Raw genomic sequence first — 56,198 nt, 5'->3', positions numbered from 1 at the left:
CTTGGGTTTTCGGTTTCGCTGAATGAAACTGGACGATCTATGCTACGAGTTGTTGGGAAATTCATCTGTGCATTTGTTACGACGATGCTCTCAAATATTGAATTCGGTCTGTTTTTATATTCTTGGGCTGTATAACTGGGCATTTTGTTTAGAACCCAGCTCTTGAACTCGTCGGAGTGGGGAAAGGTCGCGGTTGTTTCGGTCACCCTCCGCCCCATGGCTCTTATATAGGTACGCGATTGGTTGCCTATATGGAAAAAACCGGGCTCATCCACGCTGAAGAGCACACCGCCCGCTTCGCCGGAGGGGATCAGGAATACACCGTTCAGCTTGGTCCCCCTAAAGGACATCTCCTTGGCCTGAATACTTCCAGTTAGAAAACTCTTCACCGCTTGGGCATACGCAGGGATCTTGTTTGGACTGTCCAAGTATGCCAGACAACGTAGCTTTATCATGTTTTCATAATGCGACGTCAACCTGGAGCGGTTCGTGGGGTTATTGCGGTACGTCGACAGGGCCTGGTCCATCACCGTTTGTAGGTTCTCCCGTGTCAACGCATTGATCAGCCCCTCTGGCTCGAAAGTGGTACGGGGATACGAATATGGACGACCCAGTGAATCCCGCGCTTGTTTGAAGTTATATAGATAATGTCCCGTCACGACATCCCTGAGCGGAACGCTTACGGTGGTACTGCTCGGCGCTCGTTTGTAGGGTGGCACCATCGTGGGGTCGTAGGGGCCGGGGTGGTAAGTCACATTAACCTGGCTGTTTGGTAGCTTTTCAGTGGCCATGCCGCTTTGTTGCTCGTAGCGATGTATTCCTTTTTTGAGGTAATCATCAATAAACGCGGAGGGATCCAAAATAGGATGGTGCAGCTCTTCGAGCTGTTGCAAAGTGCGTTCAGCAGAGCGCTTTATTCTGTCCGTCAGCTGCTGATCCGTTAGCGGCCCAATCGTTGTAGAGGTTGCCTCTGGCTCCAATGGTGGTTGCGACGTGCTGCCAATCAAAAAGGCCTGCTTGAATTGGCTCACCTTGGATTGGCCGTAAGCATCGGACAATCCGTTCGCAATCCGCCACAGCCCATCCAGCAGCAGACGGAACGGTGGGGCATAGTCCAAGTTTACTCTCCCCCCGAGGGGCATCATGACTTCAATGAATTTGAGTAGCCGTATTACATTCCTTTCTGCCAAGGGCTTTCTATATGAATTAATTACTTCGGCTGAATTATCAACACGCCTGAGTATCATGGCTAGCAGCGGGTTACGTCTGAGGCCTGCTTCGTTAATGAGATCTGTAATGTGTTGCGGGATGGACTCACTATTGACTGGTGTGCTTCTCCTGACCCTGTTTGCTTTTTGTTCGGCCAGGGTTTCTACCTCTGCGGTGGTGGTTGTTTCGGGCTCCAGGGGGGCCTCGACCAGCTCATCATAAAAAAGAAAGCTCAGATCGGGGACCTCAAGTTCGTTGATGATCTTCAACTCTTTTTGATACTCGCTGTCGCTCATTAACGATGCACCGTCGACACCACTGCTCGCCCAGCGGTACAAGAACGCTCCACCCGCCGCCATCGCCGTCACCCCCAACAGCAAAGGTAGTTTCTGATCCATCAAGGAAGACTTATCGGCTCGGAGGGCGGCAACCGAGACACCACCCTCAGGCGCCTGGAAGGGGCTACTCTCCTCCATCAGCCGAGCCGGCGTTGACCCCATCAGAATGTCCCTCATTTCGATATCTTGGGTAGACCCTGTCTTGCTGGCTTGGCGCCACAAGGCATAACCGATGGCTGCTAGGCCAATGGCCTCCAGGCTGATGCCGGCCCCCAGTTGCCAGTTGGCGCGGTCGGACGGTGCGGCGATGGATGGGGTACTGGCCGTTGTCCCGGTGGTGAGTGCACGATTGACGGTGTCCGACGTTGGCGCGGCCGCCGCTCCCGGCAACAGCCCCCACGGCTGTTGAACCACAGCATTACAGGCCGACATCACGGCATCCGCCAGCCAGTTTTCGACCTTTCTGGATAATTGCTCACGCAGTTCCAGCATACTTTTACTGTTGCTGTTGGCCAGCGTATCCAGCCATTGATTGCACCAGCCCAGCCAAGTGTTGGCGGGCGGCTGTGTGTCTATAGCGTGTCGCGCCTCGCGTAACGCCGGCAGCAGCGGAATCAGATCGATCAGCTTTTCCAGCTGTGGGTAGCTTCTCACCACCTGATAGTCTTTCAACTGGCGTGCCAACTGACGCAAGGTGTCTTCGGTTTCCTCCGGGCTCTTGCTGTTGAAGGCTTGATAGAGCTGCCATACCAGCATGGCATTCAGATATTGGCTGTAAGCGAACTGCAGCGTCTTGTCCTGGCTCGGGTCGTTGGCGACGAACCAACGGAGCGTCTCGTCAAAGCTGGTGTGCTCCTTAATCGCTTCGGCATAGCGCACAGTGGCGGCGGACAACGGGTCTCCCATCAACGCGCCGACCACATAAGGCTTGGCAATGGCCACCATGCTGCCGGCCAGCCGCTTACACATGTCGGTCCAGCTCTCGGTTTTGGTGCTTTCCTGGTAGAACCTCTCCAACTGCTGCGCCACTTCCAGCGGCAACAGGTGGTCGGCAGCGTTTCTGGCCGCCAACAGGCCGACGGAGGGTGCAACCTCTTTGGCCAAGTCGCGCATCAACCCGGTCCAGGACTGCGAGCTCTGATTCAGGCTCAGCAGCCGGTTCAATAGCATGAGCGTGGCCGGGTCGGCGCCCAGCGCCGACTGGAAGTGCCTGACCCATTCCAGCGCCGGGGTATCGCCACTACTTTGGCTCAACAGGGTCAGCAGCCAGAGTGCCTGCCCACCCAGCGAGCTGTCTGCTGGAAAGAAGCGCAATTGACCAACAAGCTGGAAGATGGCAAACAGTTGATCCGCCTGCGGCTTACCGCCCAGTACCATTTCCAGATGCGGCTGCAAGCGTTCGCGCAGTTGCGGGTTGGCCAAGATATTGGCCAGCCATGCCGTCCTCGTGGCCAGCGAGCCATCGCTGGGATAGCCTTCTCTCACGTGCGCCAGCACCGTCGCCAGTCTGAGTGTGGATTCGTCCAGCACTTTCTGAACCAGCGGATTGTCTGAGAGGATTTTTAGATAGCCGGTCAGGCCGACATCGCCAGGCAGCGCCTGCCACAACTGGACCTGGCCCAACGTCTGTCGCATCGCGCTCAGTCCCTGGCCGATGCTGTCCAGACGGTCTTTGTCGATGATGGCTTTCAACTGCGGGTCGGACAGCAAGGTATCGGTCATCGCCAGCAGGTTAACCACCTTGCCAAGCGCAGACTGATTATCCTGGAGTTCATGAATACTGTGCTCCAGCGTCAACCACTGATCGCTCACACTCTTCAACCAGGGGGTCACCGTCTCCAGATAACCTTTCAGCGGCTGGTACTCCTGGGAGTGCGTACTCCTGGAGGCTGTGAGTTTTTCGCCCAGACGCTCCAGCGTATTGCTCAAGGCTTCCAGTTTGCCCTGCGGGGTATAGTTGCCCAGATAGATACTGCGCAGCTCCTCATAACATGCCTTGAAAGTCTTGAGCTCAGGGAGCGGAATTGCCTCGATGACAAGTTTTTCTGTCACCTTGTTAAGCACGCTCCAGGCCATCTTGGAGAGCATCCTGGCTGCTGCCGAGCAACTGTCTTGCGCTAGTGGTGGTGCAATTAGCTTGCCGATCGATTTACAGGACAGCAGGGCTTGATAATGATCCGGATCGCGCTCAAGCTCTGCCGCTACCTTCAGGAAAAACTCCTGAAAATATGGCGGCGCGCCTCGGTAATTGCCGCGCCCATCGAAGGACTCCAGGTCGGCGAGCAACCGGTCGTTATCACACTGCGGAGACAGCACCTCCTGATGCGAATGCAACTTCCCGGCGACCATTTTGAGCAAGGCGGTGGTGTCGTCATCCCAGCTGGATAAATATTTAAGATTTTCGACTTGCTGCTTGAGTTCCGGGTAGTAGGCCAACGAAGAGTGGTCGGAGGACGATACAGCGGAAACATCAGTGGGCGTATTTTGCAGATGTGATCGTGGACCACTGGAGTTAAAAAAACCAACTTTACCAACCATCTATTTTCAATCTCGGGCGAATATCAAACGATGAGTATGTTGATGGGTAGTTACTTTAGGCTATAAAATTTCGATCATGAGGAGTGGCTTTGTTAATGACTTGGACGCCCCCTTCCTCACCGTCAACGCTCGCGAATCCCTAAGTCCACACCTTGGACGATGGCTTCGATAACATCAGTTGGAACACAAAAGAAAAAACCGAATATCTACATGTTTAGTTATGCCAAAATAGCAGAAATCGCCTCCGCCAGATTCGTCACGCTAAAGCCCAATGATTCGGGGCTTTTACGTTTTTGATGCCTAGCCGCGTCCTCTCCTGCGCGCCCTTCTCCGACGTACTACCAACCAGTCCGAGGGTTCACCGACACTCCCTGCCCGGACACCATTGTGACTGGCTCCAAATGCAAAAAGCCCGGCACTCTGGCCGGGCTCTGGTTATTTCCTGCATCCAATCATCTTGTCGGCGAGAGTTTTGGCTCTTTCGATCAACAGGTTCTGCCTGTCTTCATGAGTGGCCTCTCCTACGACCGGTGCCGTCAGATTGCTTTCGGCAATCAACGCAGCGCAGAAATATTGATCCCAGACTCTTTGCTCCGACGCCTGTTTGCTTACTTGGTCGGTGATCATATGGGGGCTCCTTTTGACGAGGTAGCACCGCCATTTTACGCCTCAATCGCCAACAGCCCCCGCGCTAGCGGATAGCCGGCAAACGGTGTGGAGCCAATTGGACTGCACAGGTTTCCGGCGTCGCCTGGCAGCTATTTCACGCCGATATCCTGCGCAAAACGAAGCAGATAGCCATCGGGGTCCAGGACCGGGAAACTCCTCTGCCCGAATTGTCGATCTCAGTTCCGGTACCAGGGCGTTCAACTGGAACATATTCTTGCATCCATTCAGTTCCTTGGCCGGTCAATTTGCCCTGGTTCTCAGTCATTGCCGGCTTATTTAGCACTCGGCATTACCGGTCATTGAACCTTCTGCCCGTTGCCAATTTTCTTGGCCCTGTCGATCCCCCACTCAAACGCATCCTCCATGTCCAGGCCATCCGGGGCCAGGTCATTGTCTTCGACGATAACGCTGCCATCCGGCGTGTAGATGCCGATGAACATCTTGAGCGAGCCATCTCTGAGGATCTCTGATCGCACCTTGATCTTGCATCCATTCGAAAGCGTTTCACTGTGATTCAAATGACGCTCAGTCATGGCCGCATCCCTCAGTAAATGAAGTTCGAGTAAGGCACAGCCCATTGATTCACGCCAGTCGGTGGCCACTCCCCATCAAGGGCTGGAGACGACAGGTCCGATTTTGCGAAGGCAATAAAAAGCCCCGCACAGTGGCGAGGCCGTTTTCGTATCTTTCAGCGCTTCAGCCGGCAGGTTTCAGTGGCGCCGGGGCAGCCATGACATAACGGGACATCAGGTAAGCCACCAGCCCGCCCAACCCCGCGCCCGCCGCATCGGCCAGAAACAGCGCCAGTTGAGAGGCCGAATGCTGGTAGACCCTGCACATCGCCACCCAGGCGTTTTCCATGAAGCCAGAAGCCCAGTCCCAACCGCAGGGGTAGACCATCAAGAAGGCCAGCCCGGCGAGGGTGATCCATCCGGACAACCTGGACGGAGTCTGCGAGAAGACGAACCGGGCCAACTGGCAGATACCGACAAAGAGCCAGGCCGCCAGCATGCTTCTCATGAATTGGTCGAATAACTCGAAAAAGGCCATGGCGCCCTACGCTGAAAAATCACCGAGCGATAATAGCCATTCGTGTCGCCATAAAAAACCCGGCGCAGCGGCCGGGTTTTCATCAAGCGCGTAACGGTGCCCGTAGGCGGCCCCAGCGCCAGCCTTCCTTAACGTCCAGCGGCCTGGCAAGCTCCTGCACCCTCTTCCCCTGCCCCACCTGCGACCTGCACCAGGGCTTCCAGCAAGGCCTCGGTGTGGTTGATCGATTCCCGGATCTCATCGAAGGCATCCTCCAGATCGCGCACCTTCGCCGTCGCCGAAGCGCCGCACAGGGCTTCCTGGATCTGGAACTCATCCTGCTTGAATTGCAGGACATTGGCCCGCAGGCCTTCGATACGAAGGGACAGCTGCGAGATGTGATGACGGCGACGCTGAACCATTTCCGATTCTCCTTCATGGCCCTCTTACTTATTCAGATCGTCGCGCGCCGACAGATGTTCAGCGGTTCCTGACCAAAGGCACAGCGTGCCATGCCAGTGGCCAAGCCCTCAAAGCTTGCTGTCCAGCGCCACCAGCAAGGCCGCGTCCCGTCCGTAGATGTCCGGGGCATAGGACAGCTGGCCATGGCTGTCGGCTTGCGCCGTCCAGTACGTGAGCAGGATCGGTACCGGCGTCGATAGCCTGAACTCATGAGTGAGCCCGGTGCTCAGCAATTCGTCGGTGCGCACCCGTTCCGCCGGGCTCACCAGCAGATCGCGCAGCTGCAACGCATGCTCGACCCGCACGCAGCCCGAACTGAAGGCCCTTGGCCCCTTGTTGAACAGCGCCTGGCTGGGTGTGTCGTGCAGGTACACCGAGAACGGGTTGGGGAAGCGGATCGCCATCTGCCCCAGGGGGTTTCTCGGTCCGGCGTCCTGGCGCAGGAGGATATTGCCGGGGTTGTCCCAGTCGATATCCTCCACCGCCAGCGGATGCCCTTCGCTGTCGAGCACCTGCAGGTTCTGCCGATTGAGGAAGGACTGGTCGCGGCGAATTTCCGGCAGCTTGTCTTCGCGAAAAATGGTCGGTGGCACCGTCCAGGTCGGGTTCAGGGTCAGGCGCGTGACCTGGGATTTCAGCAACGGCGTCTGGCGCTCGGCACGCCCCACCTGGGTCCGGGTCTGCCAGACCGGCACGCCGCCCTGATAGACGATCAACTGCGCCGCGGCCAGGTTGACCAGCAGGCTGTCGGGCTCCATGTCCTGCGCCAGCCAGCGAAAGCGTTCGAGGTTGATGCGCAGCTGTTCGCGGCGCATCTGCGGGCTGATGTTCAGTTCATTCAAGGTCCCCGCGCCGATCACCCCGTCGGCTTGCAGCGAATGGCTGAGCTGGAAGCTTTTCACCGCACTCACCAGCTCGTCGCTGTAAAGAGTGTCGCCCTCGTTGGCGGGGGCGCTCAGGTACCCCTCCTTGAACAGCCGTTGCGCCAGTTCCGGCACTCGCGCGTCCTGCATCTGCGGACGCAGCAGCGGCCCGCTGGGAAGGGGCTGCCAATGGGGCAACGCCAGCTGGCGCTGCTGGGCATACAGCTGGCGCAGGTTCTGATATTGCTCGAGGCTCGGCCGCGCCAGCGCGAAGGCCGCCGGGATGTCCTGCAGGCCGGGCCCGGCGATGGCGAGCACCTGCGCCTGGCGATCCAACTGCAAGGGATGGGCGTGCCACATCGGCTCGAAACGGGCCTGCGACAGACGGCCGTAATGCAGGTCGTGCAGGGCCTGCAGGTAATGCTGGCTGAAGCTCAAATCGGTGCACAGCGCGTCGCCCGCGAGCGCACTGGCCGGCGAACGGTAGTCGGCCGGGTCCAGGCCATCGTCGGCCAGTTGCTGCAACTGGGCCTGCAACGTCTCCAAACGTGCGCTGGACGACCAGAGCGGCTGGTCACCCTGCTGTTGGTAAAAAGCCTGTAACAGGCTCTGGGCGGGAATGTCCAGGTGCACCGCCAACCCCGGACAGGCATCGGACAGTCGAGTGAAGACCTGTTGCACAGGGTTCTCATGATCGACCGGTACATCCTGAGCAGTCGCGACCAACGGCGCAGCGAGCAGGAAAAGGCTCAAGTAACATGCGTGTTTTTTGAACAACTGCTTTACTCCAATCATGACCATCATTGTGATGGTCAACCTCGGCAGTGGCTGCGAAAAATCATCCAACCACCTGTAACCAGAACTGCCAGGAGAGCGACAGGACGTCAGGAGCCAAAGTGACTGTGGGGACACTCTAGAATGCTGACCTTCTTACGCCGGCTCTGCCTGGCAATGACCACCCTAGGCGCGATCTGCAGCCCCGCGCTCGCCGCCAACAACACGACCCCGCTGCTTTACAACAGCCTCGCCCACGCCGCTCCAGAACTCAATCCCCAAGTGCTGAAAAGTGCCTTGAGCGCCATGCAATGCGCAGTCAACAGCGGCGCCAGGCAGGCCCGGCACCTGGCGGTCATCGACTATTCGCAACCTTCCACCGCCCGCCGCCTGTGGATCTTCGACTTGAATAAAAGAACCCTGGTGCTGCGCGACCTGGTCGCCCACGGGCAGAAATCCGGGGAGAACTTCGCCACCCAGTTTTCCAATCGCATGGGCAGCTTCCAGTCCAGCCTGGGCCTGTTCCGCACCCAGGAAAGTTATGAAGGCAGCCACGGTTATTCGCTGCGCATGGATGGCCTGGAGCCAGGTTTCAATGACCTCGCCCGCGATCGGGATATCGTGATTCACGCGGCCGACTATGTGAGCCCCCTGTGGAGCCGGCGCCAAGGGCGCATCGGTCGCAGCCTGGGTTGCCCGGCCGTGCGTCCGCAGGTGGCGCGCCAGGTGATCGACCGCCTCAAGGACGGTCAGTTCATGTTTTCCTGGTACCCCGACCAGCGTTGGCTGAAATCCTCGCCCTACCTCAACTGCCAGCCACGCCAGGTGGCCAGCATTGTCGCCGCCAGCGGCGGTTAACCCGTTCGATTCTCAACCGGCGGCCGAGGCCGCCGTTTCCGGCTCTTCGGGTATTTTGACGAAGATGCTGTATTTCGCCCCCTCCATCGCCTCGAAGGCGATGAGCTTGTCCACCAGCGGGCCGCTCAGAACCTTGCCGGCATTGAGCAACAGCATGCCATTGTCGGCATTCAGGTTGCGCGCCAGGGTCATGCCCGCGGCCAGGTCGCGCGTCGTCAGGACCCTGACCGTCGGATCGGCCAGGGTGACATCGCTCTGATAAGCCGCGCAGACGCCGACGAAGTCCTCCACCAGGTCGGGGTCGTAGAGTTTGCCGGCGTATTTGCGAATGAACAGCAGCGCCTCATCGCTGTTCATCTGCCGTTCGAGTATCAGCCCGCGTTGCAGCTCGATGAAGTCCACGGCCAGCTTGAGCCAGCGCGAGCCCAGCGGAATGGCCTCGCCCTTGAGATGATCGGGAAAACCGCTGCCATCCCAGCGTTCCTGGTGATGCAGGATAATGCGCGCCGCGTCCTTCATCGGCTCCAGGGTCATCAGCAGCGACTCGCTCTGCTTCGGGTAGGCCCGGTACAGGTCGCGCTCGTTGTGGTACAGCAAGTCCGCGGGCGCGGTCATCATGCTGTCGGTCCAGCTCAGCTTGCCGATGTTGTACAGCGCGGCGGCCATGGTCATGTTGCGGCTGTCGGCTTCGTCCAGGCCATGGGTGATGCAATAGACGCGAATCAGCTCAATGATCTGCCGGTTGGTCTGCTTGGCCTTGGGCAAGCGCAGGTTGGCCAGCAGCGAAAACACCTCGGTACCGGTCACGTAGCTGCGCTTGAGCTCTTCATACGCCAGATCGAGCATGTCGGCGGTCTGTTGCAGCTCGGCGGTGCGCGCCGCCACATGCTTTTCCAGGGTCGAGTTGAGGGTTTTCAATTGCTCGTTCTGTTGCCGGGTCAGGGCTTCCAGACGCTGGCGCTCGCTTTCGGAATTGTGATGGGCCAGGGCCTGACGCAGCGTCACCAGCATGTCCTCGTCGTTCCAGGGCTTGCTGATATACCGATGGATCTGCCCTTCATTGATGGCCTTGGCGATCAAGGTCATGTCGGCATAACCAGTGAGCAGGATGCGCAGCGTCGATGGATAACGCTGATGGATATGGGCCAGCAAGGTCGCACCGTCCATGCTCGGCATGCGGGCGTCACTCATGACCACGTCGACCGGCCGTTGTTCGAGGATCTCCAGGGCCTTGGCACCGCTGTCGGCCAACAGGATGTCGTAAGGCTGGCTGCGTAACAGCCGACGAAGGCTATTGAGAATCGATTCCTCATCGTCGACCAACAGTACCGTCGGTCTGTCCTGGGCTGCGCCCGCTGTATGTTCTTCCATGGTTCCCCCTGCCCTTTGACTTCGATCAGACCTGCCTTCTGGGACAGGCTAGATGACTTGTAGTGTTTCGGCATGAATTTGACGCCGGCCGATTAGCGCATACCGGGGAGCCTGACTATGCTCAAGGCCAAAATGGATTGCATGTTCAGGAAGCAGGAAGGGAAGCCCGATGAGCTTATATACAAGGTGCCCGCACCGAGTTGGATCACGCCGATGATGGTGTCGGCAGACCGGACCAACCGGCGAATTCTGATCGTCGACGACACAGCGTCGATCCACGAGGATTTTCGCAAGATCCTCGCCTGCACGGATGCCCCCGGGGACAGCCTCAGCGACGCTGAAGCCGCCCTGTTCGGTACGCCCGTCAGTGCCTCGCTGGAGCATTTTTTCCTCGACTCGGCGTTTCAGGGCCGGGAGGCGCTGGACAAAGTGCAGGCAGCGCTGGATCACGATGCACCTTATGCCATGGCGTTCATCGACATGCGCATGCCGCCCGGCTGGGACGGCCTGGAAACCATCGAGCGGCTGTGGCAGGTCGACCCCAAGCTGCAAATCGCCCTGTGCACCGCCTACTCCGACTATTCCTGGGAAGACATCGCCGAGCGCCTGCAACTGGGCGACCGCCTGCTGATCCTGAAAAAGCCCTTCGACGCCATCGAGATCCGCCAGATGGCCAGCGCCCTGACCGTAAAATGGCAGATGACCGAAGACGCCGAGCTGAAAATGGATCAGCTGGAACAGGCGGTCGAGGAACGCACCCGCGAGTTGGCCGACGCCAACATCATCGTGCAGAACAGCCCCACCATCCTCTATCGTCTGCGGGGCGAGCCATCGTTCACCCTGATGTACATCTCCCACAACATCACCAAGTTCGGCCATGTGGCGGCGCAACTGGTGGCTTCGGCCGACTGGGCCCAGACCCTGATCCACCCCGACGACCAGGCCAAGGTCAAGAACGCCATGCTGCGGATCCTCGATCGGGATGTGGCGGGAGCGTCCATCGAGTTCCGCATGCGCACCGGCGATGGTGCCTTTCGCTGGGTGGAGAACCGCTATATTCCGGTGCGCAACGACCAGGGCCAATTGGTCGAGGTGGAAGGGATCATCCTCGACATTACCGAACGCAAGCTGGCCGAAGAAAAAATGGCCCTGATGGCCCGCACCGACAGCCTGACCGGGATGGCCAACCGCGCCACCCTGATCGAGCGCCTGCACCAGGCATTCGCCGCGGCCCGACGGGGAGCCGCGCCCTTCGCGATGTTTTACCTGGACCTGGACCACTTCAAGCGCATCAACGACACCCTCGGCCACCCTATTGGTGACTTGCTGCTGCAGGAAGTGTCTCGGCGCATCAAGGCCTGCACCCGGGAAAACGATGTGGTGGCGCGCCTGGGCGGCGACGAATTCGCGATCCTGCAACTGGACGTCGACGAGGCCACGCATTGCGCCGCGCTGGCGACGAAAGTCCGCGACACCCTGCTACTCCCCTACTCCCTGGAAGGCAACGAGGTGCGCATCTCGGTGAGCATCGGCATCAGCCTCTACAGCCCGCAGACCCTGAGTGCCGACAGCCTGATGGCGCAGTCGGACATGGCGCTGTACCGCTCCAAGGACAAGGGCCGCAACCAGTTCCATTTCCACAGCGAGGAAATCAACCAGGAGGTCACGGAGCGGGTGACCCTGGCCAACGACCTGAAACGGGCCCTGGAACGCGACGAATTGCACCTGCATTACCTGCCGGAAGTCGATCTCGGTACCGGCAGGATCCTCGGCATGGCGACCCAGGTTCGATGGCTCCACCCTCTGCGCGGCTGGCTCGAGGCCGAGGACTTCATGCCCGCGGCCGAGAAGACCGGCATCGTCATCGCCCTCGGTCATTGGCTGCTGGACCAGGCCTGCCGGCAGATGCGCGCCTGGCGCGACCAGAACGTGGCACCGCCATTGATTGCGATCCATTTGTCCCTGGTCCAGCTCAAGACCGGGCCAGAACTGATCTACGACGTATTGCGCACCACCGCGCGCTGGGACCTGTGCCCGTGGGACCTGAGATTCGACGTGACCGAGGGCACCCTGGCCCAGACCAAGTGGACCCACAACGACATCCTGCCCAGGCTGTGCGAGCTGGGCGTGAAGATCGCCATCGACGATTTCGGCACCGAGTATTCCTCGTTCGACTACCTCAAGACCTACAGGGTCAACCACCTCAAGCTGGCCCAGCGCTTTCTCGACAGCGCCAGCAGCGACCCGGACAACGCCATGACCCTGCGGGCCATCCTCAACTTCGCCCGCGAGGTGGGCATCGGGGTCACCGCTGAAGGGGTGGAAACCCAGGAGCAGCGCACGACCTTGATATCCAGCGGCACGCCACTGGGGCACTCGCTCGGTGCGGCGGTCGACAGCGACCAGGCTGGCGAACTGCTCAAGGCCAGGTCTGCTGCTATGGATGGCGGCAGCAGGTCGGCGGATCCGACGTCGGAGAATTTCAGGTGAGCCCGTTATCCGTGGTACCCAACCGGCGAATTCTGATCATCGACGACACACCGGCGATCCATCAGGACTTTCGCAAGATTCTCAGCCCCGAAAACGAAGGGCCTCTGGGCAAGACCGAAGCCTTGCTGCTGGGCGCCAGCCGCAGACCCCATCAGCACTTCGAGCTTGACTCGGCCTACCAGGGCGAGGAAGCCGTGGAACTGGTCAAGCGCGCCCAGGCCGAAGGCCGGCCGTATGCCCTGGCCTTTATCGACATGCGCATGCCACCCGGCTGGGATGGCCTGCAGACCATCGAACATCTGTGGAAAACCGATCCGCAGTTGCAGATCGCCCTATGTACCGCGTTCTCTGATTACTCATGGGAAGCCATGGCCGAACGTATCGAGTTCGGCGACCAGCTGCTGATCCTGAAAAAGCCGTTCGACAGCCTAGAAATTCGCCAGATGGCCAGCGCCCTGACCTGGAAATGGCAGCTGGCGCAGGATGCGGCGAGCAAGATGCGCAACCTGGAACAGACCATCGAGGAACGGGTCCAGGAACTGCTGAGCGTGTCGCACCTGCTGCACTACGATGTGCTCACCGGGCTGCCCAACAGTACCTTGCTCGGTGATCGCCTGACCCAGCATCTGTCCCAGTCCCGCCGCCATGAGCGCCAGTTGGCGGTGATGTTCATCGGCCTGGACCGTTTCAAGCGCATCAACAACGCACTCGGGCACCCGGCGGGAGACGAGATGCTCAAGCTCGTCGCCCGCAGCCTGGCGACCACGGTGCGCGAAACCGACTCGGTATTTCGCTACGGTTCGGACGAGTTCGTGGTGATTATCGGCGACATCCTGCACCCGCAGCAGACCCGAGGGGTGGCCGAAAAACTCCTGGCCGCCATCAATACCCCTCATTCCGTGGCGGGCCACGACCTGACGGTCACCGCCAGTCTGGGCATCAGCATCTATCCCTACGACGGCGCCGATGCCGTAACGCTGATCAAGAACGCCGAGACTGCCATGCGCAACGTCAAGGACTGCGGCCCCAACAACTTCAGCTTTTTCATCGAAGACATGAACCTGCGCGCCCGCCAGCAGCAGACCCTGGAAACCGGCCTGCGCCTGGCGTTGCAGCGTGAAGAGTTCGTCCTGCACTACCAGCCCAAGCTGGACCTGGCGCGGGGCACGGTGGTCGGTGCCGAGGCACTGGTGCGCTGGAACCGGCCCGGGCATGGCTGGGTGTTCCCCTCGGACTTCATTCCGGTGGCCGAAGACAGCGGGCTGATCGTCGCCCTCAGCCAATGGGTATTGCGCCGTGCCTGCCTGCAATCGCAGGCCTGGCAGAAGCAGGGCCTGCCGCCCATCTGCATGTCGGTGAATGTATCGGCCATCGACTTCCGTCAGCACGACTATGTCGAACGCCTCACCCGCACGCTGGCCGAGACCGGGCTCGACCCGACGTTGCTGGAACTGGAAATCACCGAAAGCGTGCTGATGCAGAACGTCGACGCCACCATCGCCACGCTCCATGCCATCAAGCAACTGGGGGTTCGCCTGGCCATCGACGACTTTGGCACCGGCTACTCGAGCTTGAGCTACCTGCAGAAATTCCCGGTCGACGTGTTGAAGATCGACCAGTCGTTCGTGCGTGACCTGGGCACCGACAGCAACGACGCGAAACTGGTCAGCAGCATTATCGACCTGGGCAAAAGCCTCAACCTGAGCATCATCGCCGAAGGGGTCGAGACCGCCGAACAACTGGACTTTCTCAAGCGTCACCACTGCGAGGAAGGCCAGGGTTTCTACTTCAGCAAGGCCGTGGAACCCGACGCCTTCGCCCGCTTCCTGACCGACTCCCTGCAGCCTCACCTGCCCCATCCATGAAGTTGTGCCTGGCAAGGATACCGACCATGTCGTCACTTGCATTACTCCTTTCGGCCAACCTGCTGCTCGCTCCAGGCGCCGAGGCCGCGCCATTGGAAGGACCGCTCAAACCCCTCCCCGCAGCACCGGCGCTGGACAGCAAGCGGGTCGAACTGGGACGACGCCTGTTCAACGACCCGCGCCTGTCGGTGAACAACAGCTTGTCGTGCGCCAGTTGTCATCGTCTTGATCGGGGCGGTGCCGATACCGTTCCGCACTCCCTGGGCTTCGATGGCAAGCCCGTGGCGGTCAACACCCCAAGCGTGTTCAACGCCAGCCTGAACTTCCACCAGTTCTGGGACGGTCGGGCCGAACCCCTGGAAGACCAGGTGCATATCGTGGTGCAGAGCCCCAGCGAAATGGGCAGCGACTGGAAAGTCGTGGTACAGCGCATCGCCGACGACCCGGCCTATCGCACCGCCTTCGCCGATGCCTACCCCGGTGGTGTGACCCAGGCCAACATCCAGGGCGCCCTGGCCGATTACGAACGCACCCTGCTCAGCGCCAACTCGCGCTTCGACCGATACCTGGCGGGCAACACCGAGATCCTCGACATCGAGGAAAAGTACGGCTACCAGCGCTTCCAGGAATACGGCTGCATCGCCTGTCACCAGGGGGTGAATATCGGCGGCAACATGTTCCAGAAGTTCGGCGTGCTCGGCGACTACTTCGCGGCCCGGGGCAACCCTACCGAGGCCGACCTGGGACGGTTCAACGTCACGGGCGAAGAAGACGACCGCAATGTGTTCAAGGTGCCGAGCCTGCGTAACGTCGCGGTCACGGCGCCGTACTTCCACGACGGTTCGCAAGCCACCCTCGAAGGCGCCGTGGCGGTGATGTTCAAGTACCAGCTGGGACGTACACCGTCCGAGGAAGACAAACGCCTGATCGTCAAATTCCTCAAGACCCTGACCGGCGAGTGGGAAGGCAAACCCTTATGAAAGTATCCCGTCGCGTAAGCATCCTGTTGCTCGCCGCCCTGGCGATATTGATGGCTTCGATCCTGCTGTTTCTCTACCTCAAGTCCAGGTCCGACCAGACCGTGACCTACACCGAATCCCGCGACCTGATCCGCCAGATCAAGCAGCAGGACTCGCTGTGGGAAAACGAAATACTCAAGGCCAGGGTGGCCATCACCCATAACTACGATCCGCTGGTTTCACCCCTGGGCGAGATGATGCGCCTGTGGCAGAAATTCGACTCGATGGAGGCGCAGAACCAGCGCAACGATTCGCCGCTGTGGCGCAACGCCCATGACGGCTACCTGAATGCGATAAAGGAAAAGACCCGGCTGGTGGAACAGTTCAAGTCGCACAACTCTGTGCTGCGCAACTCCCTGGCCTTCCTGCCGACCGCCGAGGACGATATCCAGCAGGAGCTGGCCCAACTGCGCGATGCGGACAAATTGCAGCTGCAGAACATCGCCACCGATACCTACGACCTGTTGCTCAGCAGCCTGGAGTTCGCCCAGGTCACCTCCGACGACAGGGCCGCGGACATCCTGGTGGGCCTGAACAAGCTGACGGTCAACAAGGAGCGCTTGCCCACGGACTTCCATGGCCTGATCGACACCCTCAGCAACCACGTCGAGCTGATCCTGCGCGAGCAACCCAAGGTCAACCGCCTGCTCGAGGAAATCGAAGTGGTGCCGGTCGACGAGCGCCTGGACGACATCACCGTCCTGCTCAACCGCGACCAGCAACAGGCCGAGGCCGTCGACCAGCGATACCATTTCTACCTGCTGCTGTTTTCCGCGCTGCTGGTGCTGCTGTTGATCTGGCTGGGCATCCGCCTGATCCGCAGTTTTGCCGAGATCAACCAGATGAACCGCGCCCTGGTGGCCGCCAACGACGAGCTCGAGCAACGGGTCGAAGAGCGCACGCGCCAGCTCAAGGATACCCAGAGCGAACTGCTCGACACCGCCCGCCAGGCCGGCATGGCGGAAATCGCCACCAATGTCCTGCACAACGTCGGCAACGTGCTCAACAGCGTGAACATCTCCGCCGACCTGGTCAGCCGCAAGCTGCGCAACAGCAAGGCCCAGGGGCTGGGCAAGGCGATGCAGTTGATCAACGAACACACGCAGGACCTGGGCAGCTATCTCACCGAGGACGAAAAGGGCAAATTGCTGCCCGGCTACCTAAACCAGCTGGTCGAGGCCATCGACCTGGAACAGCAAGGCATGACCGAGGAGCTGAGCCAACTGAGCAAAAGCGTCGATCACATCAAGGACATCGTCGCTACCCAGCAATCCTATGCGGGCGCCAGCAGCCTGCTGGAACCGCTGTCGGTCAGCGAACTGCTCGAAGACGCGCTGCGCATGAACTCCGGCGCCCTCACCCGCCACCATGTGACGGTGCGCAAGGAATACGCCGACGTGCCACGGATCATGGGCGACAAGCACCGCCTGCTGCTGATCCTGATCAACCTGATCAGCAACGCCAAGTACGCCATGTCCGACCTGTCCAACCAGACGCGCAACATGACCCTGGCGGCAGCGGTGGTCGACGGAGAGACCCTGCAGATCAGCGTGCGCGACGAAGGCGAAGGCATCGCTCCGGAAAACATGACCCGCATCTTTGCCCACGGCTTCACCACCCGCAAGGAAGGCCATGGGTTCGGCCTGCACAGTTGCGCCCTGGCGGCCATCGAGATGAATGGCCACCTGACCGCCCACAGCGACGGCCCGGGCAAAGGTGCGCTGTTCGTCCTGCAGATCCCCCTGATCACCGCCGAGGTTGAGGCATGCACAACCCAATAAACCGGCGCGTCCTGCTGATCGACGACACCCCGGCGATCCACGACGACTTCCGCAAGATCCTCACGCCCAAGACCGGCGACAGCGCCGACCTCGATGCGATGGAAAGCGCACTGTTCGGCAGCACGCCGAAAACCGCCGCCACGGTGTTCGAACTGGACTCGGCCTACGGTGGCCAGGAAGGCCTGGGCAAGCTGCTGGAGGCGGCGGGCAAGGGGCAACCCTATGCGCTGGCCTTCGTCGACATGCGCATGCCCGATGGCTGGGACGGCGCGCAAACCATCGAAGAGTTGTGGAAGCACGACCCACTGCTGCAAGTAGTGGTGTGCACCGCCTACTCCGACTATTCCTGGGACGAGTTGCTCGATCGCCTGAACGGTCACGACCGGCTGCTGATCCTGAAAAAGCCCTTCGACAATATCGAAGTCCAGCAGATGGCCAACACCCTCACCACCAAATGGGAAATGACCATGCGCGCGCAGCTGCAGATGAGCGAGCTGGAAGAACGGGTGGAGCAACGTACCCTGGCGTTCAAGCAGGCCAGCGCCGCGCTGCAACGGGAAATCGACGAGCGCAAGCTGCTGGAAAGCCAACTGGTGCAATCGGAAAAGCTCGCCTCCCTGGGCCAGCTGGCCGCCGGGGTCGCCCATGAAATCAACAACCCGATCGGCTTCATTTCCTCCAACCTCGGCGCCCTGGACAACTACTTCAAGCGCCTGCAAGAAATGCTCGAGGCTTATGGCAATGCCGAAACCGGGATCGGCACCAGCGAACTGCGCGATCGGCTGAAACAGCTGCGCACGGACATCGAGCTGGATTTCCTCCTCGAGGACATTCCGCTGCTGATCAAGGAGTCCAAGGACGGCATCGGTCGGGTCAGCCAGATCGTCAAGGATCTCAAGGACTTTTCCCGGGTCGATTCGACCCAGGAATGGCAATGGGCGAACCTGCAACAGGGCATCGACTCGACCCTGAACATCGTCGCCGCCGAGATCAAGTACAAGGCCGACGTGATCAAGGAGTACGCCGAGCTGCCGGAGGTCGAGTGCCTGCCTTCGCAGATCAACCAGGTGGTGATGAACCTGATCGTCAACGCTGCCCAGGCCATGGGCAACGAACGGGGCACCATTACCCTGCGCAATGGCGTCGAGGGCGAGAACGTGTGGATCGAAGTGGCCGACAATGGCTCAGGCATCCCGCCGGACAGCCTGCAGAAAATCTTCGACCCGTTTTTCACCACCAAGCCCGTGGGCCAGGGCACGGGGCTGGGGCTGTCGCTGTCCTACGGCATCGTCAAGAAACACCGCGGCGACATCTCGGTGCGCAGCGAGGTCGGTGTCGGCACCACCTTCCGCGTCGAGCTTCCCGTGCATCAGAGCAGAAAGGCCGGCTGAACGCCCCCGCGCGCTATCGCCTCTGTAGGCGCCAGGCTTGCTGGCGATCCAGCGATGCGGCACGTCGGGGCATGCCGCGGGCCCGATCTCTTGTATGATGGCGCGCCTCAAGAATGGGTCGCCGATTTCGTCTTGCCAATGACCACCGGAGCACATCCGGCCTGACGCCTTCAGGGCACACACGCTTCCCCCGTCTTAAACAGCACGACGCTTTCCCGAGCGCGCCCGGCCCTTTGTGCCTGGTACTCGCGCCATCGTCAAGGAGCTTTTCATGGATATGCTTTACCGGGCCTCCCGCCAGGGGTTGCCCGCCCCGCGGTTCGCGCGCAATCTGCTGAGCCTGCTGCTGGCCGGTGCCGCGCCCGTGGCCCAGGCCGCCGAGACCGAACTGCCGGCGCTGACCGTGACCGGCGAAGACCGCTCCGGTTATCAGGCCGGCAGCGCCGCGGTTGGCGGTTTCGAGGCGGCGCCCTTGCTCGATACGCCAGCCTCGATTGCGGTGATCAATGAAGCCTTGATCAAGGACCAGCAGGCCCGCCTGCTCAGCGAGGTGCTGAAGAACGACGCCTCGGTCGGCGAAAGCTATGCGCCGGTCGGCTACTACGAGAATTTCACGGTGCGCGGCTTCTCCCTGAACGCCGCCAGCAGCTATCGGATCAACGGCCGCAGCATCACCGGCGAGCAGAATGTCGGCCTGGAAAACAAGCAGCAGGTGGAATTGCTCAAGGGGTTGAACGGCCTGCAGAGCGGCGTCAGCGAGCCCGGCGGGCTGATCAACTACGTGACCAAGCGCCCCACCGACGTGCGCTCGGTCACAGTCTCTACCGACGATCGCGGCAGCGGCTATGTGGCCACCGATGTCGGTGGCTGGTTCGGCAGCGAGCAGCAGTTCGGGCTGCGCGCCAACCTGGCCCACGAGGACATCCACTCCTACGTCGAACACACCAATGGCCAGCGCGACTTCGCCTCCCTGGCCTTCGACTGGAACATCAGCCCCGACGCCATGCTGCAACTGGACATCGAGTACCAGACCAAGGAACAGCGCTCGGCCCCGGGTTATCAATTGCTCGGCGGCTCCAGCCTGCCGCACCACGCCTCGCCGAAAAAGCTCCTGGCGCACCAGAGCGGTTCGAAGCCGGTCGGCATCGACGCGCTGAACCTCAACGGCAACTTCGAGTACCGCTTCAACGATCAGTGGAAAGGCAATCTCAGTGCCTCACGCAGCCGGGTGGTGATCGACGACTACAGCTCGTTCGCCTGGGGCTGCTACGGTGCCGCCAGTTGCGCCGGCGCGGCGGTGCCCAACCACTTCAGCCCCGAGGGCGACTACGACATCTACGATTTCCGCAGCCCGGACGATACCCGGCGCAACGACGAGGTTCAGGCCGTCCTCAGCGGCAACTTCGACACCGGCGGCCTGGGCCACGAACTCAGCGTCGGCACCAGCGCGTTCCGCCGCGTGGTGGACAAACGCGACCCGATCAACCAGATGATCGGCAGCGCCAACATCGACGGCGCGCCAGCGGACTTCGCCCGTTACGACGGACCGCTCAACGACTCCTACCGCCGCCTGGACAGCCGCCAGTACGGGCTGTTCTTCAACGACCGCATCAGTTTCAACGAACACTGGCAGACCGTGCTCGGCGGGCGCGAGGTACGCCTGGACGAGGAAACCTTCGACAGCCAGGGCGACACCACCCGCCATACCCAGCGTTATGTGTTCCTGCCCCAGGCCGCGCTGATCTACAAACCGGTGCAGAACCTGGCGTTGTACACCCGCTATAGCAAGGGCCTGTCCCTGGGTGGCGAGGCGCCGTGGTTCGCCAACAATGCCTTTGAAATCCTCGCGCCCACCGTGTCACGACAGATCGAGGCCGGCATCAAGTACGACTGGCAGCGCATCAGCCTGGCCGCGGCGCTGTTCCAGATCCGCCAGGCCTACCAATACTCCCGGCCGAATGGCGACGGCACCTTCACCTTCACCCAGCAGGGCGAACAGAAGAACACCGGCCTGGAACTCTCGGCCAATGGCTGGGCCACGCAACGCCTGCAGGTCTCGGCCAGCGTCGCGGCGATCCGCGCGCGGGTCACGGGCAGCGACACCCCGGAGTACGAAGGTCATCAGGCGCTCAACGTGCCGACCCTGCGCGCCAGCCTCTATGGCGACTACGCCCTGCCCTGGTTCGACGGCCTGGCGCTGCTCGGCGGCGTGCAGTACAGCGGTCGCAAATACGCCAACCGCGAGGGCGAGGTGCAGACCGGCAGCTACGCCGTGTTCAACATCGGCAGCCGCTACAGCACCCGCATCGACGGTTACGACACCGTGATCCGGCTGACCGTGGACAACCTGTTCGACAAGCGCTACTGGCGTGACGCCGGTGAATACATGGGCGATGGCTACCTGTTCCAGGGCGCGCCCCTGACCGCGCGCTTGAGCGCCTCGATCAACTTCTGATCGGGGCCAGTCCTACTGGAAGGCATCGACCAGGACGTCGAAGATCATCTGGTTCGAGGTCCTGACCAGCAGCAGATCGGAACCCGCGCGCCACCATTGGTAGCCGTCATAACGCGGTAATTGCTGGACCAGCCTGGGGTTCAAGCGTCGCGACTGCTGCCTGGGCAACGTCCTGCCCCGGCGAAGTTGCAGGACGCGAGGGCAAAGGCTCTTGAATGTGCCGCACAAACAACAACGCCGCTCCTGGGAGCGGCGTTTTTTTTAGCCTGGAGAGGATATCCGCCCCAGGTTCCGGTTCACCCGACAGGTCGGGCGCGGCCGGTATTACAGGGCCATGTCAGCCGACGGGTTGCTCGCTGGCGCCTTTGGCTTTTCAGCCGCAGGTTGCGCAGGTGCCGCGATCTGGCCGATGGCCGGTGGCGGAGTCAATTGCAGCACTTCGCTGGTGTAGGCCCACTCTTGGGCGACACGCTCAGGACTGCCGTTGAGCTGGGTACCGTAGCTCGGCACGATCTGGTGCAGCTTCGCCTGCCAGGCCGGAGTCGCGACCTTGTCCTTGAAGACCTTCTCCAGCACGCTGAGCATGATCGGCGCGGCGGTCGAAGCACCTGGCGAAGCACCCAGCAGGCCGGCAATGCTGCCGTCCTTGGCGCTGACGATCTCGGTGCCCAGTTTCAGCACGCCACCCAGCTGCTCGTCGCGCTTGATGATCTGCACGCGCTGGCCGGCCTGCCACAGACGCCAGTCTTCAGCCTTGGCGTTAGGGAAGTACTCTTTCAGGGCATTCAGACGATCTTCATCCGACAGCATCAGCTGGCCGGCGAGGTACTCGACCAGCGGGTACTCCTTGATGCCGACCTTGGTCATGGGCCAGATGTTGTGAGTGGTGGTAGTGGTCAGCAGGTCGAGGTACGAACCTTCCTTGAGGAACTTAGTGGAGAAGGTCGCGAACGGGCCAAACAGGATCACGCGCTTGCCGTCCAGCACGCGGGTGTCCAGGTGCGGAACCGACATCGGTGGAGCGCCAACCGACGCCTTGCCGTAGGCCTTCGCCAGGTGCTGCTCGGCGATCGCCGGGTTCTCGGTCACCAGGAACGAGCCGCCCACAGGGAAACCGGCATATTCCTGGGCTTCAGGAATGCCCGACTTCTGCAGCAGGTGCAGGGCACCGCCGCCGGCGCCGATGAACACGAACTTGGCGTCGGTCTGGGTTTCAGTACCGTCTTTCAGGTTCTTGTACACCACGCGCCAGGAGCCATCTTCGTTACGCTTGATGTCTTCCACTTCGCTCGACAGCTTGAGCGAGAAGTTCGGCTGGGCTTTCAGGTGGCCGACGAACTGGCGGGTGATCTCGCCGAAGTTCACGTCGGTGCCGAGCGGCGACCAGGTGGCGGCGATCTTCTGCTTCGGATCGCGCCCTTGCATCATCAGCGGAACCCACTGCTTGATCTGCTCCGGGTCTTCGGAATACTGCATGCCGGCGAACAGCGGGCTCGCCTGAAGCGCTTCGTAGCGTTTCTTCAGGAACTTGATGTTGTCATCGCCCCACACGAAGCTCATGTGCGGAGTGGAGTTGATGAACGAACGCGGGTCCTTCAGGACATTGTTCTTGACTTGCCACGACCAGAACTGGCGGGAAATCTGGAACGCTTCGTTGATCTCGATGGCCTTGGCGATCTCGACCTTGCCGTCCTTGTTTTCCGGGGTGTAGTTCAGCTCCGCCAGGGCAGAGTGACCGGTACCGGCGTTGTTCCAGCCGTTCGAGCTTTCTTCGGCAACGCCGTCGAGACGCTCGACCATTTCCATCGACCAGCCCGGCTCCAGCTCATTGAGCCAGACACCCAGGGTCGAACTCATGATGCCGCCACCGATGAGCAGCACATCCACTTTCTTGGTCTCGGCGGCGTACGCGGAGCTGAGCCCCATCGTCATCGCCAAGCCCAGCAGGGCCGTGTTCACTTTTTTCAACATACTGTAGTTCCTACGATAGAACGCCATCCGCCCCCCCATTCTCGATCATCAGTCGCCCCGGCACCGCCATGGGTTCCCGCACTCAGAAGAACTGAAGGGTGGGCACACAAGGCCGACATGACACTATCGACCTCAGTTTATATGTCGCTCCTGCGCTGACTTCTTATTCGCTATTGGCTTCAGCTACTTGAGTGACACTATTTTGTTGGGACGCCTTCGGACAGCATCGATCGACGGTCCGAAACGCCCGCTAAAACCACATTCCCCTAGAGAGACTAGTCGGGTGTAACCAAAGGAGTGAGTCAACAACACCCGGTACTACGATCGGCCTGCTGCCAATGCCCTCGATCATCGCCTGACAGCGGCAAGGCCACGGGTATCGCATACAGGGATCGCCCCCAACCCTGGCAGCCCTCCTGCTGAAAACGGACATAATGGCCATCATGGGTGGTGGCTAACGCGCCATTGTCTACTGGACGGATAAAGCCGTCAAAAAAACTGTCTGATTTGTCCTGTTTTTATGCAGAAAAGGACCTTGATGATTCAAGAGTTCGCCTGAATGCGAGCAAGGTGAGGCCCGGACAAGACCCGGCGAAGACCCGGCACAAAAAAAGCCCTGATTAGTCAGGGCTTTTTTTGTGGGCAGGAACGCGCGATTCAACGGCAACGGGCTGTCACTTTGACAACCCCTTCGCAGAAGGCATGAAGCGGCCTACAGGCAATCATGCACGGCCTTTTTCAGCACCGCGGACTTGGCCCAGGCTGTTCCCTGGTAGAGCGAGACCAGGCTGCCGTTCTTCGACTTCACCACTTCCACGACCTCATCCGATGCCAGGCTGCCAGGGGCGGTGATCCGATAGCCGTTGGAGATATCGGACTGGGTGCTCCTGGGCGTCTCGCGCTGCCAGGCCGGCAGGACACACTGCGCGTAATCTTTCGGCGTTTTGCCAGTCAGCTCACTGACATTCGGCTTGCCCGGTGCCAAAGCCGTGGGTAACGAACACCCGGCCAACAGTCCCATCAGCGACGCGCCTAGCCAAACTCGCATATGTCTTCCTCATCCCTAAAAAATCGAGAAATGTATCACTTGCCCGGGCTTATCGTTAGAAACACCTGCTTCTTTCGCCGAACGGTATTCCCGCCCCGCGATCATCACCTGATATCTGTCAAAAAACCGTTAACCCCATCACGTCCCGGAACAGGAAAATGGCAGTTTCTTCGCAAAGGCCTCGATTGACGGAAGTTCCCGCAACATGACACCTATTGAGGGCGGTTTCAGCCAGGGGCGTTTGGGATACAGGAGAATGCCGCGAGGCATTTGAGGAATGAACGGCGACTGTCCATGCAGTTCGGATGAGTGGTGCAAGTCAACGCGTCCTTTTGGGAATAATCTTGAATCGCCACCACCCAACACAGCCCAAAGGACGCGGCGATGAACAGCATCAAGACTTTCGAAATTCGCTACTGTTTCGCAGGTTCGCAAAGAACCTTCACTTACCAGGGCAAGCGATTGAGCGACAGCGACACCTGGTATCTGGCCTTTCTGCATTCCGGGTGCCTGATTACCCACGACACCCCCTGCGGCGGGACCTACCGCACCATGCTGACATTCGCCGAGCGCAGCGGCGTCACGCTGGCGAACTGGAGAGAGTTGTCTGAAAACTAGCCCTCCCCGCACAACTCAGACGTCCGACACTGGCGCAAGGAAGCGCACTCAACCCGCCCGATGATCCATTTGCACAACGACTAGAAACCGCCGGCAAATGCCCGACGCCCCGCCCTGATTTCAGTCCGCAACTCACCGACGAAATTGGCCGCCGCGCGAACACTGGTGAGATGCTCGGTCGATACCCCGGTAATGAACAGGTCGATCCGTCCGCTTTGCGGCTCGAAAACCTTGATCGCCAGGGAGCCGTCGGGGTTGACGGTGCAGGTGCAGGAAAGCGGCAGGAAACCGGACTCCAGGATCTGGCAAAGCTCGTCCATCGAGAGCATGAGAAATTCCTCCTTGGCGACGCCACTTGGAGAGAGTGCCCGTTGAGAATAGGTCACAAGAACGGGGCTCATACCAAGGCATTCAGTGGAAAGTGTTATCCAGCACGCATTTTTGCCTGGGCAATCCGCTCAGTGGCACGTTGCGGACACGGCTCGGACCGTCCGTCGCGCAACTCCACCCGGGAGCATTTTGACGCTGGACCGGCCAGGCGTTATGGTCGCTGGGCTTTCGCACAGCCCCAATCCGAAACGACTTCCTTCAACCCCATCCAGGATCGCCGATGGCCGCCCCCGAACACCCGCATGAAGTGGCCCTGCAAAAGTTTCTCGCGGCACGCCCCGAGCTTCGTGAAGCACTCGATCACCTCAACCCCTTGGCTGCCCAGGCCAGGGGCGAAACCCAGGAGCAATACCGCGCGGAGCGACTGCACGAAGCCTTCGAGGCCGAGGCGGAACGCCAGGGTCTGTTTGCCTGGGAGCTGAGCCTGCAACTGACCGCGCAGAGCGCGGAAGAATTCGCCGCGCGGCGGCTCGAAGTGCACCGGGAAGTGGCGGAAATGGCCGGCATGCCCTGGAGCGAGTATTGCCAGCTACATGGCCTGCCACGCGATTGAGCGCCGGTCGGGCCTTCGATAAAGGATCATTGTCACCATGAGTCAACGCTGATGCTGCCCTCTTCCACCAGCCTTCGTAGTAACCCGGAGCTGCTGCGGCGCCAGAAATGGCGCGGCCGCATAGGCCTGTGCCTGGTCGCCAGCCTGTCGGTCCTCGCCGGCATGACCGACGCCATCGGCTTCATGGCCACCGGGGACTTCGTCTCCTTCATGAGCGGCAACACCACGCGCCTGGCCGTCGCCATCAGCGATGCCGACCTGGCCCTGACCCTGCATCTGGTGCTGCTGGTCGTCACCTTCATCGCCGGCAACGCCCTGGGCATCGTCGTCAGCCGCTTGGGTGGCCGCCGGGCCTTGCCGCTGCTGTTGTGCATTGCCACGCTGCTGTGCGCGGCAGCTGCTTGGCCGTTTGAACAACGGCTACCGGCGGTGCTGGCCGCGATTATCGCCATGGGCATGCTCAATGCTGCCGTCGAGGAAGTGAACGGGCTGCCCGTGGGCCTGACCTATGTCACCGGCGCCCTGTCGCGCTTTGGTCGCGGCCTGGGCCGCTGGATGCTCGGCGAGCGGCGCAATGGCTGGCGCATCCAACTGGTGCCCTGGGGCGGCATGTTCGCCGGCGCCGTGCTGGGCGCCGTTCTGGAGCAGCATCTGGGCCTCGCGGCCCTGTTCGTCAGCGGCCTGCTGTCGGCGCTGCTGGGGCTGTTGTCGTTGAAGATCCCCCATCGCTGGCAGTTGGGCTATATGCCGCGCTAAAGCCACTTCGCCGGGCCCGGCATAAAGCTTTATCATGGCCCTAGGTTTGCAGACAGAGTTCTACATGAAGTTCGCCATTGCCCTTTTTTCCGCCGCTCACGCGCCCTCCTCGCGCCGCGCCCTGGCATTCGCCCAGGCAGCGCTGGCCGGCGGCCACGAGATCGTGCGGCTGTTTTTCTATCAGGATGGCGTGCACAGCGCATCGGACAACATCGTCACCCCGCAGGACGAAGCGGACCTGCCCGCGCAATGGCGAACCTTCGTCAGCGAGCACCAGCTCGATGGCGTGGTGTGCATTGCCGCCGCCCTGCGCCGCGGGGTGTTGAACCAGGAGGAAGCCGCGCGCTACCAGCGCCCGGCCGTCAATCTGAGCGCGCCCTGGGAGCTTTCCGGGCTCGGCCAGTTGCACGACGCCATACAGGCGGCCGACCGCCTGATCTGTTTCGGAGGGCCATGAAACATGGCGCAATCCCTGTTGATCATCAGCCGCCAGGCACCCTGGTCCGGCCCCGGCGCCCGCGAAGCCCTGGATATCGTCCTGGCGGGCGGCGCCTTCGACTTGCCGATCGGCCTGCTGTTTCTTGACGATGGCGTGTTTCAGCTGGCCCCCGGGCAAAAAGCCGCTGCCGTGCAGCAAAAGGACCTCAGCGCCAATCTGCAGGCCCTGCCGCTGTTTGGTGTGGAGCAGCTGTTCGCCTGTGGCGCCAGCGTGGCGGAACGCGGCCTGGACCCGGCCGCGCTGAACCTGGACGAGGTGCAGGTCCTGGCCCCGGCCGAACTCGGCGCACTTATTGACCGTTTTGACCAGGTGATCACCCTCTGATGTCGACCTTGCACGTGCTGTCCCACTCGCCTTTCACCGACTCCCGGCTGACCAGTTGCCTGCGCCTGCTCGGCCCGCAGGATGCCATCCTCCTGTGCGGCGATGCGGTGTACGCCCTGCAGCCCGGTAGCGCGCCGCTGGCGGCCCTGCAGGCACGCGGCGAGACGCTGTCGCTCTACGTTTTGGCGGAAGACCACCAGGCCCGCGGCCTGGAGGTCCCGGCCTGGGCCACGAGTGTCGATTACCCGGCGTTCGTCGCGCTGTCGATCCAGTACGACAAGGTCAACAGCTGGTTATGAACGCACTGACTGTCGGCGAACGCGCCATCGCCCTGGACAAGGACGGCTACCTGGTGGAGCTGGGCGACTGGTCCAGCGAAGTGGCCGCGGCCCTGGCCGCGGCGGAACAGATCGAACTGACCCCCGAGCACTGGGAAGTCCTAGAGCTGCTGCGCGGCTTCTACCAGGAGTTCCAGCTGTCGCCCGCAACCCGCCCACTGATCAAATACACCGCCTTGAAGCTGGGCCCGGACAAGGGCAACAGCCTGCACCTGAACCGACTGTTCAAAGGCACTCCCGCCAAACTTGCCGCCAAGCTGGCGGGCCTGCCCAAGCCGACCAATTGCTTATGACCGATTACACCCCGCTGACCATCGAGACGCCCGCCGAGCATCCTTTCGCGCAGTTCGTGCGCATTCTCGGCAAAGGCAAACGCGGCGCCCGCAGCCTCACCCGTGAAGAAGCCCGGGAAGCCATGGGCATGCTGCTCGACGACAAGGTCGAGGACACCCAGCTCGGCGCCTTCCTGATGCTATTGCGGCACAAGGAAGAAAGCCCCGAGGAACTGGCGGGCTTTACCGAAGCCCTGCGCCAGCGCCTGCAGGCGCCGCCGATCAAGGTCGATCTGGACTGGCCCAGCTACGCCGGCAAAAAGCGCCACCTGCCCTGGTTCCTGCTGGCCGCCAAGTGCCTGGCGCAAAACGGCGTGCGCATCCTGCTGCACGGCGGCGGCGCCCATACCGCCGGCCGGCTGTACACCGAGCAATTGCTGGAGCCGCTGCACATCCCGCTGTGCCGCGACTGGCAGGCGGTCGATACCGCGCTGGCCCAGGGCAACCTGGCCTTCATCCCCCTGGGCGACTGGGCGCCACAGCTGCAACGCATGATCGACCTGCGCAATACCCTGGGCCTGCGCTCGCCGATCCACTCCCTGGCGCGCATCCTCAACCCGTTGGGCGCGCGCTGCGGCCTGCAAAGCATCTTCCACCCCGGCTATCAGGCCGTGCATCGCGATGCCAGCGGCCTGCTGGGGGACAACGTCATTGTGATCAAGGGCGACGGCGGCGAAATCGAGATCAACCCGGACAGCGCCAGCCACTTGTACGGCAGCACCGGCGGTATCAGTTGGGATGAGGAATGGCCGGCGATGTCCGAGCAACGCCATGTCAAACCGGCCACCCTCGACCCCGAGCACCTGAAAGCCGTCTGGCGCGGCGATGTGCAGGACAGCTACCCGCAACTGGCGCTGATCGCCACCATGGCCCTGGCCCTGCGCGGGCTCGGCATGCCCCGGGAACAGGCGTTGGAGCAGGCTCAGCACTACTGGGACGCGCGCGAAAGATCGATTTAACCGATCATAACTGCCGGACTTTTGCGTAATTCGTTCGAACTCCTCGGATTAGACTGCACTCCAATGCACACTGACCGAGGAGTTTTTTATGGGCCTGCTGATTGAAGGACGCTGGCACGACCAGTGGTACGAAAGCAGCAAAGACGGCGCCTTCCAGCGCGAACAGGCGCAACGCCGCAACTGGGTGACCGCTGACGGCAAACCAGGCCCTAGCGGCGAAGGCGGTTTTCGCGCGCAAGCCGGCCGTTATCATCTGTACGTATCCCTGGCCTGCCCCTGGGCGCACCGCACGCTGATCCTGCGCAAGCTCAAGGGTTTGGAGAGCCTGATCGATGTGTCGGTGGTCAGCTGGCTGATGCTGGAACAGGGCTGGACTTTCGACCGGGCCCTGGGCTCCAGCGGCGACCAGCTGGACCACCTGGCTTTCCTCCACCAACGCTACACCGCCGATACCCGCGACTACACCGGCCGCGTCACCGTGCCCGTGCTCTGGGACAAACAACAGAAACGCATCGTCAGCAACGAGTCGGCGGAAATCATCCGCATGTTCAACAGCGCCTTCGATGACCTGAGCGGTAACGGCCTGGACTTCTATCCGGAGCCGCTACGCCGCGAAATCGACGAACTGAACGCGCGCATCTATCCGGCGGTGAACAACGGCGTGTATCGCGCCGGCTTCGCCACTTCGCAGCAGGCCTACGAAGCGGCCTTCGACGATCTGTTCGCCGAACTCGACTGGCTGGAACGGCGCCTGGGCGGCCAACGCTACCTGGCCGGCGAATACCTGACGGAAGCGGACATCCGCCTGTTCACCACACTGATTCGCTTCGACGCGGTGTATTACGGTCACTTCAAATGCAACCTGCGGCGGATCGCCGATTATCCGAACCTGTCGAACTGGCTGCGAGAGCTGTACCAGTGGCCGGGGATCGCCGAAACCGTGGATTTCACCCATATCAAGGGGCACTACTACGCCAGCCATCGCACCATCAACCCGAGCGGCATCGTGCCGAAAGGGCCGGCACAGGACTTCGATGCGGCGCATGATCGCGAGCGTTTGAGCGGGCGCGGGGTTTGGCGCAAAGGTTGAGATCGCTATCGCGAGCAAGCTCGCTCCTACAGGGATCGCGGATACCTGTAGGAGCGAGCTTGCTCGCGATGCTTTTCAGACCTGCGACTGCGCGCCTTCGAACCAGGCGAGCTTCTCGCGAAGCTGTACCACTTCGCCGACGATCACCAGGGTCGGCGCATGCACTTCATGCTCCGCCACCAGCTTCGGCAGATCCGCCAGGGTGCCGGTGAACACTCGCTGGTTGGCGGTCGTACCCTGCTGGATCAAGGCGGCCGGCGTATCCGCCGAACGGCCATGCCGGATCAACTGCTCGCAGATCACCGGCAAGCCCACCAGGCCCATGTAGAACACCAGGGTCTGCGCAGGCGCGACCAGGTCGGCCCAGGGCAGATCGGTGGTGCCATCCTTCAGGTGCCCGGTGACGAAACGCACGGACTGCGCATAGTCACGGTGGGTCAAAGGAATGCCGGCATAGGCCGCGCAACCGCTGGCCGCGGTAATCCCCGGCACCACCTGGAACGGAATGCCCTGGGCCGCCAGCTCTTCGATCTCTTCGCCGCCACGGCCGAAGATGAACGGATCGCCACCCTTCAGACGCAACACGCGCTTGCCCTGTTTGGCCAGGTCCACCAATTGCTGGTTGATCTGCTCCTGGGGCAAGGCGTGATCGGCGCGGCGCTTGCCGACATACACCCGCTCGGCATCGCGACGGCACAGCTCGAGAATCGCCGGTGCTACGAGGCGGTCGTAGAGCACCACATCGGCTTGCTGCATCAGGCGCAAGGCGCGGAAGGTCAGCAGGTCCGGATCGCCCGGCCCTGCCCCCACCAGATACACCTCGCCCGGCGCATGGGGCGCGTCGCCGGCGATCTTGGCCTGCAGCAAGCGCTCGGCCTCCTCGCCCTGCCCGGCCAGCTGCCGGTCGGCGATCGGTCCCTGGAACACGTCTTCCCAAAAGGCACGACGCTGCTGCACGTCCGGAAACAGGCCTTTGACCTGATTGCGAAAACGCGCGGCCAGGCCGGCCAGCTGACCGTAGGTCGAGGGAATCCAGGTTTCCAGCTTGGCCCGGATCAGGCGCGCCAGCACCGGCGCATCGCCGCCACTGGAGACGGCGATCACCAGCGGCGAACGGTCGACGATCGCCGGGAAGATCACGCTGCACAGGGCCGGCGCATCCACCACATTGACCGGCACGCAGCGCCGATGAGCATCGGCGGAAACCTGGGCATTGAGCGGTTCGTCGTCGGTAGCAGCGATGATCAGCACACAGCCGTCCAGGTCCGCCTCGGCATAACCGCGCGACAGGCATTCGCCGCCGCTGGCCGTAACCAGCTCGCGCAACTGGGGTTCCACTTCAGGTGCAACTACCCGCAGCAGCGCACCGGCGTCGGCCAACAGGCGGGATTTGCGCAAGGCAATCTCCCCGCCGCCGACCACCAACACACGACTGCCGCGCAGGTTATGAAACAGCGGCAGAAATTCCATTTAGCCGATGACCTCGAGGCCGCCCATGTAAGGCTTGAGCACCTCAGGCACACGGATCGAACCGTCGGCCTGCTGGTAGTTCTCCAGCACCGCCACCAGGGTACGACCGACCGCCAGGCCGGAACCGTTCAGGGTATGCACCAGCTCCGGCTTGCCGGTTTCCGGGTTACGGAAGCGCGCCTGCATGCGGCGGGCCTGGAAGTCACCGCAGTTGGAGCACGACGAAATCTCGCGGTACTTGTCCTGGCTCGGGATCCACACTTCCAGATCGTAAGTCTTGACCGCGCTGAAGCCCATGTCGCCGGTGCACAGCGCCAGGGTGCGGTAAGGCAGTTCCAGCAGTTGCAGGACTTTCTCGGCGTTGGCGGTCAGGCCTTCCAGGGCTTCCATGGAAGTCGATGGCTCGACGATCTGGACCATCTCGACCTTGTCGAACTGGTGCTGGCGGATCATGCCGCGGGTGTCGCGACCCGACGAACCGGCTTCGCTGCGGAAGCACGGGGTGTGGGCGACGAACTTGATCGGCAGTTGCTTCGAATCGAGGATCTCGCCGGCCACGATATTGGTCAGCGACACTTCGGCAGTCGGGATCAGGTACAGATCGGCTTCGTTTTCACGGCTGATCTTGAACAGGTCTTCTTCGAACTTCGGCAACTGGCCGGTGCCCACCAATGCCGGTGCCTGCACCAGGTAAGGGGTGTAGGCCTCTTCGTAACCGTGTTCGCTGGTGTGCAGGTTGATCATGAACTGCGCCAGGGCGCGGTGCAGACGGGCGATCGGCCCGCGCAGCAGGGCAAAACGCGCGCCCGACAGCTTGGCCGCGGTCTCGAAATCCAGCCAGCCGTGTTTTTCGCCCAGGGCGACATGGTCCAGGATCGGGAAGTCGAACGCCGTCGGCGTGCCCCAGCGGCGCACTTCGACGTTGCCTTCTTCGTCGTCGCCAACCGGCACCGATTCGTGGGGCAGGTTCGGGATGCCCTGCAGGATCGCATCCAGCTCGGTTTGAATGGCGTCCAGCTCAACCTTGCCGACTGCCAACTCGCCCGCCATGCGCTCGACGTCGGCCATCAGCGGCGCGATGTCTTCGCCGCGCTGCTTGGCCTGACCGATGGACTTGGAGCGCGCGTTACGTTCGGCCTGCAGTTGTTCGGTGCGGGTCTGGACGGTCTTGCGCTGTTCTTCCAGCGCTTCGATGCGTGCTACATCCAGGGCAAAGCCACGGGATGCCAGGCGGTCCGCTACGTCCTGAAGGTTGCTACGTAACAGTTTGGAGTCGAGCATGTCGGTCTCTCGTTTATCAAAGTTTGGTCAGGGACAGGCCGGCCCAGGTCGCGAGCAGCCCGCCGAATACGCTGATGGCCGCATAGCCCAGGGCCAGCGGTATCTGTCCGCTTTCCAGCAGACGTACCGTATCCAGTGAAAAGGATGAAAAAGTCGTCAGGCCGCCAAGGAAGCCCACCATCAACCCGGCGCGCACCTCGATGGGCACCTCCGGGCGTATCAGAAACAAGCCGTACAGCACGCCGATCAGCAGGCAGCCCACGATATTAACGGCCAGCGTCGCGGTATAGAAGTGCCGCGGCCAATTGGCGCTGATCCAGTTACCGGTGGCAAAGCGCAACAGGGTTCCGGCAATTCCACCCACCGAGACGGCAAGGATCAACGGGATCACGGTTTTCTCCGCTGCTTGGGGCTGGCCCGGTCAAGCTCCGCCAGGTGCTTGAGCTTCTCGCCGATCTTCAGTTCCAGGCCTCGGGGCACAGGTTGATAGAACGGCTGCGGCTCCAGCGCCTCGGGAAAGTAGTCTTCGCCGGCCGCGTAGGCATCCGGCTCATCGTGGGCATAACGATATTCGTCGCCGTAACCCAGTTGCTTCATCAGTTTGGTCGGCGCATTGCGCAGGTGCAGCGGCACTTCCAGCGACCCATGTTCGGCAGCGCTGCGCATGGCGGCCTTGAAGCCCATGTACACGGCGTTGCTTTTCGGCGCGCAGGCCAGGTAGGTGATGGCCTGGGCCACCGCCAGCTCGCCTTCGGGGCTTCCCAGGCGCTCCTGCACGTCCCAGGCCGCCAGGCACAGGCTCAGTGCCCGCGGATCGGCGTTGCCGATGTCTTCGCTGGCCATGCGCACCACGCGCCGCGCCAGGTACAGCGGGTCGCAACCACCGTCGAGCATCCGCGCGAACCAGTACAGGGCGCCGTCCGGGTTGGAACCGCGGACCGACTTGTGCAGCGCCGATATCTGGTCGTAGAAGGCTTCGCCGCCCTTGTCGAAACGCCGACGGGTATCGCCCAGCAGGCTTTGCAGCAGCTCGACACCGATTTGCGTGCCGTCTTCGGCGAGATCCGAGGCGTTCTCCAGCAAGTTGAGCAGGCGCCGGCCATCGCCGTCCGCCGCCGCCAGGAGCATCTGGAAGCCTTCGTCGCTGAGGCTCAGCTGGCGCTTGCCCAGCCCGCGCTCTTCAGTCAAGGCCCGCTGCACCAGCTTGTGCAGCGCCGCCTCGTCGAGGCTCTTGAGCACATACACCCGGGCCCGGGACAACAGTGCGTTGTTCAGCTCGAAGGACGGGTTCTCGGTGGTCGCACCGATGAAAATCAGGGTGCCGTCTTCGACATAGGGCAGGAAGGCATCCTGCTGGGATTTGTTGAAACGGTGCACTTCGTCGACGAACAGGATGGTCCGGCGCCCGTACTGGGCCGCCTGCTGCTTGGCGATCTCCACCGCCTGGCGGATCTCCTTGACCCCGGCCAGCACCGCCGAGACGGTTTCGAAGTGCGCATCCGAGACTTTCGCCAGGAGCCGCGCCAGGGTGGTCTTGCCCACGCCCGGCGGCCCCCAGAAGATCATCGAGTGCAAGGCCCCCTGCTCCAGCGCTTCGCGCAGAGGCTTGCCGCGGGCGAGCACATGTTCCTGACCGACGTACTCGTCCAGGTTGGCCGGGCGCAGGCGCGCGGCCAGGGGTTGGGCGATCGGGTCACTGCGAAACAGATCCATGGCGGACGATTGAAACCTCTTGGCGGCGACTTATTCTTGGATCACGTCGGCACCCTTGGGGATGTCGAACTTGAACTTGGAGGCGGCGATCGGCTCGTTGGCCTTGACCCCGGTGAACAGGATATTGGTGCGCTGGCCAACGCTGTCGATCAGTTGCATGTCATTCACCAGGCCATTGCGGAACGACAGGCGCAGGCTGTCGAACAGGGTGTCCTTGGTTTTCGGCTTGAGGATGAAGTCCACCACGCCACCGGCTTCCTTGGCGCTGATGTCGAAGCTTTCGCTGATTTTCGACACATCGCCCGACAACAACAAGGCTGGGGTCTGGGTCAGGCGCTGGTCCAGGGTCTTGATGGTGACCTGTTCCAGGTCCGGGTCCCACAGGGAAACCTTCTTGCCGTCGGAGACCATCAGTTGTTCCTGCGGCGCATCGGTGTGCCAGTAGAACAGGCCCGGGCGCTTCAGCGCCATGTCGCCAGCGGTTTCCTGCAGCTGGGTGCCGCTGCCGTCGAGGGTCAGCTGCGAGAAACGCGCAGTCAGGGTCTGGGACTTTTCGAGCAACTGGGTCAGGCGCGCCACGTCTTTCTGATCGGCATGGGCCGACAGCGTCGTTAAAGCCAGTACCGGTACCAGCAACATGCGGATAAGACGCATGGGAGTCCTCATTAGATTCGTGGAAAAAACCGACGGCGCTGGGGCGCGCCGCCTGTGTCGGGTCATTAGTCGCGCATCGGACCCGGCGCTATCACTTCGCGCGAGCCGTTGGTGTTCATGGCGGTCACCACACCGGCCATTTCCATGGCTTCGATCATGCGGGCCGCGCGGTTGTAGCCGATCTTGAGCTTGCGCTGAACCGCGGAGATCGATGCCCGGCGGCTCTCGAGGACGAACTGCACCGCTTCGTCGTACAGCGCGTCGGTCTCGGCGTCGTCACCGTCACCGCCGCCGCTGCCGCCGTCGAAGCCGCTACCGGCTTCTTCGACACCGTTGAGGATGTCGTCGTTGTACTCCGGCGCGCCACGCAGTTTCCAGGCCTCCACCACACGGTGCACCTCATCGTCGGAGACGAAGGCGCCGTGGACGCGAATCGGCAGGCTGGTGCCCGGCGGCATATAGAGCATGTCACCGTGCCCCAGCAGTTGTTCAGCGCCGCCCTGGTCGATGATGGTCCGCGAGTCGATCTTGCTCGATACCTGGAACGCCATGCGGGTCGGGATGTTGGCCTTGATCAGGCCGGTGATCACGTCCACCGACGGACGCTGGGTCGCCAGGATCAGGTGGATCCCCGCGGCACGGGCCTTCTGGGCGATCCGCGCGATCAGTTCTTCGACCTTCTTGCCGACGATCATCATCATGTCGGCGAATTCGTCGACCACCACGACGATGGTCGGCAGCTTGGTCAGCAGCGGCGCTTCGTCGTGGATGCTTTCGCGGTTGTACAGTGGGTCGGTCAGCGGCGTACCGGCTTCGATCGCTTCTTTAACCTTGGCGTTGAAGCCCGACAGGTTACGCACGCCCATCTTCGCCATCAGCTTGTAGCGCCGCTCCATCTCGGCCACGCTCCAGCGCAGGGCGTTGGCGGCGTCCTTCATGTCGGTCACCACCGGGCACAGCAGGTGCGGGATGCCTTCGTAGATCGACAGCTCGAGCATTTTCGGGTCGATCATGATCAGCTTGGCGTCTTCCGGGCCGGACTTGAACAGGATCGACAGGATCATCGCGTTCACACCCACCGACTTACCGGAACCGGTGGTACCGGCCACCAGCAGGTGAGGCATCTTGGCCAGGTCGGTGATGATCGGCTTGCCGCCGATATCATGGCCCAGGGCCAGGGTGACCGGGGATTTGAAGTTGTCGTATTCCGGGGTCGACAGCACTTCGGAGAAGCGCACGATCTGCCGGTCTTCGTTGGGAATCTCGATACCCACCGTGGTCTTGCCGGGAATCACTTCCACCACCCGCACGCTGGTCACCGCCAGCGAACGCGCCAGGTCCTTGGCCAGGTTGGCGATACGACTGACTTTCACACCGGCGGCCGGCTGGATTTCGTAACGGGTAATCACCGGGCCCGGGTGGATGGAGTCCACCGACACTTCGACCCCGAACTCCTTGAGCTTGATTTCCAGCAGATGGCCGACGGCGGCCAGCGACTCGGGGGAGTAGTTGAGTTGTTTCTTTTCCGCCGGATCGAGAATAGAGATAGGCGGCAAGGTGCCTTCAACCGCGCTGTCGATGAACAGCGGGACCTGTTTCTCTTTCTGCACGCGCTTGCTTGGCTCGGGCGCTTTGACCGGGGCCGGGGCAATCACCGGCGGGACCTGTTTCTCACGGTCGGACATGTGCTTGCTCAGGGCCTGCTCGCGCTCGATCAGGCGCTCCTTGACCTTGGCCTGCTCACGCTTGTCGGTCACGGTCGGAGCAACCACTTCATCGACCCGGGCATCCACTTCACGCAATTGGGCGACCAGTTGCTTGCGTTCGGTACGCGCCGCCCACCAGCGGTTGGCGGCGCCCTGGAACAGTTCGAACAGGTCGAGGGTGATCTTGCCGGTCACATCCATGACCTTGAACCAGGAAAGATCGGTAAAAACGGTCAGGCCGAACAGGAACAGCGCGATAAACATCAGGGTACTGCCCTGGATATTCAGCGCGTTCTTGGCCAGGTCGCCCAGGCTTTCACCCAGCGCCCCGCCTGCGCCAGCCGGCAGGCCGGTCGCCGCGTGGAAATGGATATGCGCCAACGCGGCACCGGATAGCACCAGGAACACCAGGCCGATCAAACGCCAGGAAAACAGCCAGCCGCTCCACTGCCACGGCTCATGGCGCTGACGGAAGATCTGATAAGTCTTGATCGCCAATAACAACGGGAAGATATAGGCGAAGTAACCCAATACCATAAACAGGATATCGGCGCTGTAAGAACCGGCGGGACCACCGAAGTTCTGTACATCTTCGATCTTGCTGTTATGACTCCAGCCCGGATCGTCCTTGCCATAGGTCAGCAATGCCATCATCAGGAACAGGCACAAGGCCCCAATGGCGATCAACGCACCTTCCTTGAGGCGGTAGTGCAATTGCTGGCGCCAGAGTGGGACTACTGTTTTAGGTGCTGCGGTGGATTTCTTCAAAACGCGTCTTTTCCTGCGCCATGGGCGCGTCCAACTGTTGATCGACTAAAAAATACTGCCCAATCCAGGCAGGTAAAAAAGTTGACGAGCGTAACTGGGGCTACTTTTAACATTCTGCCCACGCATTGCGAAACTGTAAGAGCTGCCGCGTGCAATACCGATGTATTCCACATAGGGATACAAACCCGCATTGTACGGGTTTGTAAGCGCCGTGCCACGCTGCTCAATACTGGGTGTAGCATAATCAGGAACACTTTACGCAGTATTCAATTTGAGCATGCATTCTCTTTTGTGACAAAGGCTTATGAGGTGTTTTTATGACCGAAGCGAAGCATTCACGCCTGATCATTCTGGGCTCCGGCCCTGCCGGTTACAGCGCTGCCGTTTATGCCGCCCGCGCCAACCTCAAACCGACCGTCATCACCGGCCTGCAAGCGGGCGGCCAGTTGACCACCACCGTCGAGGTCGACAACTGGCCTGGCGATGTCGAAGGCCTGACCGGCCCGGTGCTGATGGAGCGCATGCAAAAACACGCTGAACGCTTCGACACCGAGATCGTCTACGACCACATCCATACCGCGGAGTTGCAGCAGCGACCCTTTATCCTCAAGGGCGACAGCGGCACCTATAGTTGCGACGCACTGATCATCGCCACGGGCGCATCGGCCCAGTACCTGGGCCTGCCCTCCGAAGAAACCTTCGCCGGCAAGGGTGTATCCGCCTGCGCTACCTGTGACGGCTTTTTCTATCGCAATCAGGTGGTTGCCGTGATCGGCGGCGGCAACACCGCCGTGGAGGAAGCCCTGTACCTCTCCAACATCGCCAAAGAGGTTCACCTGGTGCACCGGCGCGACAAGCTGCGCGCGGAGAAAATCCTCCAGGACAAGCTGTTCGACAAAGCCGCCAAGGGCAATATCCGCCTGCACTGGAACCAGAATCTCGATGAGGTGCTGGGCGATGCCAGCGGCGTCACTGGCGCCCGACTGCGCGACAGCCTGACCGGAGAGACCCAGGAACTCGCGCTGGCCGGCGTATTCATCGCTATCGGTCACAAGCCCAATACGGATCTGTTCAAGGGCCAGCTGGAAATGCGCGATGGCTATCTGCTGGTCAAGGGTGGCAGCGAAGGCGACGCCACGGCCACCGGCATCCCGGGCGTGTTCGCCGCGGGCGACGTGGCCGACCATGTGTACCGCCAGGCCGTCACTTCCGCGGGCGCGGGCTGCATGGCGGCCCTCGATGCAGAGAAATTCCTCGACGACAACTGACCTCCCGACCTACGCTTGCGGTGGGCCTTGGAGGTCCGCCACCGCCCTCCCCTTCCGCAAGTCTGAATGCCATGCTGACCTGGTTACAACGCAACACCTTCGACTTTCCCCCGCTGGAAAAGGCCCTGCGCGACCCCAACGGCTTGTTGGCCGCCGGCGGCGACCTGTCAGCCGACCGGCTGATCCAGGCCTATCGCCACGGCTGCTTTCCCTGGTTTTCCGAAGGCCAGCCCATCCTCTGGTGGTCACCCGACCCACGCACCGTGTTATTTCCAGACGAACTGCATGTATCCCACAGCCTGGGCAAGCTGCTGCGCCAGCAACGCTACCAGGTCACCTTCGATCAGGATTTTGCCGCGGTCATCAGCGCCTGCGCGGCGCCACGCCCTTATGCCGACGGCACCTGGATCACCGAATCGATGCAGGATGCCTACCTTGAACTGCACAAGCGCGGTTATGCCCATTCGGTCGAAGTCTGGGATCAGGGTTTGCTGGTGGGCGGGCTGTATGGGCTAGCAATGGGCCAGCTGTTTTTCGGCGAATCGATGTTCAGTCGGGCCGACAATGCGTCGAAATTCGGCTTCGTCACGCTGGTCCAACATTTACGGACATGGGGCTTCGCCCTGATCGACTGCCAGATGCCCACCGACCACTTGCACAGCCTGGGCGCCCGCGCCATCCCCCGCCAGGAGTTCGCCGGCTATCTGCGGCGCCATCTGGACCAGCCCAGCCGCGCCATATGGGTTTCCTAGGCGGGTTTTGCCGGTGTGGCTTACACTTAATTCAAAGCTAATCCCGAGGGTTGATTCATGACCGAGTTGGCGCGTTTGAAGTTTTATGCCACTCAGCCCCACTCTTGCAGCTACCTGCCCGAAGAACAGGCGACCACGCTGTTCCTCGATCCTAGTCAGCCCATGGATGTGCATGTCTACGCAGATCTGTCGGAAATGGGCTTTCGCCGCAGTGGCGACCACCTGTACCGGCCGCATTGCCAAAACTGCAATGCCTGTGTTCCGGCACGCATTCCTGCCGCGCAGTTTGTACCCAATCGTCAGCAAAAACGTATTCTCAAACGCAATGCCGACCTGAAAGTCCAGCCTGTCAAACCGGGGTTCAGCGAAGAGTATTTCGACCTTTATCAGCGTTATATCGAGCAACGCCACGCCGATGGCGACATGTACCCACCCAGCCGAGATCAGTTCTCGACCTTTCTGGTTCGCGATCTGCCCTTCTCCAGGTTCTACGAGTTCCGCCTCGATGGGCGCCTGCTCGCCGTGGCCGTCACCGATCTGCTGCCCAATGGCCTTTCCGCGGTCTATACCTTCTACGAACCCGATGAAGAGCGCCGCAGCCTCGGTCGCTACGCCATTCTGTGGCAGATCGGCGAAGCCTTGCGCCTGGGCCTGGACGCGGTCTACCTCGGATACTGGATCAAAAACTGCAAAAAGATGAACTACAAGACCCAATATCGGCCCATTGAGCTGCTGATTAACCAGAGATGGGTCATCCTGAACTAGAAGCCCTTGGCTTGAACCCCACTTTTCGGGCACAATGCACGCCGCTTTTGCCTGGCGCAGTTGCACCGGGCCATTCATTGGACACCGAGGGCTTTACTGCATGTCGAAAGAAGACAGCTTCGAAATGGAAGGCACTGTCGTCGACACCCTGCCCAACACCATGTTTCGTGTGGAGTTGGAAAATGGGCACGTCGTAACCGCGCATATCTCCGGCAAGATGCGCAAGAACTACATTCGTATTCTTACCGGTGACAAAGTGCGCGTCGAACTGACGCCCTATGACTTGAGCAAAGGGCGCATCACTTACCGCGCTCGCTAAGCAAGTCAATACAAGACGCCCGGCCCATGCCGGGCGTTTTTTGTTTACCTGCGATTTACTCTGTCTGCCTACAGAACAGATATAAAAAAGGCGCCTTGCGGCGCCTTTTTTTATTGCGGCCGGTCAGGCCATTTCTGCGGTGGTCTCGAACTCGAAGGTCAGCTCGCCATCCTTGATGTCGATGTGTACCACACCGCCATGTTCGGCCAGTTCGCCAAAGAGTATCTCCTCCGCCAGCGGACGCTTGATCTTGTCCTGGATCAGGCGCGCCATAGGACGAGCACCCATGGTCACATCGTAACCACCAGCCGCCAGCCAGCTGCGGGCCGCATCGGTGACTTCCAGCTGAACGCGCTTGTCCTCCAGCTGCGCCTGCAGTTCGGTAAGGAACTTGTCCACCACGCTCTTGATAACCTCATGACTGAGGCGACCAAACTGAATAATGGTGTCCAGACGGTTACGGAATTCCGGCGTGAAGCTCTTCTTGATCACTTCCATGGCATCGGAAGAGTGATCCTGATGAGTGAACCCGATGGAAGCCCGCGCCGCGGTCTCGGCACCTGCGTTGGTGGTCATGATCACGATCACGTTGCGGAAATCCGCCTTGCGCCCGTTGTTATCGGTCAAGGTACCGTGGTCCATCACCTGCAGCAGCAGGTTGAAGACTTCCGGGTGGGCCTTTTCGATTTCATCGAGCAGCAATACGCAGTGAGGCTGCTTGGTAATCGCTTCGGTCAGCAAACCGCCCTGGTCGAAACCGACATAACCCGGAGGCGCACCGATCAGACGCGATACGGTGTGACGCTCCATGTACTCGGACATGTCGAAACGCACCAGTTCGATACCCAGCGCCTTAGCCAACTGCCGCGCGGCTTCGGTCTTACCGACACCGGTAGGCCCGGCGAACAGGAACGAACCGACGGGCTTGTCTGGCGATTTCAGGCCGGCACGGGACAGCTTGATCGCGGTCGACAGCGAGTCGATCGCCGCATCCTGGCCGAACACCGTCAACTTCAGGTCGCGCTCGAGGTTACGCAGCAGCTCCTTGTCGGAACTGGTGACGTGTTTCGGCGGAATCCGCGCGATTTTCGCCACGATATCCTCGACCTGAGCCACCTCTATGCGTTTTACGCGCTTGTCGACAGGCTGCAGACGCTGATAGGCGCCCGCCTCGTCAATCACGTCGATCGCCTTGTCGGGCATATGCCGGTCATTGATATAACGCGACGCCAGTTCGGCAGCGGCGCGCAATGCCTCATCGCTGTACTCGATACTGTGGTGCAGCTCGAAACGCCCCTTGAGGCCGCGCAGAATGCCGATGGTGTCCTCTACCGAAGGCTCGGACACATCGACCTTCTGGAAACGACGAGCCAAGGCCCGGTCCTTCTCGAAAATCCCACGGAATTCCTGGAAGGTGGTCGAACCGATGCAACGGATGTCACCCGAAGAAAGCAGCGGTTTGAGCAGGTTCGAGGCATCCATCACCCCACCGGACGCCGCACCGGCGCCAATGATGGTGTGAATCTCGTCGATGAACAGGATCGCCTGCGGACGTTTCTTCAACTCGCCCAGCAACGCCTTGAAGCGCTTCTCGAAATCACCGCGGTATTTGGTACCCGCCAGCAACGCGCCGAGATCCAGGGAGTACACCACGCTACTGGCCAACAGGTCAGGCACCTGACTGTCGACGATGCGCTTGGCCAGACCTTCGGCGATGGCCGTTTTACCGACCCCGGCCTCGCCCACCAGCAGCGGATTGTTCTTGCGCCGACGCGCAAGAATCTGCGCCACACGCTCGACTTCCTGCTCACGACCGACCAACGGGTCGATACGCCCCTGGCGCGCCAGCTCATTGAGATTGCTGGCATAAGCATCCAGCGGATTACCTGAAGAGGAAGACTCACCGCCTTCATCGTCCTGCATATCCTGCTCACCTTCGGAATGATCGCCATGCCCCGGCACCTTGGAGATGCCATGGGCGATGTAGTTGACGACATCGATGCGGGCAACGCTCTGCTGTTTCAGCAGGAACACCGCCTGACTCTCTTGCTCACTGAAGATTGCAACCAGCACATTGGCGCCGGTCACTTCGCGCTTGCCCGAGCTCTGCACATGGAAGACAGCACGTTGCAGCACACGCTGGAAGCCCAGGGTTGGCTGGGTTTCGCGATCCTCGTCGTGCACGGGAATCAGCGGCGTGGTGGAGTCGATGAACTCCTGCAGGTCGTGCTTGAGTTTGTCGAGGTTTGCTCCGCAGGCACGCAAAACGGTGGCGGCGGCCTCATTATCCAAAAGAGCCAACAAGAGGTGCTCGACGGTCATGAACTCATGACGCTTCGAACGAGCCTCTTTGAAGGCGAGATTGAGGGTGACTTCGAGCTCGCGGTTTAACATAGCTTCACCTCATACCCAAGTGGTCGGCGTTAACCGTCCTTCTCGATTTCACAGAGTAGCGGATGCTGGCTTTCCCTGGCGTACTGGTTGACCTGCATGGCCTTGGTCTCGGCGATGTCGCGGGTAAACAATCCACATACTGCCCGTCCTTCTGTATGAACGGCCAGCATTACCTTGGTCGCCAGCTCGCGATTCAGGTTAAAAAACACCTCGAGCACTTCGACGACGAAATCCATCGGTGTGTAGTCATCATTGAACAAAACCACCTTGTACATCGGCGGAGCCTGCAACGTCGGCTTAGCTTCCTGTACAGCCAAGCCAGCGGAATCGTCGTCTTGGAAATCCGGGCGATCCTGATTGAATGTTAGTCGAATCTGGCTGATTGCATGCATGGAAAGAAAGGTTCGTTAGTTGAGCAAATACAGTGGTGGGGGCGCTCCAGGGGGATTTCAACTCCGACCGCCGGGTCACCTTGACTATCGGCAAAACGGTGTTACAACCAATAGAGCCCACATTGGGTAATAAAGGTCCGTGCCGTCAATCCTATATTTTCGGATTCCGGTACGGATGAACTGGATGATACTCCAGTGATGGAGTCTGTTGCAGAGGGATATGAGCATGGCAAGCGGCAAGGTCAAGTGGTTCAACAACGCCAAGGGTTATGGCTTCATTAATGAGGAGGGTAAAAGCGATGACCTTTTCGCCCACTACTCGGCCATCGAGATGGAAGGCTACAAAACCTTGAAAGCCGGCCAGGCCGTGAGCTTTGAGATCACTCAAGGACCCAAGGGCCTGCACGCCGTGAAAATCCAATCCATCAAGACCCAGAACACCCCCGCCGCAGCCCCCTCCTACCAGGAAACGGCCCTGAGCTGAAAATCTTCAGCATCCAGTCATAAAAAACAGTCATAAAAAAACGGCCGGTTCAATTGATTGAACCGGCCGTTTCATTTGGAGCGTGTCAATTTACATGTGAGAGATCAGCGCATCGCCGAACGCCGAAGACGACAACAGCGTGGCGCCTTCCATCAGGCGCTCGAAGTCGTAGGTCACGGTCTTGGCACCAATGGCGCCGTTGGTGCCCTTGATGATCAGGTCGGCCGCTTCGGTCCAGCCCATGTGACGCAGCATCATTTCCGCGGACAGGATCAGCGAACCCGGGTTCACCTGGTCCTTGCCCGCGTACTTCGGCGCCGTACCGTGGGTCGCCTCGAACATGGCCACGGTGTCGGACAGGTTGGCGCCCGGAGCGATGCCGATCCCGCCCACTTCAGCCGCCAGCGCGTCGGACAGGTAGTCACCGTTCAGGTTAAGGGTCGCAATCACGTCATATTCGGCCGGACGCAGCAGGATCTGCTGGAGCATCGCATCGGCGATGGCGTCCTTGACGATCACGTTCTTGCCGGTTTTCGGGTTCTTGAACTGCATCCACGGGCCGCCATCGAGCAGCGTCGCGCCGAACTCCTCCGCCGCCACTTCATAGGCCCACTCTTTGAAGGCACCTTCGGTGAACTTCATGATGTTGCCTTTATGCACGATAGTCAGCGAATCGCGATCGTTGTCGACCACATATTGCAGCGCTTTGCGCGCCAGACGCTTGGTGCCCTGCAGGGAAACCGGCTTGACGCCGATACCGCAGTTTTCGTCGAAACGGATCTTGGTGACACCCATTTCTTCTTTGAGGAACTTGATGACCTTGGTGGCTTCGGCGGAGCCGGCCTTCCATTCGATACCGGCGTAAATGTCTTCCGAGTTCTCACGGAAAATGGTCATGTCGACATCGCCAGGCTTCTTCACCGGGCTCGGCACGCCTTCGAACCAGCGCACCGGGCGCAGGCACACATACAGGTCAAGCTGCTGACGCAGGGCCACGTTCAGGGAACGGATACCGCCACCTACCGGAGTGGTCAGCGGGCCCTTGATGGAAACCACGTAATCCTTGACTGCGTCCAGGGTTTCCTGAGGGAGCCAGGTGTCCTGGTCGTACACTTGAGTTGCTTTCTCGCCGGCATAGACTTCCATCCAGGAGATTTTGCGCTCGCCGCCGTAGGCCTTCTTAACAGCAGCATCGACAACCTTGATCATGACCGGGCTGATATCAACGCCAATACCATCGCCTTCGATGAAAGGGATAATCGGGTTGTTAGGAACATTGAGAGAATGGTCTGCGTTGACGGTGATTTTGTCGCCGACTGCTGGAACCTGAATCTTCTTGTATCCCATGCTGAACTCCGTTGTGTGGATTGAACATCTGGCTGCGTTCGAGCGTACCCCAGTTGAATCTGCACGGGAACCTCATGTTCCGTTCATCTGCCGTGAAGGCTGCGCAGTTCGTGGCCTACAAGCCTGAAAGCAAAGGGAAAAGCGCCAAACTTGAGCACTGCGGAGGACTCTACGCCGCCACCCCGCCTGCGACCTTTAGACCAATGGACGAGATCGGTTGCATATGAACCGCCGGCGTTTTGCCAGCTACCTATGTATAATGCCGCCGCTGACCATAGGGTCACGACGGCTGAGCGCTCTGCTACTGGAAAAAAGAAGCCGAGACTTTCCGCCCAAAGCCGGGTTGTTACCGCAGCCCACCCGCTTGACGCTCGACTGATGCACCCAACATCACCGCGAAGAAACCTCGACATTCGGTTCACGGATGACTTTGAACGAACGCGCTTACCCGGCGCCCCCTCGAGTTTCTGCGCACGCTTTAGCAAAGAAGAGAGTTAATCCGAATATGCCCACCCGCTCGAAGATCATCTATACCTTCACCGACGAAGCCCCCGCCCTCGCCACCTACTCGCTGCTCCCTATCGTCGAAGCCTTCACCGCTTCCGCTGATATTGCCGTGGAAACCCGCGACATCTCTCTCGCAGGGCGTATTCTTGCCAGCTTCCCGGAGCTGCTGGGCGACAAAGCCGTACCAGACCACCTGGCCGAGCTGGGCGACCTGGCCGTAACGCCTGAAGCCAACATCATCAAGCTGCCGAACATCAGTGCTTCGGCACCGCAGCTTCAGGCCGCGATCAAAGAGCTGCAAGCCAAGGGCTATGCCCTGCCGGACTACCCGGAAACCGTGACCAGCGACGCCGACAAAGACGCCAAGGCGCGCTACGACAAGGTCAAGGGCAGCGCCGTGAACCCGGTTCTGCGTGAAGGCAACTCCGACCGCCGCGCTCCGCTGTCGGTCAAGAACTACGCGCGCAAGCACCCGCACAAAATGGGCGCCTGGGCCAAAGACTCCAAGTCCCACGTTGCTCACATGAGCCAGGGCGATTTCTACGGCAGCGAAAAAGCCGCCCTGATCGACGCCCAGGACACCGTGAAGATCGAGCTGATCGCTCAAGACGGTCGCGCTACCGTCCTGAAGGAAAAAACCGCCGTACAAGCCGGCGAGATCCTCGATTGCGCAGTCATGAGCAAAAAGGCCCTGCGGGCTTTCGTTGCCGCCGAGATCGAAGATGCCAAGAAGCAAGGCGTACTGCTGTCGGTGCACCTGAAAGCCACCATGATGAAGGTTTCCGACCCGATCATGTTCGGCCAGATCGTTGCAGAGTTCTATCAGGACGCCCTGAGCAAGCACGCCGACGTGCTGAGCCAGATCGGCTTCAACCTGAACAACGGCATCGGCGACCTGTACGCCCGCATCAAGGCCCTGCCCGCGGAGCAGCAAGCGCAGATCGAAGCTGACATCCAGGCCGTCTACGCCGTGCGCCCTGCCCTGGCCATGGTCAACTCCGACAAAGGCATCACCAACCTGCACGTGCCGAGCGACGTGATCGTCGACGCCTCGATGCCAGCCATGATCCGTGACTCCGGCAAGATGTGGGGCACCGACGGCCAGTTGCACGACACCAAGGCACTGATCCCGGATCGCTGCTACGCCACCATCTACCAGGCCGTGATCGAAGACTGCAAGGCCAACGGCGCCTTCGACCCGACCACCATGGGCAGCGTGCCGAACGTTGGCCTGATGGCGAAGAAAGCCGAAGAGTACGGCTCCCACGACAAGACCTTCCAGATCAAGGCTGACGGCGTCGTTCGCGTCACCGACAGCAAGGGCAACCTGCTGCTGGAACAGGCCGTCGAAGCCGGCGACATCTTCCGCATGTGCCAGACCAAGGACGCGCCGATCCAGGACTGGGTCAAACTGGCCGTCAACCGCGCTCGCGCCAGCAGCACGCCAGCGATTTTCTGGCTGGACCCGATGCGCGCCCACGACGGCGTGATGATCGAGAAGGTCCAGGCTTACCTGAAGGATCACGACACCGCCGGCCTGGACATCCGCGTGATGTCGCCAGTCGATGCCATGAAGTTCACCCTGGCCCGCACCCGCGAAGGCAAGGACACCATCTCCGTCACCGGCAACGTGCTGCGCGACTACCTGACCGACCTGTTCCCGATCATGGAACTGGGCACCAGCGCCAAGATGCTGTCGATCGTGCCGCTGATGAACGGTGGCGGCCTGTTCGAAACCGGCGCCGGCGGTTCGGCTCCGAAGCACGTACAACAGCTGCTGGAAGAAAACTTCCTGCGCTGGGATTCCCTGGGTGAGTTCCTGGCCTTGGCCGCTTCCCTGGAGCACCTAGGCAACACTTACAACAACCCGAAAGCGCTGGTACTGGCCAAGACCCTCGACCAGGCAACCGGTCAGTTCCTGGACAACAACAAGTCGCCATCGCGCAAAGTCGGCAACATCGACAACCGCGGCAGCCACTTCTACCTGGCGCTGTACTGGGCCCAGGCCCTGGCCACCCAGACTGAAGATACCGCCCTGCAAGCGCAGTTCAGCACCCTGGCCAAGACCCTGACCGAGAACGAAGCGACCATCGTCGCCGAACTCAACGGCGTTCAAGGCAAGCCAGTGGACATCGGCGGCTACTACAGCGCCAACCCTGAGCTGGTGAGCAAGGCCATGCGCCCAAGCGCCACCCTCAACGCGGCTATCGCTGCGCTGGTTTAAGCAACACCGCTGTCATGCAAACCCCGGCCAAGTGCCGGGGTTTGTGCTTTTTTGGACAACACCTTCCCTGTAGGAGCGAAGCTTGCTCGCGATGAAAGCAGCACGTTTCGCCTGACTCACCGCAGCGCCCCTATCGCGAGCAAGCTTCGCTCCTAGCCAGGGCCGTATTCACTTTATGATGACCACCCACTCAAGACGGAGCTTTATATATGGAATGGCAACCCCACATCACCGTCGCCACCATCGTTGAGGATCAGGGGCGCTTCCTGTTCGTCGAGGAGCTCCAGGGCGACCAGGCGGTGTTCAACCAGCCCGCCGGACACCTGGACCCGGACGAAAGCCTGCTCCAGGCAGCCATTCGTGAAACCCTGGAAGAAACCGGCTGGGACATCGAGCTGACCGGCGTGGTCGGCATCTACCTGTACACCGCCCCCAGCAATGGCGTGACCTACCAACGCATCTGCTTTGCCGGCAAACCGCTCAGGCACCACCCTGACTATCAATTGGACGACGGCATCATCGGCCCGCGCTGGCTGAGCCGCAACGAACTGCTGGCCTTGCGCCCGCAATGGCGCAGCGAGCTGATTATCCGCTGCGTCGACGACTATCTGGCCGGGCAACTGCACAGCCTCGAACTGATCCGTCCGTCGCTTTAACCGCAGTTTTAGCCTTGCAGGCCTCAGCCTGTTAGAATCGCGTCCTTTTTCAAGACACCCGTTGAATTCCTATGCGTGATCCAGCCCCTTCTGACACCCAAAAGAAGCGCGTCATCGTCGGCATGTCCGGCGGCGTGGACTCTTCCGTTTCCGCCCTCCTGCTGATGGAGCAGGGTTATCAGGTGGAAGGCCTGTTCATGAAGAACTGGGAGGAAGACGACGGAACCGAGTACTGCACCGCCATGGACGACCTCGCGGACGCCCAGGCCGTGTGCGACAAGATCGGCATCAAGCTGCACACCGCCAACTTCGCCGCCGAGTACTGGGACAATGTGTTCGAGCACTTCCTGGCCGAATACAAGGCCGGCCGCACGCCGAACCCGGACATCCTGTGCAACCGTGAAATCAAGTTCAAGGCGTTCCTCGACTACGCCATGATGCTCGGCGCCGACCTGATCGCCACCGGCCACTATGTGCGCCGCCGCGACATCGACGGGCGCACCGAACTGCTCAAGGGCCTGGATCCGAACAAGGATCAGAGCTACTTCCTGCACGCCGTTGGCGGCGAACAGATCGCCAAGACCCTGTTTCCGGTAGGCGAGCTGGAAAAACCCGAAGTCCGTGCGATCGCCGAGAAACACGACCTGGCCACCGCCAAGAAGAAGGACTCCACCGGTATCTGCTTTATCGGTGAACGGCGTTTCAGCGACTTTCTCAAGCAATACCTGCCGGCCCAGCCCGGCGAGATCAAGACCACCGAAGGCGAAGTGATCGGCCGCCACCACGGCCTGATGTACCACACCATCGGCCAGCGCCAGGGCCTGGGCATCGGTGGCCTCAAGGACGCCGGCGATGAGCCGTGGTACGTGTTGATCAAGGACCTGGAACACAACGAGCTGATCGTTGGCCAGGGCAACGATCACCCATGGCTGTTCTCCCGCGCCCTGCTCGCCTCCGACATCTATTGGGTCAACCCGATCGACCTGAGCCAGCCGCGCCGCCTCACCGCGAAAGTGCGCTATCGCCAGAGCGACCAGCCTTGCACCCTGGAAAAGACCGCCAGCGGCTACCGCGCCACCTTCGATGACCCGCAACGCGCGGTCACCCCCGGCCAATCCGTAGTCTTCTATGACGGCGAAATCTGTCTGGGCGGCGGCGTGATCGAAGTCGCAGAGCCCTGGAGCAGCAAGGCATGAGCCCGACCCAGGAGCAACTGACGGCATTGGGCGGCGTGTTTCTCGCCGCCGTGCTGGTGGACAAGATCGCCAAGACCGGCCAGGTCACCGAAGCAGCCTTGAGCTGCATGCTTGGCAGCCTGCTGATCCGCGACCCGAAAGACACCCTGGAAGTCTACGGTGGCGATGACATCAACCTGCGTGAAGGTTATCGCGCCCTGATCGGCGCCCTGGAACGCGACCCCAGCACCCTGCAGCGCGAGCCATTGCGCTACGCCCTGTCGATGCTCGGCCTGGAGCGCCAGCTGGCCAAGCGCGACGACCTGCTGGAAATCATCGGCAAGCGCCTGCCGCAGATTCAGTCCCAGGTCGAACATTTCGGCCCGGCCCACGAAAACGTGGTTGCCGCTTGCGGCTCGCTGTACCAGGACACCCTGAGCACCTTGCGCCAGCGGATCCAGGTGCATGGCGACATGCGCAACCTGCAGCAGCCGAGCAATGCCTCGAAGATCCGCGCCCTGCTGCTGGCCGGCATCCGTTCGGCGCGGCTGTGGCGCCAGCTGGGCGGCCACCGCTGGCAGCTGGTGATCAGCCGCCGCAAACTGCTCAAAGAGCTTTATCCGCTGATGCGCAGCAGCTGAACTGCGCCCGCAAGACCTTTTGTAGTCAGTAACGCGTAAGACGCTGGTCAGTTGGCAACGGACCGGCGGATATTTTCATGTATGATACGCGCCCCATTTCGTTGCCCGACTGTCCGAGAACACCCCATGCAGCTCTCTTCGCTCACTGCGGTTTCCCCTGTTGACGGCCGCTACGCCGGCAAAACCCAGGCCCTGCGCCCCATTTTCAGCGAATACGGCCTGATCCGTGCTCGTGTCCTGGTCGAAGTGCGCTGGCTCCAGCGCCTGGCCGCCCATTCCGCCATCAGCGAAGTGCCAGCGTTTTCCGCTGAGGCCAACGCTGTACTGAACACTCTGGCGGAAAATTTCTCTCTGGAGCACGCCGAGCGTGTCAAAGAGATCGAACGCACCACCAACCACGACGTCAAGGCCATCGAGTACCTGCTCAAGGAACAGGCCGCCAAGCTGCCTGAACTGGCCAACGTCAGCGAATTCATCCACTTCGCCTGCACCAGCGAGGACATCAACAACTTGTCCCACGCCCTGATGCTGCGCGAAGGCCGCGACGAAGTGATGCTGCCGCTGATGCGTCAGACCGCCGGGGCTATCCGCGAACTGGCCCTGCGCTTCGCCGACGTGCCAATGCTGTCGCGTACCCACGGCCAGCCGGCCTCGCCGACCACCCTGGGCAAAGAACTGGCGAACGTGGTGTACCGCCTGGAGCGCCAGATCGCTCAGGTCGCCGCCGTGCCACTGCTGGGCAAGATCAACGGCGCCGTGGGCAACTACAACGCGCACCTGTCGGCCTACCCGGAAATCGACTGGGAAGCCAACGCCCGCGCCTTCATCGAAGACGAACTGGGCCTGAGCTTCAACCCGTACACCACACAGATCGAGCCGCACGACTACATCGCCGAGCTGTTCGACGCCATCGCCCGCTTCAACACCATCCTGATCGACTTCGATCGCGATATCTGGGGCTACATCTCCCTGGGCTACTTCAAGCAGCGCACCATCGCCGGCGAAATCGGTTCCTCGACCATGCCGCACAAGGTCAACCCGATCGACTTCGAAAACTCCGAAGGCAACCTGGGTATCGCCAATGCGCTGTTCCAGCACCTGGCGAGCAAACTGCCGATCTCCCGCTGGCAGCGCGACCTGACCGACTCCACCGTCCTGCGTAACCTGGGCGTCGGTTTCGCCCACAGCGTGATCGCTTACGAAGCCAGCCTCAAAGGCATCAGCAAGCTGGAACTCAACGCCCAGAAGATCGCCGAAGACCTGGACGCCTGCTGGGAAGTCCTGGCCGAGCCGATCCAGACCGTGATGCGCCGCTACAACATCGAAAACCCGTACGAGAAACTCAAGGAACTGACGCGCGGCAAGGGCATCAGCCCTGAAGCACTGCAGACCTTCATCGACGCGTTGGAAATGCCCGAAGCGGCCAAGGCCGAGCTGAAGAAGCTCACCCCGGCCAGCTACATCGGCAATGCCGCGGCCCAAGCCAAACGCATCTGATCGATGGCAAGACCTTTGACGCCCGGCAGCGCCGGGCGTTTTTATTCCCGTATGAAAAGTGCACTTTTTCAATAGGTTACACATGAATCCTGACATTCCTCTTCAACTTCTGGGCGGCATCAGCGCACGGGAATTCCTGCGTGACTACTGGCAGAAAAAGCCCCTGCTGATCCGTCAGGCCCTGCCCGACTTCGAAAGCCCGATCGACGCCGACGAACTGGCCGGCCTGGCGCTGGAAGAAGAGGTCGAATCGCGCCTGGTCATCGAGCATGGCGAACGCCCCTGGGAACTGCGCCGCGGCCCGTTCGCCGAAGACGAGTTCAGCAAGTTGCCGGAGCGTGACTGGACCCTGCTGGTCCAGGCCGTCGACCAGTTCGTGCCGGAAGTCGCCGAACTGCTGGAGCATTTCCGTTTCCTGCCGAGCTGGCGCATCGATGACGTGATGATCAGCTTCGCCGCTCCCGGCGGTAACGTCGGCCCGCACTTCGACAACTACGACGTGTTCCTGCTGCAAGGCCACGGCAAGCGCAACTGGAAGATCGGCCAGATGTGCGACGCAGAAAGCCCGCTGCTGCAGCACGCGGACCTGCGCATCCTCGCTGAATTCGAAGAAACCGAAAGCTGGGTCCTGGAACCCGGTGACATGCTTTACCTGCCACCGCGTCTGGCCCACTACGGCGTCGCGGTGAACGACTGCATGACCTACTCCGTAGGCTTCCGCGCCCCGAGCGCCGCCGAAGTGCTGACCCACTTCACCGACTTCCTCAGCCAGTACCTGCCGGATGAAGAGCGCTATACCGACGCCGACGTGCAACCTGTCAGCGATCCACACCAGATCCAGCACGACGCCCTCGATCGCCTCAAGGGCCTGCTGGCTGAGCACATGAGCGACGAGCGCATGCTGCTGACCTGGTTCGGCCAGTTCATGACCGAGCCGCGCTACCCGGAACTGGTGGTCGGCCCCGAGCTGGAAGAAGAAGACCTGCTCGGCAGCCTCGAACAGGGCGCCATCCTGATCCGCAACCCGAGCGCGCGCCTGGCCTGGTCCGAAGTCGACGACGACCTGCTGCTGTTCGCCAGCGGCCAGAGCCGCTACCTGCCGGGCAAGCTGCGCGAACTGCTGAAGATGATTTGCGCCGCCGACGCGCTGCACCTCGACAACCTCGGCCCATGGCTGGCGGACGAGGATGGACGCAGCCTGCTGTGCGAACTGGTCAAGCAAGGAAGCCTGGGATTTGCCGATGAATAAGATTCGCGTACGTGTCGCAGACTGGCAAAAGGATAACGCCGAGATCCGGCGCATTCGTGAAGCGGTGTTCATCATCGAGCAATCCGTCCCCCCTGAGCTGGAGTGGGACGCCGACGACGACAGCGCGGTGCATTTCCTCGCGCTCGAAGGCGACTTTCCGATCGGCACCGCACGCCTGCTGCCCGATGGGCAGATCGGCCGGGTATCGGTGCTCAAGGACTGGCGCGGCCTGAAGGTCGGCGATGCGCTGATGCAGGCAGTGATCGGCGAAGCCGAGAAGCGCGGCCTCAAGCAGCTGATGCTCAGCGCCCAGGTCCAGGCTACCGCCTTCTATGAGCGCCTGGGTTTCAGCATCGTCAGCGAGGAGTTCCTGGAAGCGGGCATTCCTCACGTCGACATGGTTCGCAGCAACGCCTGAGCAAGCCCCGCGCAGCAGCGAACCTGCTGACGATGTCCTGCCAGGCATCACAAAACGCCCCGGCCTCCCCGGATCCAGCAAGCTAAGCTGGCTCCTTGGAGGCCGGGGCGTTTTGCCATCGGCGATTCAACTTGCCCCACCGCAGGCCGACAAACTGTCAAACTCAAGGCTTCCACCCCTAGCGGAGATAACGGACATGTCCCTACGCACCCTGCTCACGACGCTGCTGCTGACTGCGAGCTTTTCAGTCACGGCCGCGACCGAGATCGTGCCCCTGAATAACCGCACCAGCGCCGACCTGCTGCCCGTCGCACAGAACTTCCTCAGCAAGGAAGGCCGGGTCAGCGCCTACGGCAACCAGCTGATCGTCAATGCGGAACCGGAGAAGATCGAGGAACTGCGCGCCTTCATCGCGCAACTGGATACCGCCGCCAAACGCTTGCTGATCACGGTCGACACCAACGAAAACAACACCCAGAACAACCAGGGTTATTCGGTCAACGGCACGCCACAAACCCGCATCATCAGCCGCAGCACCGTCAGCCGCGATGGCGGCATCCAGCAGATCCAGGCCAGCGAAGGCATACCGGCCCTGATCCAGGTCGGCCAGAGTGTGCCGTTGACCACCACCCAGACCGATCCTTACGGCCGCTTGCAGAACCAGACCCAGTATCGCAACGTCACCCAGGGCTTCTACGTTACGGCCAGCGTCACCGGCGAAACCGTCCACCTGAGCATCAGTACCAATCGTGACCGCATGAGCCAGGAACGTCCCGATGTAGTGAATGTGCAAAGTACCGACACAACTGTCAGCGGCCGTCTTGGCGAGTGGATCACCCTGGCCGGCGTCAATCGCCAGAACCAGGCCGACAAACAGGCTACAACCCGCAGCTACTCGACTCAGGGCCGGGATGACATGACCTTGCGAGTGAAAGTCGACGCCTTGGACTAAAGCACCGGAAACTGACTGATTAGTCGTATTAGACCAAAGATGTAGTGGTAGAAAAAAAGCACTACAAAACGTTTGACGAGGCAAAAAACCGAAGGCATGATGGCCTCGCTCCCGCTAATCAGGGGCCCTGGCAAGGGCCTTCGGATCGCCGCTCTAACCTACCCACCTGAGCCGATTCGTGTCTGTACCGCCCACAAGGTGTGTTTGACGAGATTGCGACTGGAACGAGGTTGTCCCGAGGGACGGAAGCTAACTAGGTAGATCGGCAACACACTGATGGTTCGTATGAAGGCCCACGACGCCCGAATGCGCCCGACAGCTGGCCCTCACCTGCTCACTTCCCCCTTGAGCCCATCGTTCAACCGTCGCCATCGCGCCATACCCGACTTGACCGCCTAAGCTTCTGGTCAGCGAGCAGCCAACTACGCACCCTTTGACCCTGCGTATCTGGCGAGTCGGAATTTTCCGCCCAAGAACGACTTTTCACACAAGACGCGACGAGGTTTATCTCCATGGCACTGACACGCGAACAGCAAATTGCAGCCCTTGAAAAAGACTGGGCTGAAAACCCGCGCTGGAAAGGCGTGACTCGCACTTATTCCGCTGCCGACGTTGTCCGTCTGCGTGGCTCGGTTCAACCTGAGCACACCCTGGCACGCATGGGCGCCGAGAAGCTCTGGAACCTGGTGACCCAGGGTGCCAAACCGTCCTTCCGTCCTGAGAAAGATTTCGTCAACTGCATGGGCGCCCTGACCGGCGGCCAGGCAGTGCAGCAAGTCAAAGCCGGCATCCAGGCGATCTACCTGTCGGGCTGGCAGGTTGCCGCGGACAACAACTCCGCCGAATCGATGTACCCGGACCAGTCGCTGTACCCAGTGGACTCCGTGCCAACCGTGGTCAAGCGCATCAACAACTCGTTCCGTCGCGCCGACCAGATCCAGTGGAAATCCGGCAAGAACCCGGGCGACGAAGGCTACATCGACTACTTCGCACCGATCGTGGCTGACGCCGAAGCCGGTTTCGGCGGCGTGCTGAACGCCTACGAGCTGATGAAAAGCATGATCGAAGCAGGCGCCGCTGGCGTTCACTTCGAAGACCAGCTGGCTTCCGTGAAGAAATGCGGCCACATGGGCGGCAAGGTACTGGTTCCGACCCAGGAAGCCGTGCAGAAGCTGACCGCTGCCCGCCTGGCGGCCGACGTTGCCGGCGTACCGACCATCATCCTGGCCCGTACCGACGCTAACGCCGCCGACCTGCTGACCTCCGACTGCGACCCGTACGACCAGCCGTTCGTGACCGGCACCCGCACCCAGGAAGGCTTCTATAAAGTGCGCGCCGGCCTCGACCAGGCCATCGCTCGCGGCCTGGCCTACGCGCCGTACGCCGACCTGATCTGGTGTGAAACCGCCAAGCCGGACCTGGACGAAGCCCGTCGCTTCGCCGAAGCGATCAAGAAGGAATACCCGGACCAGATCCTGTCGTACAACTGCTCGCCTTCCTTCAACTGGAAGAAGAACCTGGACGACGCGACCATCGCCAAGTTCCAGCGCGAACTGTCCGCCATGGGCTACAAGCA

At 61.1% G+C, this 56,198-nt stretch carries 50 protein-coding genes (1 of these 50 cut by a window edge); 30 read left to right on the top strand and 20 right to left on the bottom strand.

The features are described 5' to 3' along the window. The 6 genes from CRO75_RS19225 to CRO75_RS19195 form a co-directional block, all read right to left on the bottom strand. Nucleotides 1-4,085: hypothetical protein (locus CRO75_RS19225; RefSeq protein WP_143503972.1), on the bottom strand; the 4,085-nt coding region annotated here is incomplete at its 3' end. Nucleotides 4,086-4,520: 435 nt separating this feature from the next. Beyond that, nucleotides 4,521-4,712, bottom strand: a complete 192-nt coding sequence (locus CRO75_RS19220; protein ID WP_097137520.1) for a hypothetical protein — start codon at nucleotides 4,710-4,712, stop codon at nucleotides 4,521-4,523. A gap of 338 nt (nucleotides 4,713-5,050) precedes the next feature. Further along, nucleotides 5,051-5,287, bottom strand: coding sequence for a hypothetical protein (locus tag CRO75_RS19210; RefSeq protein WP_175510750.1), 237 nt, complete (start codon nucleotides 5,285-5,287; stop codon nucleotides 5,051-5,053). A 163-nt stretch (nucleotides 5,288-5,450) separates the two neighbouring features. After that, entirely contained in the window at nucleotides 5,451-5,804 is a 354-nt protein-coding gene (locus CRO75_RS19205) for a hypothetical protein (protein WP_009044551.1), read from the bottom strand. A 128-nt stretch (nucleotides 5,805-5,932) separates the two neighbouring features. Further along, on the bottom strand, nucleotides 5,933-6,205 hold the full coding sequence (locus tag CRO75_RS19200; RefSeq protein WP_097137518.1) for a hypothetical protein: 273 nt from the start codon (nucleotides 6,203-6,205) through the stop codon (nucleotides 5,933-5,935). 108 nt (nucleotides 6,206-6,313) lie between these two features. Then, nucleotides 6,314-7,885, bottom strand: coding sequence for a L,D-transpeptidase family protein (locus tag CRO75_RS19195; RefSeq protein ID WP_097137524.1), 1,572 nt, complete (start codon nucleotides 7,883-7,885; stop codon nucleotides 6,314-6,316). A gap of 141 nt (nucleotides 7,886-8,026) precedes the next feature. Here CRO75_RS19195 and CRO75_RS19190 point away from each other — a divergent pair, with 141 nt between their 5' ends. Next, the gene (locus CRO75_RS19190) at nucleotides 8,027-8,740 is read left to right on the top strand and encodes a murein L,D-transpeptidase catalytic domain family protein (protein ID WP_009044554.1); all 714 of its coding nucleotides are present in this window, start codon (nucleotides 8,027-8,029) and stop codon (nucleotides 8,738-8,740) included. 12 nt (nucleotides 8,741-8,752) lie between these two features. Here the strand turns inward: CRO75_RS19190 and CRO75_RS19185 are convergent, their stop codons facing one another. Next, on the bottom strand, nucleotides 8,753-10,111 hold the full coding sequence (locus tag CRO75_RS19185) for an HD domain-containing phosphohydrolase (RefSeq protein ID WP_097137516.1): 1,359 nt from the start codon (nucleotides 10,109-10,111) through the stop codon (nucleotides 8,753-8,755). Between the two features lie 213 nt (nucleotides 10,112-10,324). Between CRO75_RS19185 and CRO75_RS19180 the strand changes: the two genes are divergently transcribed. From CRO75_RS19180 to CRO75_RS19155, 6 genes are all read left to right on the top strand, one after another. Beyond that, a complete protein-coding gene (locus CRO75_RS19180; RefSeq protein WP_097137522.1) occupies nucleotides 10,325-12,601 on the top strand; it encodes an EAL domain-containing protein in 2,277 nt (758 codons plus the stop codon). Continuing rightward, entirely contained in the window at nucleotides 12,598-14,466 is a 1,869-nt protein-coding gene (locus CRO75_RS19175) for a GGDEF and EAL domain-containing protein (protein WP_097137514.1), read from the top strand. The genes CRO75_RS19180 and CRO75_RS19175 overlap by 4 nt, the downstream gene beginning before the upstream one ends. Nucleotides 14,467-14,492: 26 nt before the next feature. Next, nucleotides 14,493-15,446, top strand: a complete 954-nt coding sequence (locus CRO75_RS19170; RefSeq protein WP_097137512.1) for a cytochrome c peroxidase — start codon at nucleotides 14,493-14,495, stop codon at nucleotides 15,444-15,446. Further along, nucleotides 15,443-17,266, top strand: coding sequence for a DAHL domain-containing protein (locus tag CRO75_RS19165; RefSeq protein ID WP_097137510.1), 1,824 nt, complete (start codon nucleotides 15,443-15,445; stop codon nucleotides 17,264-17,266). Before CRO75_RS19170 ends, CRO75_RS19165 begins: the two co-directional genes overlap by 4 nt. Continuing rightward, on the top strand, nucleotides 17,251-18,657 hold the full coding sequence (locus tag CRO75_RS19160) for an ATP-binding protein (RefSeq protein WP_097137508.1): 1,407 nt from the start codon (nucleotides 17,251-17,253) through the stop codon (nucleotides 18,655-18,657). Before CRO75_RS19165 ends, CRO75_RS19160 begins: the two co-directional genes overlap by 16 nt. A 271-nt stretch (nucleotides 18,658-18,928) precedes the next feature. After that, entirely contained in the window at nucleotides 18,929-21,112 is a 2,184-nt protein-coding gene (locus CRO75_RS19155; protein WP_097137506.1) for a TonB-dependent siderophore receptor, read from the top strand. 12 nt (nucleotides 21,113-21,124) lie between these two features. Here CRO75_RS19155 and CRO75_RS33555 read toward each other — a convergent pair whose 3' ends face one another. The 3 genes from CRO75_RS33555 to CRO75_RS19140 form a co-directional block, all read right to left on the bottom strand. Beyond that, nucleotides 21,125-21,256, bottom strand: a complete 132-nt coding sequence (locus tag CRO75_RS33555; RefSeq protein WP_256596231.1) for a hypothetical protein — start codon at nucleotides 21,254-21,256, stop codon at nucleotides 21,125-21,127. Between the two features lie 180 nt (nucleotides 21,257-21,436). Further along, nucleotides 21,437-23,083 (bottom strand): malate dehydrogenase (quinone), encoded by a 1,647-nt coding sequence (mqo, locus tag CRO75_RS19145; protein WP_097137501.1) that lies wholly within the window; start codon nucleotides 23,081-23,083, stop codon nucleotides 21,437-21,439. Nucleotides 23,084-23,795: 712 nt separating this feature from the next. After that, nucleotides 23,796-24,131 (bottom strand): hypothetical protein, encoded by a 336-nt coding sequence (locus tag CRO75_RS19140; protein WP_097137499.1) that lies wholly within the window; start codon nucleotides 24,129-24,131, stop codon nucleotides 23,796-23,798. Between the two features lie 384 nt (nucleotides 24,132-24,515). Between CRO75_RS19140 and CRO75_RS19135 the strand changes: the two genes are divergently transcribed. Continuing rightward, nucleotides 24,516-24,749, top strand: coding sequence for a DUF6555 family protein (locus CRO75_RS19135; RefSeq protein ID WP_097137497.1), 234 nt, complete (start codon nucleotides 24,516-24,518; stop codon nucleotides 24,747-24,749). A gap of 80 nt (nucleotides 24,750-24,829) precedes the next feature. On the opposite strand, the gene CRO75_RS19130 is transcribed toward CRO75_RS19135, so the two are convergent. Continuing rightward, nucleotides 24,830-25,078 carry a DUF1652 domain-containing protein gene (locus CRO75_RS19130; RefSeq protein ID WP_092421978.1) on the bottom strand — a complete coding sequence of 83 codons (249 nt, stop codon included), beginning with the start codon at nucleotides 25,076-25,078 and terminating at the stop codon, nucleotides 24,830-24,832. Nucleotides 25,079-25,359: 281 nt separating this feature from the next. Between CRO75_RS19130 and CRO75_RS19125 the strand changes: the two genes are divergently transcribed. The 8 genes from CRO75_RS19125 to CRO75_RS19090 all read left to right on the top strand — a co-directional run bounded on the left by CRO75_RS19125 (nucleotide 25,360) and on the right by CRO75_RS19090 (nucleotide 29,990). Next, nucleotides 25,360-25,692 carry a DUF6388 family protein gene (locus CRO75_RS19125; RefSeq protein ID WP_085534149.1) on the top strand — a complete coding sequence of 111 codons (333 nt, stop codon included), beginning with the start codon at nucleotides 25,360-25,362 and terminating at the stop codon, nucleotides 25,690-25,692. A gap of 51 nt (nucleotides 25,693-25,743) precedes the next feature. Further along, nucleotides 25,744-26,448 (top strand): YoaK family protein, encoded by a 705-nt coding sequence (locus tag CRO75_RS19120; protein WP_087091606.1) that lies wholly within the window; start codon nucleotides 25,744-25,746, stop codon nucleotides 26,446-26,448. 64 nt (nucleotides 26,449-26,512) lie between these two features. Continuing rightward, nucleotides 26,513-26,905 (top strand): sulfurtransferase complex subunit TusD, encoded by a 393-nt coding sequence (tusD, locus tag CRO75_RS19115; RefSeq protein ID WP_009044569.1) that lies wholly within the window; start codon nucleotides 26,513-26,515, stop codon nucleotides 26,903-26,905. A gap of 3 nt (nucleotides 26,906-26,908) precedes the next feature. After that, entirely contained in the window at nucleotides 26,909-27,271 is a 363-nt protein-coding gene (tusC, locus tag CRO75_RS19110) for a sulfurtransferase complex subunit TusC (protein ID WP_085534145.1), read from the top strand. Beyond that, nucleotides 27,271-27,570, top strand: coding sequence for a sulfurtransferase complex subunit TusB (tusB, locus tag CRO75_RS19105; RefSeq protein WP_053261833.1), 300 nt, complete (start codon nucleotides 27,271-27,273; stop codon nucleotides 27,568-27,570). The genes tusC and tusB overlap by 1 nt, the downstream gene beginning before the upstream one ends. Then, complete coding sequence (locus tag CRO75_RS19100; protein ID WP_009044572.1) at nucleotides 27,567-27,902, top strand: TusE/DsrC/DsvC family sulfur relay protein; 336 nt, start codon at nucleotides 27,567-27,569, stop codon at nucleotides 27,900-27,902. Before tusB ends, CRO75_RS19100 begins: the two co-directional genes overlap by 4 nt. After that, the gene (locus CRO75_RS19095; RefSeq protein ID WP_097137495.1) at nucleotides 27,899-28,900 is read left to right on the top strand and encodes a glycosyl transferase family protein; all 1,002 of its coding nucleotides are present in this window, start codon (nucleotides 27,899-27,901) and stop codon (nucleotides 28,898-28,900) included. Before CRO75_RS19100 ends, CRO75_RS19095 begins: the two co-directional genes overlap by 4 nt. Nucleotides 28,901-28,988: 88 nt before the next feature. Beyond that, complete coding sequence (locus CRO75_RS19090) at nucleotides 28,989-29,990, top strand: glutathione S-transferase family protein (protein WP_097137493.1); 1,002 nt, start codon at nucleotides 28,989-28,991, stop codon at nucleotides 29,988-29,990. A gap of 75 nt (nucleotides 29,991-30,065) precedes the next feature. Here the strand turns inward: CRO75_RS19090 and cysG are convergent, their stop codons facing one another. The 6 genes from cysG to ftsK form a co-directional block, all read right to left on the bottom strand. Then, nucleotides 30,066-31,460 (bottom strand): siroheme synthase CysG, encoded by a 1,395-nt coding sequence (gene cysG / locus CRO75_RS19085; protein WP_097137490.1) that lies wholly within the window; start codon nucleotides 31,458-31,460, stop codon nucleotides 30,066-30,068. Next, complete coding sequence (gene serS / locus CRO75_RS19080) at nucleotides 31,461-32,741, bottom strand: serine--tRNA ligase (protein ID WP_062825336.1); 1,281 nt, start codon at nucleotides 32,739-32,741, stop codon at nucleotides 31,461-31,463. It abuts the gene before it with no gap. Between the two features lie 16 nt (nucleotides 32,742-32,757). Further along, the gene (gene crcB, locus CRO75_RS19075) at nucleotides 32,758-33,132 is read right to left on the bottom strand and encodes a fluoride efflux transporter CrcB (RefSeq protein WP_007929222.1); all 375 of its coding nucleotides are present in this window, start codon (nucleotides 33,130-33,132) and stop codon (nucleotides 32,758-32,760) included. Beyond that, the gene (locus CRO75_RS19070) at nucleotides 33,129-34,454 is read right to left on the bottom strand and encodes a replication-associated recombination protein A (RefSeq protein ID WP_009044577.1); all 1,326 of its coding nucleotides are present in this window, start codon (nucleotides 34,452-34,454) and stop codon (nucleotides 33,129-33,131) included. The genes crcB and CRO75_RS19070 overlap by 4 nt, the downstream gene beginning before the upstream one ends. Before the next feature lie 30 nt (nucleotides 34,455-34,484). After that, the gene (gene lolA, locus CRO75_RS19065; RefSeq protein ID WP_007929220.1) at nucleotides 34,485-35,108 is read right to left on the bottom strand and encodes an outer membrane lipoprotein chaperone LolA; all 624 of its coding nucleotides are present in this window, start codon (nucleotides 35,106-35,108) and stop codon (nucleotides 34,485-34,487) included. 65 nt (nucleotides 35,109-35,173) lie between these two features. After that, entirely contained in the window at nucleotides 35,174-37,582 is a 2,409-nt protein-coding gene (ftsK, locus tag CRO75_RS19060; protein WP_009044578.1) for a DNA translocase FtsK, read from the bottom strand. Nucleotides 37,583-37,899: 317 nt separating this feature from the next. Between ftsK and trxB the strand changes: the two genes are divergently transcribed. The 4 genes from trxB (at nucleotide 37,900) to infA (ending at nucleotide 40,686) form a co-directional block, all read left to right on the top strand. Next, entirely contained in the window at nucleotides 37,900-38,850 is a 951-nt protein-coding gene (trxB, locus tag CRO75_RS19055) for a thioredoxin-disulfide reductase (protein WP_007929218.1), read from the top strand. A gap of 71 nt (nucleotides 38,851-38,921) precedes the next feature. Continuing rightward, entirely contained in the window at nucleotides 38,922-39,602 is a 681-nt protein-coding gene (aat, locus tag CRO75_RS19050; protein ID WP_097137488.1) for a leucyl/phenylalanyl-tRNA--protein transferase, read from the top strand. Between the two features lie 57 nt (nucleotides 39,603-39,659). After that, complete coding sequence (locus tag CRO75_RS19045; RefSeq protein WP_007929216.1) at nucleotides 39,660-40,367, top strand: arginyltransferase; 708 nt, start codon at nucleotides 39,660-39,662, stop codon at nucleotides 40,365-40,367. A gap of 100 nt (nucleotides 40,368-40,467) precedes the next feature. Then, nucleotides 40,468-40,686 (top strand): translation initiation factor IF-1, encoded by a 219-nt coding sequence (infA, locus tag CRO75_RS19040; RefSeq protein WP_002553999.1) that lies wholly within the window; start codon nucleotides 40,468-40,470, stop codon nucleotides 40,684-40,686. 123 nt (nucleotides 40,687-40,809) lie between these two features. On the opposite strand, the gene clpA is transcribed toward infA, so the two are convergent. Both clpA and clpS read right to left on the bottom strand, forming a co-directional pair. Continuing rightward, the gene (gene clpA / locus CRO75_RS19035) at nucleotides 40,810-43,080 is read right to left on the bottom strand and encodes an ATP-dependent Clp protease ATP-binding subunit ClpA (protein WP_007929214.1); all 2,271 of its coding nucleotides are present in this window, start codon (nucleotides 43,078-43,080) and stop codon (nucleotides 40,810-40,812) included. 29 nt (nucleotides 43,081-43,109) lie between these two features. Then, a complete protein-coding gene (gene clpS, locus CRO75_RS19030; protein WP_009044582.1) occupies nucleotides 43,110-43,472 on the bottom strand; it encodes an ATP-dependent Clp protease adapter ClpS in 363 nt (120 codons plus the stop codon). Between the two features lie 226 nt (nucleotides 43,473-43,698). Between clpS and cspD the strand changes: the two genes are divergently transcribed. Continuing rightward, entirely contained in the window at nucleotides 43,699-43,956 is a 258-nt protein-coding gene (gene cspD, locus CRO75_RS19025) for a cold shock domain-containing protein CspD (RefSeq protein WP_009044583.1), read from the top strand. A 90-nt stretch (nucleotides 43,957-44,046) separates the two neighbouring features. Here cspD and icd read toward each other — a convergent pair whose 3' ends face one another. Then, nucleotides 44,047-45,303, bottom strand: a complete 1,257-nt coding sequence (icd, locus tag CRO75_RS19020; RefSeq protein WP_007929208.1) for an NADP-dependent isocitrate dehydrogenase — start codon at nucleotides 45,301-45,303, stop codon at nucleotides 44,047-44,049. A gap of 505 nt (nucleotides 45,304-45,808) precedes the next feature. Here icd and CRO75_RS19010 point away from each other — a divergent pair. The 9 genes from CRO75_RS19010 to aceA all read left to right on the top strand — a co-directional run. After that, nucleotides 45,809-48,034, top strand: a complete 2,226-nt coding sequence (locus CRO75_RS19010; protein ID WP_097137486.1) for an NADP-dependent isocitrate dehydrogenase — start codon at nucleotides 45,809-45,811, stop codon at nucleotides 48,032-48,034. Nucleotides 48,035-48,243: 209 nt separating this feature from the next. Next, nucleotides 48,244-48,690: an NUDIX hydrolase gene (locus CRO75_RS19005; RefSeq protein ID WP_097137484.1), complete on the top strand. Its 447-nt coding sequence runs from the start codon at nucleotides 48,244-48,246 to the stop codon at nucleotides 48,688-48,690. A gap of 71 nt (nucleotides 48,691-48,761) precedes the next feature. Further along, nucleotides 48,762-49,886 carry a tRNA 2-thiouridine(34) synthase MnmA gene (gene mnmA, locus CRO75_RS19000; RefSeq protein WP_009044586.1) on the top strand — a complete coding sequence of 375 codons (1,125 nt, stop codon included), beginning with the start codon at nucleotides 48,762-48,764 and terminating at the stop codon, nucleotides 49,884-49,886. Next, nucleotides 49,883-50,506 carry a high frequency lysogenization protein HflD gene (gene hflD / locus CRO75_RS18995; protein WP_007929193.1) on the top strand — a complete coding sequence of 208 codons (624 nt, stop codon included), beginning with the start codon at nucleotides 49,883-49,885 and terminating at the stop codon, nucleotides 50,504-50,506. Before mnmA ends, hflD begins: the two co-directional genes overlap by 4 nt. Nucleotides 50,507-50,632: 126 nt before the next feature. Next, complete coding sequence (purB, locus tag CRO75_RS18990) at nucleotides 50,633-52,003, top strand: adenylosuccinate lyase (RefSeq protein WP_007929192.1); 1,371 nt, start codon at nucleotides 50,633-50,635, stop codon at nucleotides 52,001-52,003. Nucleotides 52,004-52,085: 82 nt separating this feature from the next. Beyond that, nucleotides 52,086-53,252, top strand: a complete 1,167-nt coding sequence (locus CRO75_RS18985) for a cupin domain-containing protein (RefSeq protein WP_009044587.1) — start codon at nucleotides 52,086-52,088, stop codon at nucleotides 53,250-53,252. Then, nucleotides 53,245-53,670, top strand: coding sequence for a GNAT family N-acetyltransferase (locus CRO75_RS18980; RefSeq protein ID WP_097137481.1), 426 nt, complete (start codon nucleotides 53,245-53,247; stop codon nucleotides 53,668-53,670). The genes CRO75_RS18985 and CRO75_RS18980 overlap by 8 nt, the downstream gene beginning before the upstream one ends. Before the next feature lie 196 nt (nucleotides 53,671-53,866). Continuing rightward, a complete protein-coding gene (locus CRO75_RS18975; RefSeq protein ID WP_097137479.1) occupies nucleotides 53,867-54,622 on the top strand; it encodes a secretin N-terminal domain-containing protein in 756 nt (251 codons plus the stop codon). A gap of 512 nt (nucleotides 54,623-55,134) precedes the next feature. Further along, nucleotides 55,135-56,198, top strand: the 5' portion of a protein-coding gene (gene aceA / locus CRO75_RS18970; RefSeq protein ID WP_007929188.1) for an isocitrate lyase. 262 nt of this gene lie beyond the right edge of the window; the window shows 1,064 of its 1,326 coding nt (coding positions 1-1,064); the start codon lies at nucleotides 55,135-55,137; its stop codon lies off the right edge, out of view.

The organism is Pseudomonas sp. LAMO17WK12:I10 (assembly GCF_900215185.1).
In the GTDB taxonomy this organism is placed as follows: domain Bacteria; phylum Pseudomonadota; class Gammaproteobacteria; order Pseudomonadales; family Pseudomonadaceae; genus Aquipseudomonas; species Aquipseudomonas chlororaphis.
Note: the sequence above shows the minus strand (reverse complement) of the source record. Positions and strands in the feature narration are given on the sequence as shown.

Bases quoted from the DNA above. Each gene is read 5' to 3' on its own strand.
- CRO75_RS19220 (WP_097137520.1), bottom strand. From the start codon at position 4,712: ATGATCACCGACCAAGTAAGCAAACAGGCGTCGGAGCAAAGAGTCTGG.
- CRO75_RS19210 (WP_175510750.1), bottom strand. From the start codon at position 5,287: ATGACTGAGCGTCATTTGAATCACAGTGAAACGCTTTCGAATGGATGC.
- CRO75_RS19205 (WP_009044551.1), bottom strand. From the start codon at position 5,804: ATGGCCTTTTTCGAGTTATTCGACCAATTCATGAGAAGCATGCTGGCG.
- CRO75_RS19200 (WP_097137518.1), bottom strand. From the start codon at position 6,205: ATGGTTCAGCGTCGCCGTCATCACATCTCGCAGCTGTCCCTTCGTATC.
- CRO75_RS19190 (WP_009044554.1), top strand. From the start codon at position 8,027: ATGCTGACCTTCTTACGCCGGCTCTGCCTGGCAATGACCACCCTAGGC.
- CRO75_RS19185 (WP_097137516.1), bottom strand. From the start codon at position 10,111: ATGGAAGAACATACAGCGGGCGCAGCCCAGGACAGACCGACGGTACTG.
- CRO75_RS19180 (WP_097137522.1), top strand. From the start codon at position 10,325: ATGATGGTGTCGGCAGACCGGACCAACCGGCGAATTCTGATCGTCGAC.
- CRO75_RS19170 (WP_097137512.1), top strand. From the start codon at position 14,493: ATGTCGTCACTTGCATTACTCCTTTCGGCCAACCTGCTGCTCGCTCCA.
- CRO75_RS19165 (WP_097137510.1), top strand. From the start codon at position 15,443: ATGAAAGTATCCCGTCGCGTAAGCATCCTGTTGCTCGCCGCCCTGGCG.
- CRO75_RS19160 (WP_097137508.1), top strand. From the start codon at position 17,251: ATGCACAACCCAATAAACCGGCGCGTCCTGCTGATCGACGACACCCCG.
- CRO75_RS19155 (WP_097137506.1), top strand. From the start codon at position 18,929: ATGGATATGCTTTACCGGGCCTCCCGCCAGGGGTTGCCCGCCCCGCGG.
- mqo (WP_097137501.1), bottom strand. From the start codon at position 23,083: ATGTTGAAAAAAGTGAACACGGCCCTGCTGGGCTTGGCGATGACGATG.
- CRO75_RS19140 (WP_097137499.1), bottom strand. From the start codon at position 24,131: ATGCGAGTTTGGCTAGGCGCGTCGCTGATGGGACTGTTGGCCGGGTGT.
- CRO75_RS19135 (WP_097137497.1), top strand. From the start codon at position 24,516: ATGAACAGCATCAAGACTTTCGAAATTCGCTACTGTTTCGCAGGTTCG.
- CRO75_RS19130 (WP_092421978.1), bottom strand. From the start codon at position 25,078: ATGCTCTCGATGGACGAGCTTTGCCAGATCCTGGAGTCCGGTTTCCTG.
- CRO75_RS19125 (WP_085534149.1), top strand. From the start codon at position 25,360: ATGGCCGCCCCCGAACACCCGCATGAAGTGGCCCTGCAAAAGTTTCTC.
- CRO75_RS19120 (WP_087091606.1), top strand. From the start codon at position 25,744: ATGCTGCCCTCTTCCACCAGCCTTCGTAGTAACCCGGAGCTGCTGCGG.
- tusD (WP_009044569.1), top strand. From the start codon at position 26,513: ATGAAGTTCGCCATTGCCCTTTTTTCCGCCGCTCACGCGCCCTCCTCG.
- tusC (WP_085534145.1), top strand. From the start codon at position 26,909: ATGGCGCAATCCCTGTTGATCATCAGCCGCCAGGCACCCTGGTCCGGC.
- tusB (WP_053261833.1), top strand. From the start codon at position 27,271: ATGTCGACCTTGCACGTGCTGTCCCACTCGCCTTTCACCGACTCCCGG.
- CRO75_RS19100 (WP_009044572.1), top strand. From the start codon at position 27,567: ATGAACGCACTGACTGTCGGCGAACGCGCCATCGCCCTGGACAAGGAC.
- CRO75_RS19095 (WP_097137495.1), top strand. From the start codon at position 27,899: ATGACCGATTACACCCCGCTGACCATCGAGACGCCCGCCGAGCATCCT.
- CRO75_RS19090 (WP_097137493.1), top strand. From the start codon at position 28,989: ATGGGCCTGCTGATTGAAGGACGCTGGCACGACCAGTGGTACGAAAGC.
- cysG (WP_097137490.1), bottom strand. From the start codon at position 31,460: ATGGAATTTCTGCCGCTGTTTCATAACCTGCGCGGCAGTCGTGTGTTG.
- serS (WP_062825336.1), bottom strand. From the start codon at position 32,741: ATGCTCGACTCCAAACTGTTACGTAGCAACCTTCAGGACGTAGCGGAC.
- CRO75_RS19070 (WP_009044577.1), bottom strand. From the start codon at position 34,454: ATGGATCTGTTTCGCAGTGACCCGATCGCCCAACCCCTGGCCGCGCGC.
- lolA (WP_007929220.1), bottom strand. From the start codon at position 35,108: ATGCGTCTTATCCGCATGTTGCTGGTACCGGTACTGGCTTTAACGACG.
- trxB (WP_007929218.1), top strand. From the start codon at position 37,900: ATGACCGAAGCGAAGCATTCACGCCTGATCATTCTGGGCTCCGGCCCT.
- aat (WP_097137488.1), top strand. From the start codon at position 38,922: ATGCTGACCTGGTTACAACGCAACACCTTCGACTTTCCCCCGCTGGAA.
- CRO75_RS19045 (WP_007929216.1), top strand. From the start codon at position 39,660: ATGACCGAGTTGGCGCGTTTGAAGTTTTATGCCACTCAGCCCCACTCT.
- infA (WP_002553999.1), top strand. From the start codon at position 40,468: ATGTCGAAAGAAGACAGCTTCGAAATGGAAGGCACTGTCGTCGACACC.
- clpA (WP_007929214.1), bottom strand. From the start codon at position 43,080: ATGTTAAACCGCGAGCTCGAAGTCACCCTCAATCTCGCCTTCAAAGAG.
- clpS (WP_009044582.1), bottom strand. From the start codon at position 43,472: ATGCATGCAATCAGCCAGATTCGACTAACATTCAATCAGGATCGCCCG.
- cspD (WP_009044583.1), top strand. From the start codon at position 43,699: ATGGCAAGCGGCAAGGTCAAGTGGTTCAACAACGCCAAGGGTTATGGC.
- icd (WP_007929208.1), bottom strand. From the start codon at position 45,303: ATGGGATACAAGAAGATTCAGGTTCCAGCAGTCGGCGACAAAATCACC.
- CRO75_RS19010 (WP_097137486.1), top strand. From the start codon at position 45,809: ATGCCCACCCGCTCGAAGATCATCTATACCTTCACCGACGAAGCCCCC.
- CRO75_RS19005 (WP_097137484.1), top strand. From the start codon at position 48,244: ATGGAATGGCAACCCCACATCACCGTCGCCACCATCGTTGAGGATCAG.
- mnmA (WP_009044586.1), top strand. From the start codon at position 48,762: ATGCGTGATCCAGCCCCTTCTGACACCCAAAAGAAGCGCGTCATCGTC.
- hflD (WP_007929193.1), top strand. From the start codon at position 49,883: ATGAGCCCGACCCAGGAGCAACTGACGGCATTGGGCGGCGTGTTTCTC.
- purB (WP_007929192.1), top strand. From the start codon at position 50,633: ATGCAGCTCTCTTCGCTCACTGCGGTTTCCCCTGTTGACGGCCGCTAC.
- CRO75_RS18985 (WP_009044587.1), top strand. From the start codon at position 52,086: ATGAATCCTGACATTCCTCTTCAACTTCTGGGCGGCATCAGCGCACGG.
- CRO75_RS18980 (WP_097137481.1), top strand. From the start codon at position 53,245: ATGAATAAGATTCGCGTACGTGTCGCAGACTGGCAAAAGGATAACGCC.
- CRO75_RS18975 (WP_097137479.1), top strand. From the start codon at position 53,867: ATGTCCCTACGCACCCTGCTCACGACGCTGCTGCTGACTGCGAGCTTT.